Origin of the sequence: Pseudomonas sp. PS01303 (assembly GCF_029959385.1) — a bacterium.
Lineage (GTDB): Bacteria > Pseudomonadota > Gammaproteobacteria > Pseudomonadales > Pseudomonadaceae > Aquipseudomonas > Aquipseudomonas rustica.
This window is the reverse complement of the sequence record NZ_JASCPK010000038.1, coordinates 1-41,926: the sequence shown is the minus strand read 5'-3', so window position 1 is coordinate 41,926 and position 41,926 is coordinate 1. Positions and strand designations below refer to the sequence as shown.

Here is a 41,926-nt window from a genome sequence, read left to right as displayed (position 1 = left end):
CTCCACAAGCACCCACACGAATTGCTTGATTCAGTTGTTAAAGAGCGGTTGGTTAAGATCTTTCGTCTCAACCGAGGCGCGCATTCTACAGCAGCCTCATTTGCTGTCAAGTGATTATTTTCAGAAGCTTTCGAAGAATTCTTCAACAACTTCAACCACTTGCGCTTCAGATCTCTCGTCAGCGGGAGGCGAATTCTACAGCGTTACACGCTGCTGTCAACACCTCTTTTTCAACTTCCTTTTGGCTTCGATGAACTGAAGCACTTGCTGCCGAAACCTACTTAACTCATTGAATCTCAAGGAGTTTTCCGTTTCGACTGCGCCGGAAGTGGGGCGAATTATAGACGTCTGGGATCTGCCGTCAACGTCTATTTTCATATTTCTGTCACATTGGTCAAAAAAGCCCGCAAACACGAAGGCCGACCACAAGGGGTCGGCCTTTGTTGCCCTGCCCTTCTACTTACAAGCTAGGGAAGGCGAACTGCGAAGCCTCGTGGCTCGCACGTTGCGGCCAGCGCTGGGTGATCGCTTTGCGACGGGTGTAGAAGCGCACGCCGTCCGGACCATAAGCGTGGAGGTCGCCAAACAGCGAACGCTTCCAGCCGCCGAAGCTGTGGTAAGCCACCGGTACTGGCAGCGGCACGTTGACGCCAACCATGCCGACTTCGATCTCGTCGCAGAATAGACGCGCCGCTTCACCGTCACGGGTAAAGATGCAGGTGCCGTTGCCGTATTCGTGATCGTTGATCAGTTGCATGGCCTCTTCCAGGCTGTTCACGCGAACGATGCACAGTACCGGGCCGAAGATCTCTTCTTTATAGATGCGCATTTCCGGGGTGACGTTGTCGAACAGGCAACCACCGAGGAAGAAGCCTTCTTCATGACCGGCCACACTGAAACCACGACCGTCGACCACCAGGGTCGCGCCCGCTGCCACGCCGTCATCAACGTAGCCGCTGACTTTGTCGCGCGCCTGACCGGTGACCAGTGGGCCCATGTCCAGACCGCACGAAGTGCCGGCACCGATTTTCAGCGCCTGAATCTGTGGCACCAGTTTCGCCACCAGCGCATCCGCCACCTGGTCGCCAACACACACGGCAACAGAAATCGCCATGCAACGCTCGCCGCACGAACCGTACGCCGCGCCCATCAGCGCGCTGACCGCGTTATCCAGATCGGCATCCGGCATCAGCACTGCATGGTTCTTCGCGCCCCCCAGTGCCTGCACGCGTTTGCCGCGCTTGGTGCCTTCTGCATAGATGTATTCAGCAATTGGCGTCGAACCGACGAAGCTCAGCGCTTTGACTTCCGGCGCTTCGATCAACGCGTCCACGGCAGTCTTGTCACCGTGCACCACGCTCATCACGCCTTTCGGCAAACCGGCTTCCAGCAGCAACTGAGCGATCAGCAGTGTCGAGCTCGGGTCGCGCTCGGACGGCTTGAGGATGAAGCAGTTGCCGCAGACGATCGCCAGCGGGTACATCCACAGCGGCACCATGGCCGGGAAGTTGAACGGAGTGATGCCGGCAACAATGCCCAGCGGCTGGAAGTCCGACCATGCGTCGATGTTCGGGCCGACGTTGCGGCTGTACTCGCCCTTGAGGATTTCCGGGGCGGCGCAGGCGAACTCGACGTTCTCGATGCCGCGCTTCAGTTCACCGGTAGCGTCTTCGAGGGTTTTGCCGTGTTCTTCGCTGATCAGTTGCGAGATGCGCGCTTCGTTCTGCTCGAGCAGTTGCTTGAAGCGGAACATCACCTGCGCACGTTTGGCCGGTGGCGTGTTGCGCCAGGCCGGGAACGCAGCCTTAGCGGCATCGATGGCTTTCTGGATGGTTTCGCGGGTGGCCAATGGCAGCTTGTGGATAGCCTGACCGGTGGACGGGTTGAACACATCAACCGCGCGACCGTTCTCGGTCACCAGTTCGCCATTGATCAAATGCGGGATAACGCTCATCGAAAACTCCTGAATTCTTGTCCACGGGCACCCTCCAAGGGGTGCCTGTGTTTGTGTGTATATATAGAAGGAAAAATCAGTCGAGCTTGTTCAGCACTTCGCCGACCGCGTCGAACAGACGATCGAGGTCTTGCGGCTTGCTGTTGAAGGTTGGGCCGAACTGCAGGGTGTCGCCGCCGAAACGTACGTAGAACCCGGCTTTCCACAGAGCCATGCCCGCTTCGAACGGACGCACGATGGCGTCGCCGTCACGACCGGCAATCTGGATCGCACCGGCCAGGCCGAAGTTACGGATGTCGATAACGTGCTTGGAGCCTTTGAGACCATGCAGCGCGTTTTCGAAATGCGGCGCGACTTCAGCGACGCTATGCACCAGGTTTTCTTTTTGCAGCAGGTCGAGTGCTGCCAGGCCAGCGGCGCAAGCCACCGGGTGCGCCGAGTAGGTGTAGCCGTGCGGGAATTCCACTGCGTATTCCGGCGTTGGCTGATTCATGAACGTCTGATAGATCTCGGAGCTGGCAATCACCGCGCCCATCGGGATCGCGCCGTTGGTGACTTGCTTGGCGATGCACATCAGGTCCGGGGTGACGCCAAAAGTGTCGGCACCGAACATGTTGCCGGTACGGCCGAAACCAGTGATCACTTCGTCGAACACAAGCAGGATGTTGTGTTGATCGCAGATCTCGCGCAGACGCTTCAGGTAACCCTGTGGCGGCACCAGTACGCCAGCGGAACCGGCCATTGGCTCAACGAATACGGCGGCAATGTTCGAAGCATCGTGCAGTTCGATCAGCTTCAGCAGCTCATCGGCCAAAGCGATACCGCCCTGCTCCGGCATGCCACGGGAGAACGCGTTGCTTGCCAGCAAAGTGTGCGGCAAGTGATCGACGTCCATCATCGCCTGACCGAACAGCTTGCGGTTGCCGTTGACGCCGCCGAGGCTGGTGCCGGCGATGTTCACACCGTGGTAACCACGAGCACGGCCGATCATTTTGGTTTTGGTCGCCTGACCTTTCAGGCGCCAGTAGGCACGCACCATTTTCACCGCGGTGTCGGCGCACTCGGAGCCCGAGTCAGTGAAGAACACGTGGTTAAGGTTGCCCGGGGTCAGCTCGGTGATTTTCTCGGCCAGTTGGAACGACAGCGGGTGACCGTACTGGAAGCCCGGCGAGTAATCGAGGGTGCCCAACTGCTTGGAGACTGCTTCCTGAATTTCCTTGCGGGTGTGGCCGGCGCCGCATGTCCACAGACCGGACAGCGAGTCGTATACCCGGCGGCCCTTGTCGTCGATCAGCCAGCTGCCTTCGGCGCCAACGATCAAACGCGGATCGCGCTGGAAGTTACGGTTGGCGGTGTACGGCATCCAGTGCGCGTCCAGCTTCAATTGGCTGGCCAGTGGCGACTGAGCGTTTTCAGGCATGTTCATCGGGCAAAACCTCGCAGGGCATAAGCGTCAGGGAGATAAAAAGCGTTGTTGCAGCTAAATTGCCACGGCGATAAAGTCGGTGAAATCCAACTCTTCTAACCTTCAGTTAGAACTCCACTAAACAATGAGAACAATAAGATGAGCAGCCGCCGCCCCGATCCGCTGGCCCAGGTCAGTGATTTTGATATTCGCCTGCTGCGGATTTTTCGCAGCGTGGTGGAGTGCGGTGGCTTCTCGGCGGCGGAGACTGTGCTCGGCATCGGTCGCTCGGCGATCAGTCAGCAGATGAGCGATCTGGAACAGCGCCTCGGTTTGCGTTTGTGTCAGCGTGGTCGCGCCGGATTTTCGCTGACAGAGGAAGGACGCGAGGTCTATCAATCGGCGTTGCAGCTATTAAGTGCGCTGGAAAGTTTCCGCACCGAGGTCAACGGCCTGCACCAGCATTTGCGCGGTGAGCTGATCATTGGCCTGACCGACAACCTCGTCACCCTGCCCCACATGCGCATCACCCACGCCCTCGCGCAGTTGAAGGAACGCGGGCCGGATGTGCAGATCCAGATTCGCATGATTGCGCCGAACGAAGTCGAGCAAGGTGTGCTCGATGGGCGCCTGCATGTCGGCGTGGTGCCGCAGGCCAGTGCGTTGTCGGGACTGGAATATCAGCCGCTGTACAGCGAGCGTTCGCTGCTTTATTGCGCGGTGGGGCATCCGCTGTTTTATGTTGATGACAAGCAACTGGATGACGAACGCTTGAACAGTCAGGACGCGATTGCGCCGACGTTTCGTTTGCCGGCGGATATTCAGGCGCATTACCAGGCGCTCAATTGCACGGCCAGTGCTTCTGACCGTGAGGGCATGGCGTTTTTGATTTTGACCGGGCGTTACATTGGGTATTTGCCGGATCATTACGCCAGCCTTTGGGTGCAGCAGGGGCGTTTGCGTGCTTTGAAAGCAGGGACGCGGTTTTACGATTTGAGTCTGGCATCGGTCACGCGCAAGGGGCGGCGCCCTCATTTGGTGCTGGAGAGCTTTTTGGAGAGTCTGGCGGCGACGCGTTGATAATGCGCGCGACGTTGGTTAGGTACAGCAAGATCAAGGGATCGCAGCCTTCGGCAGCTCCTACAGAGAAAATAAGTTGAGCAAGTGGACAGGTTTTTGCAGAGGGGGAATTACTTCGTTCCTTTGATAAGAAGCCTTAAGCCATGCAGCCAGATTCCGCACCGTCCAGCGACTTGATCTACGGCCTCAACGACCGCCCCAAACCACTCGCCGCCACCCTTGCCGCGCTGCAACACGTGCTTGCCAGTTTCGTCGGCATCATCACTCCGCCGCTGGTGATTGGTTCGGCGCTCGGGCTGACGGCGTATTTGCCGTACTTGATCAGCATGGCGTTGATGGTTTCGGGCGTCGGCACCTTTATTCAGGCGCGGCGGCCGTTCGGCATTGGCGCCGGGATGATCTGTCTGCAAGGCACCAGTTTCGCCTTTCTCGGTGCGGTGCTGTCGGCGGGTTTTCTGGTCAAGCAACGTGGCGGCAGCCCGGAAGACATTCTGGCGATGATCTTCGGTGTGTGTTTCTTCGGCGCGATCGTGCAGATCGTCCTCAGCCGTTTCATCGGGCAATTGCGTCGAGTCGTAACGCCGCTGGTGACCGGGATCGTTATCACCCTGATCGGCATCAGTCTGATCAAAGTCGGCATCACTGACCTGGGCGGTGGCTTCAACGCGCCGGACTTTGGTGCGCCGGGCAATCTGGCGTTGGGCGTGTTCGTGCTGCTGACGATCATTCTGCTCAACCGCTCGAACACGCCGTGGGTGCGCTTGTCGGCGATCATCATTGGTCTGGTGCTCGGCAGTCTGGCCGCGTGGTTCAGTGGGAAACTGGTACCGCAGCCATTGCCTGACTTGCCGCTGGTGAGTTTTCCTACCCCGTTCAAGTTCGGATTCAGCTTCGACTGGACGGCTTTCCTGCCGGTCGCGCTGATTTATCTGATCAGCACCATCGAAACCGTCGGCGACCTCACTGCCAATTGCATGCTCGCCCGCCAGCCAATCAGTGGCCCTTCTTATATAAGCCGCCTGCGCGGTGGCGTACTCGGCGATGGCGTCAGCTGCATGATCGCCGCGACCTTCAGCGCTTTCCCCAATACCACGTTTGCGCAGAACAACGGCGTGATCCAGTTGACCGGCGTCGCCAGCCGCTACGTCGGGCTGTACATCGGCGCGATCCTGTTTTGTCTCGGCTTGTTTCCGATGATCGGCGCGGTCCTGCAACAGATTCCGAAACCGGTACTCGGCGGCGCGACTCTGGTGATGTTCGGCGCGGTGGCCGCGGCCGGCGTGCGCATCCTCGCGCAGTCGTCGCTGGATCGGCGCAGCATGTTGATCATCGCCACTTCGTTCGGCGTTGGTCTGGGCATCGCCGCGCAACCGAACCTGCTGCACCTGCTGCCGAAACTGGTGCAAAACCTGTTCGACTCGGCGATCACCAGCGGTGGCCTGACCGCCATCATCCTGTGCCTGTTGCTGCCGGAGTCGAAAACCGAAGCCACTGAAACCCACGCGCCGCTGAACAAGATCGAACAGGCGTAACGGTTTTATCGCGCAAAGACTTGTCGGATGCCTGTGGGTGCGCTATCAACGCAACTGGTTGCACCCACAGACAAACCCGGAAGTGCCTATGACCTTTGAAGTCCCAGCCCACGGCGGCAAACCCGCCAGCCGCATTCGTCAGAAAAACGAAGAGACCATCCTCAAAGCCGCCGAAGACGAGTTCGCCCGTCATGGGTACAAAGGCACCAGCATGAACACCATCGCCCAGAATGCCGGGTTGCCCAAGGCGAACCTGCATTACTACTTCACCAACAAACTCGGTTTGTACGTGGCGGTGCTGAGCAACATCATCGAGCTGTGGGACAGCACCTTCAACACGCTCACCGCCGAGGACGATCCGGCCGAGGCGCTGACCCGCTACATCCGCGCCAAGATGGAATTTTCCCGTCGCCAGCCGCAAGCCTCGCGGATCTTTGCGATGGAAGTGATCAGCGGCGGCGAATGCCTGACCGAATATTTCAATCAGGATTACCGCGCCTGGTTCACCGGCCGTGCGGCAGTGTTTCAGGCGTGGATCGATGCCGGCAAAATGGACGCGGTTGATCCGGTGCACCTGATCTTTCTGTTGTGGGGCAGCACTCAGCATTACGCTGACTTTGCCACGCAGATCTGTCGCGTCAGTGGTCGCAGCAAGCTGACCAAGCAGGACATGGAAGACGCCGGCAACAACCTGATCCGCATCATTCTCAAAGGCTGCGGCCTCACTCCTTCTCTATAAGACGTTTATGCCTTTCACCCTCAGCGGTTTTTGCGAGTACCGCGAAGAGATTCGCAAAAGCCGCTTTATCACCTTCGCCACGCCGATCGGCAGCCCTGCTGATGCGCAGGCGTTCTTTGAACAGCACAGCGATTTCAATGCTTCGCACAATTGCTGGGCGTGGAAACTCGGCGATCAATATCGCAGCAATGACGATGGCGAACCGGGCGGCACCGCCGGGCGACCGATTCTGGCGGCGATAGAAGCGCAGGATTGCGACCAGGTCGCGGTACTGGTGATTCGTTGGTACGGCGGCATTCAACTCGGCACTGGTGGTTTGGCCAGGGCCTATGGCGGTGGTGCGAACAAGTGTTTGCAGACGGCGGCGAAGGTTGAGTTGATCAGTCGGGTGGCGTTGAGTTGCGCTTGCGGGTTTGCCGAGTTGGCGTTAGTGAAGTTGCGCGTGGCGGATTTGGGTGGGTTGGTGGTGGAAGAGAATTTTACGGCGAATGGGGTTGAGTTGAAGTTGGCGGTGGGTGAGGCGCAGATTTCGGTGTTGCAGGGACAATTGGCGGATTTGAGTAGGGGGCGGATTTTGTTGCAGCGGTGAAGCAAGGTCAAAAGATCGCAGCGTTCCGCAGCTCCTACAGATCTTTGGTTGTCGTTAATTTTGTGTCACGGCGTTTTTATGTAGGAGTTGCCGAAGGCTGCGATCTTTTGGGGCGACCTCGAAATTTCATATCCCGCAAACTTGCCCACATCTGCTGTGCACCCGACTGTGGATAACCTGAGCACATAACTCTGTAACCCTTCTGTCACGTGGCTTTGCGCGGTTTGTTTACTTTTCGTTCAATTTGCCCGACGAAATGTAATTTTCAAGCAGAAACAATCGGTTAGCCACGTTTAGCACCATTAGAAGAAAGCACCACAGTGCTTATGCCCGACATTTCGGCTTGCGCACAATAACTGTGGAGCAACCTGTGGATAACCCGTTCATGACCGCCGCAGTCGCAGGTTCTGCCTAGCTCCCACGGGTTTGCTCGTTTTTTGATCAGTTGCGGCCGGGCAAAACTGGAGCCCGATCAACACCTTTGCTCCGATTTGGTGCTGCAAATCCCACCGATTTTCACCGCAATGCTCTGCGCCGAGCGCTGCCACCCGCAGCCCACTCGGGTTCCTGACTCAATGGCCAGGAAATTGCTTTATCCACAGGCACAACTTCAAGCAAGTCGAGCCTGCCATGCCAATCGCGCCTCCCCTCCCGCGCCTGCAACTGCGCCACATCAGCAAACGTTATCCCGGTTGTCTGGCTAACGATGCCATCGACCTGAGCATCGCGCCCGGTGAAATCCACGCCCTGCTCGGTGAAAACGGTGCGGGCAAAAGTACCTTGATGAAAATTATCTACGGCGTCACCCAGGCCGACGCCGGGGAAATGCTCTGGCAAGGCCAACGCGTCAACATTCGCAATCCGGCGCAGGCACGGCAGTTGGGCATCGGCATGGTGTTCCAGCACTTCTCGCTGTTCGAAACCCTCAGCGTCGCGCAGAACATCGCGCTGGCGATGGGCGCCAAGGCTGGCACGCCGAAACAACTGGAACCGAAAATTCGCGAAGTGTCGCGCCGTTATGGCATGGCGCTGGAGCCGGAGCGACTTGTCCACAGCCTGTCGATCGGCGAGCGGCAACGGGTGGAAATTATCCGTTGCCTGATGCAGGACATTCGTCTGCTGATTCTCGACGAACCGACCTCGGTGCTGACCCCGCAGGAGGCCGACGAGTTGTTCATCACCCTGCGCCGTCTCGCCGCCGAGGGCTGCAGCATTCTGTTTATCAGCCACAAGCTCGGCGAAGTTCGCGCGCTGTGTCATAGCGCGACGGTTCTGCGCGGCGGGCGCGTTGCCGGGCATTGCGTACCAGCCGAATGTTCCGATCAGCAATTGGCGCAGTTGATGGTTGGCGAAGCGGCGGCGTTGATTGGCGACTATCCGAAAGTCAGCGGTGGCGCGGCGTTTTTGCAGGTGAAGGGCTTGAGTTGGCACAACCCGGATCCGTTTGGTTGCTCGCTGACTGACATTGATGTGCAGGTGCGCAGCGGTGAAATCGTCGGCATCGCCGGAGTTGCGGGGAATGGCCAGGATGAGTTGCTCGCCTTGCTCAGTGGCGAACAAACCTTGCCTCGGGCGCAAGCTGCGACTATTCGATTCGCCGAGCAACACGTCGCCGATCTGCGCCCGGACGCGCGACGCAAATTGGGCCTGGCGTTCGTCCCCGCCGAGCGTCTCGGTCACGGCGCGGTGCCGGAATTGAGTCTGGCCGATAACGCTCTGCTCACCGCGTTCCAACAAGGCTTGGTCAGCCACGGTTTGATCGAACGCGGCAAAGTCGAAGCCCTCGCCCAGCAAATCATTCAGCGCTTCGGCGTGAAAACCCCGGACACGCAAACCGCTGCGCGCAGCCTGTCCGGCGGCAACCTGCAGAAATTCATCCTCGGCCGCGAAATCCTTCAGCAACCGAAACTGCTGATCGCTGCGCACCCGACCTGGGGCGTCGACGTCGGCGCCGCCGCGACCATCCACCGTGCACTGATCGCGTTGCGCGATGCCGGCGCGGCGATTCTGGTGATTTCTGAAGACCTCGACGAACTGTTCCAGATCAGCGACCGCCTCGGCGCCTTGTGTGGCGGACGCCTGTCGGCGCTGCACAACACCACCGATACGCAACTCAGCGACGTCGGCGGCTGGATGGCCGGCCAGTTCGACAACCCACCTTCTGCCGCCACGGTTTAACGGAGTTTTACTCATGCTGCTTTCCCTCGAACCCCGTGGCCAGCAATCGCGCCTGATGCTGTGGTGCTCGCCGTTACTGGCGGCGGCGCTGACGCTCGGTTGCGGCTCGCTGCTGTTTATCGCCCTCGGTCACGACCCGTTGCAAACCTTGCATACGCTGCTGATTTCACCGGTCAGCGATTTGTATGGCGTCTCTGAATTGCTGGTCAAGGCGCTGCCGATTCTGCTCTGCGCACTGGGCTTGGCCGTGGCGTATCAGGCGCGGATCTGGAACATCGGCGCCGAAGGTCAATTGCTCCTCGGCGCACTCGCCGGCAGTGCGTTGGCGGTAAACATTATCGACATGCAGAGCCGTTGGGCGCTGGTGTTGATTCTGCTCACCGGCACCCTCGCCGGCGCGGCGTGGGCCGGGCTGACGGCGTGGTTGCGCACACGCTTCAACGCCAACGAAATTCTCACCAGCATCATGCTCAATTACATCGCGCTGAATCTGCTGCTGTTCTGCGTGCACGGGCCGCTGAAGGATCCGGCCGGATTCAACTTTCCCGAGTCGGCGATGTTCGGCGACGCCAGCCGTTTGCCGTTGTTGATGGAGGATGGCCGCGTGCACGCCGGGGTGTATTTCGCCCTGCTCGCACTGGTCGCGGTGTGGGTGTTGTTGCAGAAAAGTTTTGTCGGGTTTCAGATCAAAGTGCTTGGGCTGGACAAGCGTGCGGCGGGGTTTGTCGGCTTTCGCGAGAAGCGTTTGATCTGGCTCGCGCTGTTGATCAGCGGCGGTTTGGCCGGGCTTGCCGGTGTCTGCGAAGTCACCGGGCCGATAGGTCAATTGGTGCCGCAGGTGTCGCCGGGTTACGGCTATGCGGCGATTACCGTGGCGTTTCTTGGCCGACTGAATCCAATCGGGATTCTGTTTTCCAGTCTGTTGATGGCGCTGCTGTACATCGGTGGCGAGAGCGCGCAAATGACGATGAATCTACCGCAGGCGATCACTCAATTGTTTCAGGGAATGATGCTGTTTTTCCTGCTCGCCTGTGACGTGCTGATCCTCTATCGGCCACGCCTGAATCTGCGCTGGGTGAAGCGCACGTCGACCACCGCCGTAACCGCCGGAGCGCTGTGATGGATATCGATCTGTTGAGCAATATTTTCTACGCCATGGTGCGTTGCGGCACACCGCTGTTGCTAGTGGCGTTGGGTGAGCTGATCTGCGAGAAGAGCGGTGTGCTCAATCTTGGGCAGGAAGGGATGATGCTGTTTGGCGCGGTGATCGGTTTTATCGTCGCGCTGAACAGCGGCAACCTGTGGCTGGGCGTGTTGTTGGCGATGTTGGCCGGGATGTTGTTGTCGTCACTGTTTGCGCTGGTGGCGCTGGTGTTCAATGCCAATCAGGTGGCGACCGGCTTGGCCCTGACGATTTTTGGTGTCGGGCTGTCGACCTTTGTCGGCGCGGCCTGGGTCGGGAAACCACTGGCCGGTTTTGAGCCGTTGGCGATTCCTTATCTGAGTGAAATTCCGCTGATCGGGCGAATGCTGTTTGCGCAGGATCTGCTGGTGTATCTGTCGTTCGCGCTGTTTGCGCTGGTGGCGTGGGTGATCATCAAAAGTCGTGTCGGGTTGATTATTCAAGCCGTGGGTGAGAACCCGGATGCGGCCAGTGCGATGGGCTTGCCGGTGTTGACCGTGCGTACCTTGGCGGTGCTGTTTGGCGGGGCGATGGCCGGGTTGGCCGGGGCTTATTTGTCGCTGGCGTATACGCCGATGTGGGCGGAGAACATGACCGCCGGGCGTGGCTGGATTGCGTTGGCGCTGGTGGTGTTTGCCAGTTGGCGGGTGTGGCGGTTGTTGCTGGGGGCGTATTTGTTTGGGCTCGCCAGCATCCTGCATTTGGTGGCGCAGGGGTTGGGGCTGGCGATTCCGTCGAGTTTGCTGGCGATGCTGCCGTATGTGGCGACGATTTTGGTGTTGGTGCTGTTGTCGCGGGATGCGGTGCGTACGCGGTTGTATGCGCCGGTTTCGTTGGGGCAGCCTTGGCAGGCGGGGCATTGATGCGGTGACCTTGTTGGCCCTATCGCGAGCAGGCTCACTCCTACATTGGATCGGGTTCACAATTCCCTTGTAGGAGTGAGCCTGCTCGCGATGGCTGTTCAACAGGCAACACTTGGGAAATGCCCCACGCCAGTTCGAAGACCAGGAAAACAATCAGAATCGAACTGGCGCCATGCAACAAGGCATACCCCTGCCAAGCCGCAAACAAAAATCTGGCCACCGCGTCATACCGTCCATAAAGCGCCTGCGGATCACGAATCCGCAGCACCGCCCAAACACACACCACCGAACCCAACAGATTCGCCATCAACATGTGCACAGGCTGAAACGCCGGCAATTCGCCGGGCAAATTCAGCGCACTCAACAACCCATGCACAAGCGCAAAACTCCACGGCGTGGCAAACGCTGCAGTGACGATCAAGTCATACCAGGCACTGCCGCGCACCACGTGGCGATACTGCGTTGAAGTCCACATCATCCATGCTCCAGAAATTCAGGGAGCAAGCACGGTAAAGCCTGGAGTATGCTCCAGGGTCAATAGCCCTTTTGAGAGTCGCCATGCGCATCGGTGAATTAGCCCTGGCCAGCGCCGTCAGCCGTGACACTCTGCGTTTCTACGAGCAGCGCGGGTTGATTGCGGCGCAGCGCAGTGCCAATGGTTACCGCGACTATCCGCCGGAGATGGTGCAACTGGTGCTGTACATCAAAACCGCGCAGCGCCTGGGATTTACCCTCGGCGAGATCGGTGACAGTGTCGCGGCGTTGTGGAACGCGCCCGATCCAGACAACGCCGTGGCGCAACTTCTGCGCGACAAACTGCAACTGATCGAAACGCGCATGAGCGAACTCGACGTACTGCGGCAAGAGCTGCAACTTCGGCTCGGTCAGGCCTGTCCATTGAATCCATGATCCTCATTCATCAAGGAAGCCCCTCATGTCTGCAAAAAACGCACTGATCATCGGCGCCTCCCGGGGCCTTGGCCTCGGTCTGGTGAAAACCCTGCTGGCTGATGGCTGGCAAGTCACCGCCACCGTGCGCAATCCTGCCAATGCCGATGCGCTTCAAGCATTAGGCAAGGTGCGGATCGAGAAGCTCGACATGGACGATCAGCAAGCGGTGATCGCCCTGAGCCAACAGCTCAAGGGCGAAACCTTCGACCTACTGTTCGTCAACGCTGGGGTCAAAGGCCCGGCCGATCAGACCCCGGGCGGCGCGACATTGGCCGAAGTCGGTCAGCTGTTCTTCACCAACGCCGTGGCACCGATCAATCTGGCCCAGCGTTTTGTCGGGCAGATTCGTGACGGCAGCGGCGTGCTGGCGTTCATGAGTTCCGGGCTCGGCAGCGTGACGGTGCCGGACGCGCCGGAGCTGGCGTTGTACAAAGCGAGCAAGGCTGCGCTGAATTCGATGACCAACAGTTTTATCACGCAATTGGGCGAGCAGAAGATGACCGTGTTGTCGCTGCATCCGGGTTGGGTGAAGACCGATATGGGCGGTGAAGGGGCTGACCTGGATGTGGAAACCAGCACCCGTGGGCTGGTTGATCAGGTGAATGCGTACACCGGCAAGGGCGGGCATCACTTCATCAATTACAAGGGCGAAACCATTCCCTGGTAAAAACCGGTTTATGAATTCCCGGCAACACCTGTAGGAGCCGAGCTTGCTCGCGAAAGCGTCCTGTCAGCCACTGCACCTTTGCCTGACACGGCCTCTTCGCGAGCAAGCTCGGCTCCTACAAGGACTGCGGTGTGGTCTGGTGAGTGGTCGGGTTGGGCTTGCTCGATGCAACAATTTGTTTGAAACTGCGCACCTCGTCCCCGCGGCGACCCTGGATCAGCAGACAGGGCATCACTGAGCTGGCAACCCTGAACCCAATTTTCAGAGGAGCCGGCAACATGCCCGCGACCCGTACCTGGTTAAAAAATCCCCTCGCTATTTTCACCTCCAACGAGCTCGATGCCCGTGGCGGTCTTGTCGTGCAAGACGGTGTCATCGTCGAAGTGCTGGCTGCCGGCCAACAGCCGTCGGCGCCGTGCAATGAAGTGTTCGATGCCCGCGAGCATGTGATCCTGCCTGGCCTGATCAACACTCACCATCACTTCTATCAAACCCTGACTCGCGCCTGGGCGCCGGTGGTCAATCAGCCGTTGTTCCCGTGGCTGAAAACCCTGTACCCGGTGTGGGCGCGTCTGACACCTGAGAAACTCGCGCTCGCCACCAAAGTCGCGTTGGCCGAGCTGCTGCTGTCCGGCTGCACCACCGCTGCCGACCATCACTACCTGTTCCCGGACGGTCTGGAAAACGCCATCGACGTGCAAGTCGAAACCGTGCGTGAACTGGGCATGCGCGCCATGCTCACTCGTGGTTCGATGAGCCTCGGCGAGAAGGACGGTGGCCTGCCGCCGCAGCAGACCGTGCAGGAAGGTCAGGTGATTCTCGACGACAGTCAGCGCCTGATTCACGAGTACCACGAACGCGGCGATGGCGCGCAGATCCAGATCGCGCTGGCACCGTGCTCGCCGTTCTCGGTGACCCCGGAAATCATGTCGGCCAGCGCCGAGCTGGCGAACAAGCTCGACGTGCGTCTGCACACGCACTTGGCCGAAACCCTCGATGAAGAAGATTTCTGCCTGCAGCGTTTCGGCCTGCGCACCGTCGATTATCTCGACAGCGTCGGCTGGCTCGGCCCGCGCACCTGGCTGGCCCACGGCATCCACTTCAACCCGGACGAAATCGCTCGCCTCGGTCAGGCGGGCACCGGCATTTGCCATTGCCCGAGTTCGAACATGCGTCTGGCCTCCGGCATCTGCCCGAGTATCGATCTGACTGACGCCGGTGCACTGTTTGGTCTGGGCGTCGATGGTTCGGCGTCTAACGATGCCTCGAACATGATTCTCGAAGCGCGTCAGGCGTTGTACATCCAGCGTCTGCGTTACGGCGCCGAGAAGATCACCCCGGAACGCGTGCTGGGCTGGGCGACCAAGGGTTCGGCGAGCTTGCTGGGCCGTACCGATATTGGTGAGATTGCCGTGGGCAAGCAGGCGGATCTGGCGTTGTTCAAGCTTGATGAGCTGCGCTTCTCCGGCAGCCATGATCCGATTTCGGCGCTGCTGTTGTGCGGCGCGGATCGTGCGGATCGGGTGATGATTGGTGGCAAGTGGCGCGTGGTCGATGGCCAGGTTGAGGGCCTTGACCTCAAAGGCCTGATCGCCGATCACAGCCAGGCGGCCCGCCAACTGATCGCCGGTACCTGATCCCCCTCCCCATATGATCGTTCCCACGCTCTGCGTGGGAATGCATCTCGGGACGCTCCGCGTCCCAGCAGCGGACGCAGAGCGTCCATGGCGGCATTCCCACGCGGAGCGTGGGAACGATCATCCGGCGCTAGAGGCCGAGCAGGGACAACATAATGAACGTCGCAAACAGCACAAAGTGCGTCATGCCTTCGATGGCATTGGTTTCGCCGTCATTGAGGTTGATCGCACTAACGATCAACGTCAGAAAAATCATCACCGTCTGCACCGGCGTCATCGCCATCTGAAACGGCTGGCCGGTATACAGCGCCATCGCCTCCATCACCGGCACCGTCAGAATCACCGTCGACAGTGACGCGCCCATCGCAATGTTCACCACCGACTGCATGCGGTTGGCCAATGCTGCGCGCAACGCGGTCAAAATCTCCGGTGCCGCAGAAATGGCCGCCACCAGAATCGCCGTGATCACCGGCGGCGCGCCCGTGCCTTCCAGGCCCAGATCGAGGGTCTTCGACATCACCTCGGCCAACGCGCCGATCACCACAATGCCAAACACCAGAATGCCGATCGACAGGCCGATGCTCGGTGCTTTCACCTGCGCGTCCTGTGGTTCTTTCTTGCGGCGTTTGTCCGGGTAGCTGTAACTGAAAAAGTAACTGTGCGGGCCGACCTGCATGCGCAGAAACAGCGCATACAGCACCACCATCGCACCGATGGTGAACGCCGAATAAATCTTCCAGTTGGCCTCGGGAATAAACTCCGGCACCACCATCGACACGCCCATGGCGGTAAGGATCATCACGCTGTAGCTGCGCGCGGAATCGTCGTTGTAGGACTGTTCGCCGTGTTTGATCCCGCCCATCAGCGCGGCGAGGCCGAGGATGCCGTTGATGTCGAGCATCACGGCGGAATAGATCGTGTCGCGCACCAACGTGGGCGACGCTTCGTTGCTCATCATGATCGCCAGAATCACCACTTCGACCAGCACGGCCGCGAGCGTGAGGATCATCGTGCCGTAAGGGTCGCCGACCTTTTCCGCGAGCAATTCGGCGTGATGGGCGACGCGCATCGAGGCGGCGACGATGAAGGCGATCAGTACCAGGCCGGCAGTCAGCGCGACGATCTGGCCGCTGTGCAGCATCCAGTGTTCCAACGGATAGGCGACGCACGCGGCGATGACGGCCAGTAGCAGAAAACTTTCTTGCTTGAGGATGGTGAGCATGGACGGGCCTTTTACCGAAGAGTGCGAATGAGCTACTGACTGCGGAGCGGCGCTAACGTTTCGTTACACATTAGCGCACCAACTGATAGCGGTACTTTGCCCGGTGCACTTTTATTGGCCTTGAGGGCGCTATCGCGAGCAGGCTCACTCCTACAGGGGAACGCATTCCAAATGTAGGAGTGAGCCTGCTCGCGATGGCCGTTACGCGGTTTCGGAAAGTTTGTTGTCCTGTTGGTCAGCAATTTGCATTGGCCCTGACCACACACAACAAAATGGAGTTCGAATTCATGCAAATACGTCCGCTGCACAAACTGCTGTGCGCCGCCCTCGGTCTGGGGATCAGTCTGAGCGCCAGCGCTGCCGATCCGCTCAAGGTCGGTTTCGTCTACATCGGCCCGATCGGTGACCACGGCTGGACGTATCAGCATGAGCAGGGGCGCAAGGCACTCGCGGAGAAATTCGGCAATCAGATCACCACCAACTACGTGGAAAACGTCGCCGAAGGCGCCGACGCCGAGCGGGTGATCCGCAACATGGCCAAGGACAAATACGATCTGATCTTCACCACCTCGTTCGGCTACATGAACCCGACGCTGAAAGTCGCCAAGCAGTTTCCCAAGGTGACCTTCGAACACGCCACCGGCTACAAACAGGACAAGAACCTCGGCACCTATTTGGCGCGCACCTATGAAGGTCGCTACGTCGGCGGCTTCCTCGCGGCGAAGATGACCAAGACCAAAAAAATCGGTTACGTCGCTTCGTTTCCGATCCCCGAAGTGATCCGCGACATCAACTCGATTCAACTGGCGCTGAACAAATACAACCCGGGCACCGAGATCAAAGTGGTGTGGGTCAACTCGTGGTTCGATCCGGGCAAAGAGGCCGACGCGGCCAACGCGCTGATCGATCAGGGCGTCGATGTGGTGTTCCAGCACACCGACAGCCCTGCGCCGATTCAAGCCGCCGAACGTCGTGGCGTTTACGCGGTGGGTTATGCCTCGGACATGGCGCACTTCGGCCCGAAAGCGGTGCTGACCTCGATCGTCAACGACTGGGCGCCGCACTATATTCAGGCGACGCAAAGCGTGATCGACCACACCTGGAAATCCCAGGATTACTGGGGCGGGTTGAAGGAAGGCACGATTGAACTGCCGATCAGCGATCTGGTGCCGGCACCGGTGAAAGCCGAGGCCGAGCAGATCATTGCCGACATCAAGAGCGGTGCGTTGCAGCCGTTTACCGGGCCGATCAAGGATCAGGCCGGGGTCGAGAAAATCCCAGCGGGCGTGAGTGCGACGAATGCGGAACTGGCGTCGATGAACTACTACGTTGAAGGCATGAAGGCCGAGATGCCGAAGTAACCCACCTGACCTAGATCGTTCCCACGCTCTGCGTGGGAATGCCGCCCGAGACGCTCCGCGTCCCTGCCAAAAGCGGACGCAGAGCGTCCATTGAGGCATTCCCATGCGGAGCGTGGGAACGATCTCCCGTACTTTTCAAGGATTGTGTATGGATCAGCTTCCGATCATCGACATCAGCCCGCTCTATTCCGACGACGAAAACGCCTGGCCTGCGGTGGCCGAGCAGATCGACCTGGCCTGCCGCGAATGGGGCTTTTTCTACATCAAGGGCCATCCGATTTCAGCGCAGCGCATCGACACGGTGCTTGATCAGACTCAGCGTTTCTTCGCCCTGCCTACCGCAGAAAAACTCAAGATCGACATCACCCAGACCCGCCACCATCGCGGTTACGGCGCCATCGCCACCGAACAACTCGACCCGAGCAAACCAAGCGACCTCAAAGAAACCTTCGACATGGGCCTGCACTTGCCGGCCGAGCATCCCGACGTGCTCGCCGAAAAACCATTGCGCGGCCCTAACCGCCATCCATCACAACCGGGTTGGGAAGCGCTGATGGAGCAGCATTACCTCGACATGCAAGCCCTCGCGCAAACCCTGCTGCGCGCTATGACTATCGCGCTGAACATCGAACGCGACTTTTTCGACCGCCGCTTCATTGATCCGGTCAGCGTGCTGCGCATGATCCACTACCCACCGCGCCACACCGCAAGCTCCGCCGAGCAGCAAGGCGCCGGTGCGCACACCGATTACGGCTGCATCACCCTGCTCTATCAGGACAGCGCCGGTGGCTTGCAAGTGAAAAACGTCAAAGGCGAATGGATCGACGCGCCACCGATTGACGGCACGTTCGTGGTCAATCTCGGCGACATGATGGCGCGCTGGAGCAATGATCGTTATCGCTCGACCCCGCACCGGGTGATCAGCCCGCTCGGCGTTGACCGTTACTCGATGCCGTTCTTCGCCGAGCCGCACCCGGACACACGCATCGAATGCCTGCCCGGTTGTCAGGACGCACAGCATCCGGCGAAATATCCGACGACCACTTGCGCCGAATTCCTGCTGTCACGCTTCGCCGATACCTACGCTTATCGCCGCGAGCAGGAAGCCGTTTGATGGATCGCTTGGTCAGGTTTTGCCAATTGTTTCGGCGAGCATCTGTAGAATGCCGTCATTGCACCTGATGAGAAAAGAATATGTACGACTGGCTCAACGCCTTGCCCAAGGCTGAACTGCACCTGCACCTGGAAGGCTCGCTGGAGCCCGAGCTGCTGTTCGCCCTGGCCGAGCGCAACAAGATCGCCCTGCCGTGGAACGACGTGGAAACCCTGCGCAAGGCTTACGCCTTCAACAACCTGCAAGAATTCCTCGACCTGTATTACCAGGGCGCTGATGTACTGCGCACTTCGCAGGATTTCTACGACCTGACCTGGGCGTACCTCTTGCGCAGCAAGGCGCAGAACGTGATTCACACCGAACCGTTCTTCGACCCGCAGACCCACACCGACCGGGGCATCCCGTTTGAAGTGGTGCTCAACGGCATCGCCGCCGCATTGAAGGATGGCGAGCAGCAACTGGGCATCACCAGCGGTCTGATCCTCAGCTTCCTGCGTCACTTGAGCGAAGAAGAAGCCGAGAAAACTCTTGATCAGGCGCTGCCGTTCCGTGATGCGTTTGTCGCTGTCGGCCTCGACAGTTCCGAGATGGGCCACCCGCCGAGCAAGTTTCAGCGCGTGTTCGATCGTGCCCGTCACGAAGGCTTCCTGACCGTTGCCCACGCTGGCGAAGAAGGCCCACCAGAGTACATCTGGGAAGCCATCGATCTGCTGAAAATCCAGCGCATCGACCATGGCGTACGCGCCATCGAAGACGAGCGCCTGATGCAGCGGATCATCGACGAGCAAATCCCGCTGACCGTGTGCCCGTTGTCGAACACCAAGCTTTGCGTGTTTGATCACATGTCGCAGCACAACATTCTCGACATGCTCGAGCGTGGCGTGAAGGTCACGGTGAACTCCGATGACCCGGCGTATTTCGGTGGTTATGTGACCGAGAACTTCTACGCGCTGCATGAGCATTTGGGCATGACCCAGGATCAGGCCAAGCGTTTGGCGCAGAACAGCCTGGATGCGCGCCTGGTAAAACAGTAAGCAGCAGCGCATGACCCTTGTAGGAGTGAGCCTGCTCGCGATGGCGGAGTGTCAGACACAGATGTGTAGCTGACAGAACGCAATCGCGAGCAGGCTCACTCCTACATTGGATCGGTGTTAGCCGTTGGATTGGGTTTCGGTCAGCTCTTCGAGGGTTTTACCGCGCGTCTCCATCCCGAACAACCACACCACCCCCGCCGCAATCGCGAAGCACGCCGCACCCAGCGCGAACACCCCGCCCTGCCCGGTAATCGGAAACACCAGCCCGGTCACCAATGGCCCGAGCAACGATCCCACACGGCCAATCGCCGAGGCGAAGCCCGAACCGGTCGCCCGCGCCGACGTCGGATAAAGCTCCGGCGTGTAGGTGTAGAGCACCGCCCACATACCGAACAGGAAAAACTGCATCAACAACCCGGTGCCGATCAGCAGCGCCACGTTGCCGCCAAACACCGCGCTCTGCCCATACAAAAACGCCATCACCCCGCCGCCGAGCAGCGTAACGATGCACACCGGTTTACGCCCCCAGCGCTCGACCAGCCACGCCGCCATCAGAAACCCGGGAATCCCGCCCAACGAAATCAGCACCGTGTAATACACCGACTGCGTCACGGCAAAACCCGACTGTTGCAGCAACGCACTCAGCCACGACGTCAGTCCATAAAACCCCAGCAGCGCGAAAAACCACAGACTCCAGATCATCGTCGTGCGCTGGCGATACTGCGGCGACCAGATTTGCTTGAGCGCCGAGAAGAAGTTGCCCGGTGGCGTCACGGTGCGCGGCAAACGAATCGGTTCCGGCAGCGCCGCACCGCCGAGGGAGGATCGCACCCGCGCTTCGATGCCGTTCAACACCTTGTCCGCCGCTTCATCATGTCCAGCCTGTTCCAGCCAGCGCGGCGACTCGGGAATAAAAAAACGAATGGCCAACACAAACACCGCCGGTATCGCCAACACCAGAAAGATGTCGCGCCAGCCAATCAACGGCAGCAGGAAGTACGAGAGCACGCCCGCCGCAACAAAACCCAGTGGCCAGAAGCCGTCCATCAAGGCGATATAACGCCCGCGCCGCTGTGCCGGAATCAGCTCCGACAGCATCGACTGCGCGATAGGAAACTCCATGCCCATGCCGATTCCCAACAGGATGCGGAACAGCGTCAGCGCCTCGACCGTTTGCGCCGTCGAGCACAGATAACTGGCCACGCCCCACAAGACGATGCTCCACTGGAACACCGGTTTGCGCCCGAAACGATCGGCGAGCATGCCCGACAACGACGCGCCCAGCACCATGCCGAAAAAGCTCGAACTGGCGAGCAACCCGGCCTGCGCACTGCTCAGTCCGAACTCGGCCTTAATCGAGCCGAGCAAAAACGTCATCATCGCCAGATCCATCGAATCGAAGAAAAACGCCAAGGCAATGATGATGAAAATGATCCGGTGATAACCGCTGATCGGCAGGCGTTCCAGCCGCTCTGCCGCACTGAAGTGTCGAGTGTCCATGCCGCCTCCACCATCCGAAAAGTCCCCGGATCGAGTGTGCGTGATCGCGTTCAGGCGTTCGTGCTGGATGCGACCTGTTCGCAGCCGTGGGCGACGCGGCGACTGCTCTACAACGCCATTTCCAGCTCGGTTTCCCTGGCGAAGCGATGGATTTCGCGCTGGCCGGTGGCGGTCAATTGCAAGGCGCGGGAGTCGTGGGGCAAGGTCAGCCAGCCGGATTGCATGAACAACTGCAACAGCGCCGCGCCGAGGGTGCCGCCCATGTGCGGACGTCTTTCGCTCCAGTCCGGGCAGGCGCAGGCGACTTGCACGTTGCGATGGGCCAGCGCCTGAATGAACACCCCGCGCTTGGCCAGTTGTGTCGAACCTTTGTGCGTGACCACCACGCGCTGTTCGATCTGCTCGATCCAGCCGGCATCAAGCAAACGTTGATACAAATCGGCAGCGAGCGTGCCGCCGAGGTGGTCGTCGCAGAAACGTGCGCGCAGCAGTGAAGACGGCGCCGTCTGCGGTTTGGCAATCGGCGTTGCGCGTTTGAACACGGCGGGAATGTCGCGGGGTGCGCTGGCGATGGTGGCGCTGGCCAGGGCTTCGATTGCCGCGCCGACCTCGGGCGCCGACAGACGGAAAAAGCGCTTGCGCCCACGCACTTCGACTTTCAACAGGCCGCCAGTGGAGAGTCGCGCCAGATGAGCGCTGGCCGAGGACGGCGATAACCCCGCCAGCAACGCCAGCTCTTCGGTTTGCCGCGCCGAGCCATCCATCAAGGCCCACATCATCGCACTGCGCTTGGGGTCAGCCAGCAACGTGGCGATCTGGCTGATGCAAGGTGCATGTTCCATATATTCACTCCCTGTTGAATCGTATCGTCTACTGCTCGCAGACATCTTGACCACTAATGAGTCGTCGGCCAAGACGCGAAATACGCCATGTACCGGGGCCATGCTGGCCACTGACGCAATCTGCCTGGGCACTGAATCAGTCGCCGTTGCGCGCCCGTCACCCGTTCCCGGCGACGGGCGGTGAAGGTCTGTGGATCGGGGTGTCGGTACGGCATGAGGCGGCCGCTAGTATAAGCGGGTTACAGGCTGCGTCCCGCGCCGGGGCCTGCACGGGTGGTGATTGTTGCTGAGAGAAATTTCTCTATTTACCTGCGACTAATGATCAACTTTCGAGAAAGCGGGAAATTGACTACTCAATTCAGCGCATCGGCTGGCGAGCATTTCCCTCAGAAGGTTCACTGGCTTACTCAATTGAGCGCGATGTGCGCACAACAAATTCAGCGGAGCGCGCTCACATAACAGCTCCGGAAGCAGTACTTTGAGGCGTCCGGCGAGGATATCGGCGCCGACGTCGAGCCAGGATTTGTAGGCGATGCCTGCGCCGGCCACTGCCCACAGGCGCACGACATCGGCGTCGTCACTGAAACGGTCGCCACTGACCGTCAGCCCGACTTCGCGCTTGCCGTCGTGAAAACTCCAGTGGTCGTGAACCCGGCTGCCGAGCATGTACAGCAGGCAATTGTGTTGCGCCAGTTGTTCGAGCTGACGCGGTTCGCCGTGTCGGGCCAGGTACGCCGGGGAGGCGCAGAGTACGCGACGGTTGTGCGGGGCGATCGGCATGGCGACCAGACTGGAATCTTCCGGCTCGCCATAGCGCAAGGCGATGTCCACGGGTTGACGGAACAGGTCGGCGATGCGATCGCCAAGCAGCAGGCGCACAGTCAGCTTCGGATGCTCGCGCTGAAACTCATCCAGCCACGGCAGCAACATATTGCGACCGAAATCCGAGGGTGCCGATAACTGCAAGATCCCGCTGACCTGATCCTGCCCGCTGGCCAGCAAGCGCCGACCTTCATCGAGGTTGCTCAACGCCGCCCGCGCATATTCAAGAAAACCCTCGCCCTCGGCGGTCAGGCGCAAACTGCGGGTCGAACGCGCCAGCAAACGTGCGCCGAGTTGCTGTTCGATGCGCTTCAACGCCGCGCTGGCCACGGCGGCGGACATGTCCATCACCCGCGCTGCCGCCGACAGGCTGCCCAGATCCGCCGCCCGGACAAACAACTGCAAGTCATCGAAACGCAGCATTCCCAGCTCCGATTATCAAAAAAATATTGAAAGAGACTGCTGTTTTAGCCGGTTTTATCCCGCAGAGAAATAGCTAATCATCCGCTCATCGAATTCATCCCGCTTCTCTGGAGCCGCGCATGTCCCAGCCATTCACCGCCATCGCTACCCTGATCGCCAAACCCGGCCAGCAGGACGCCCTCGAACAAGCCCTGCGCGCCTTGGTTGAACCGAGCCGCGCCGAAGTCGGTTGCAGCCAGTACGACTTGCACCGCGACCTCGCCGACCCACAGGTTTTCTACGTGATCGAACATTGGGCCAGCGAGGAAATCCTCCAGGCGCACAACGCCAGCGCGCATTTCCTCAATTTTCAGGCCACGGCCGGGCAGACCATCGAACACTTCGAACTCAAGCGCCTCGGCGCGATTGCCTGATTCCTTCTTCTATTACCTGTACGGAGCCACTCATGAAAGCCATCGCCTATTACGCGTCCCTGCCGATCAGCGACGCCAAATCCCTGCAAGACATCGAACTGCCAGAACCGGTCGCCGGCCCGCGCGACCTGCTGGTTGAAGTCAAAGCCATCTCGGTCAACCCGGTGGACACCAAAGTGCGACAGAACGTGGCGCCGGAAAACGGCGCGGCGAAAGTGCTGGGCTGGGACGTCGCCGGTGTGGTCAAGGCTGTCGGCAGCGACGTGACGCTGTTCAAGGCTGGCGACAAGGTTTTCTACGCAGGTTCGATTGCCCGCGCTGGCGGCAACAGTGAACTGCACACAGTAGATGAGCGCATCGTCGGTCATATGCCGAAATCCCTCGGTTTCGCCGAAGCCGCTGCGTTGCCGCTGACCGCGATCACCGCGTGGGAATTGCTCTTCGAACGTCTGCAAATCCGCGAAGGCAAAACCGATGAAGGCCATAGCCTGCTGATCGTTGGCGCGGCCGGCGGTGTCGGTTCGATCCTCACTCAGTTGGCCAAGCAACTGACGGGGCTGAAAGTGATCGGCACTGCTTCTCGCCAGCAGACCAGCGATTGGGTGAAAGAACTGGGCGCCGATCTGGTGATCGATCACAGCAAGCCGTTGAGCGAAGAACTGAAACGCGCCGGGATCGACAACGTCACTCACGTCGCCAGCCTGACCCAGACCGATCAGCATCTGGATCAATTGGTCGAGGCACTGGCGCCGCAAGGCAAACTGGCGCTGATCGACGATCCGAAGTCGCTCGACGTGAGCAAGCTCAAGCGCAAGAGCCTGTCGCTGCACTGGGAGTTCATGTACACCCGCTCGCTGTTCGAAACGCCGGACATGATCGAGCAGCACAAACTGCTCAATCGTGTGGCTGAGCTGATTGATGCCGGGACGTTGAAGACCACGGTGGGTGAGCACTTCGGTGTGATTAATGCGGCCAATCTGCGTCGGGCGCATGAGTTGCTGGAAAGCGGTAAGGCCAAGGGGAAAATTGTTTTAGAAAGTTTCTAAAGTCAAAAGATCGCAGCCTTCGGCAGCTCCTACAGTGGCTGGCGGGGGCTGCTCGCCCCTTTTTTGCCGTCAGTCAGATGGCTGACCCTTGTCACAATTGCGATGGTATTCAGGACTACAATCGAAGCCTCTGCGGTACATCTTTTACGCAAAGGAGGTCAGCAATGAAGATCCTGATAAAAGAAGTGGCAAAGTCTCAATGGCAGGTTCGTCTCGACCAGCACGCCGTGACATTCCGCAGTGAAGCCGAAGCCCTGGCCTTCACCCGCACCCTCGAAGCGCGAATATTCGCGCCCCATCAGATTCCCGACCGCAGCCAGCAGCGCGCCGCCGGCTGAGTGTTTCAGACCTCGGCTTGAGCCTGCGCCAGCGCCCGGGCGTTTTGCAGACGCCGGGTCAGCATCGCGACGCACACCACCAGCAAACCGCAAACGCTGATGACAATCGCCATCGGCACGGCGGTGCCGTCGTGCAACACACCGACCAGAGCCGAAGCCCCGGCGGCGACGCTGAATTGCATGCAACCGAGCAACGCCGACGCACTGCCGGCGCGCCCGCCCTGCCCGTTCATGGCGCAAGCGGCGGCGTTGGGGCTGATGCAGCCGAGGCTCGACACGCAGATAAACAATGGAATCAACAGTGGCCACAGCGATTCGGTGTGCAAGGCGCTGACCGCCAATAACGTCAGGCCCGCTGCCAGATAAACCCAGACTGCACGCGCCAGCAGGAACGCCGGGCCACGCTTGGCCAACAGCCGCGCGTTGACCTGCGCTACCAGAATGAAGCCCGCCGCGTTGGTGCCGAACAGCCAGCCGAAATGCTCGGCGGGCACGCCATACAGTTTGATAAAGATGAATGGCGAACCGGCGATGTAGGCGAACATCCCGGCGATGGCGATGCCGCCGGTCAGCGCGTGGCCGAGGTAAACGCGATCACTCAGCAGGCGTGCGTACTGGCGAAAGGCACCGGACAACGGTTGGCGCGGCATGCTCGCTGGCATGCTTTCCGGCAGACCGAGCGCGACCGCGAGACCGGCCAGGGCACTGAAACCGGTCAGCACCAGAAAGATCGACTGCCAACCGGTGGTGTTGACCAGTAGACCGCCGAGCATCGGCGCCAGAATCGGTGCCAGACCCATCACCAGCATCAGCTGCGAAAACACCTTCGCCGAGCCGACGGCGTCGCATTTGTCGCTGACCACGGCGCGGGAAATCACCATGCCCGCACAGCCGCCCAACGCCTGCACGAAGCGCGCGCCGATCAGCCATTCGAGGTTCGGCGCGTAGGCGCAGGCCAGTGAAGCGAGGGTAAACAGGGTCAGCCCGACGAGCAGCGGAATGCGCCGACCAAAGCGATCCGCCACCGGGCCGTAGGCCAACTGGCCGAGGGACAAACCGGCGAAATAGGCGGCCAGGGTCATCTGCACGTGCTTCTCGTCGGTGGCGAACGCCAGCGCCATCGCGGGAAATGCAGGTAAATAAAAGTCGATCGCCAAGGGCCCGAAGGCGGTCAAGGCACCGAGAATCAAAATGGTACGGAAGTTCATCAGGCATCCAGTCAGGCAAGTCGGCAGCCCGACAGTCTAGCTGCGGCTGGACGCCTTGAACATTCCGATAGCTCGCTAACTATAAAAACGGCAAAAGATCGCAGCCTTCGGCAGCTCCTACATGAATGCGTCCCCTGTAGGAGCCGATCTTTTTGTTTCTAGGCGAGTTTGACGGCGTAGCCCTCTTCGCTGATGACCTCGATCACCTGCTCGGCACTCAGCGCACTTTCAACGCCCACTTCTTTCGCCGCCAGATCGACGCGCACGCTGGCCGCCGGGTCTTTGGCCTGCACGGCGTTGGTGATGGCTTTGACGCAGTGACCGCAGGACATGCCTTGAACGTTGAACACTTGCATGGAATGACTCCTTTGAGTGAGGTTGCCGGCAGTGTCGAGCTTGCCATGATGGCAAGGTCAAGTTCTGCAATCATCTGCCGGGCTGGCAATCGGCGCCGCGCTCGGCCAAGCTGCGTGCATCAATGACTTAAATTCAGGAGATTCAGCCATGCGCTGGTCAGCTTTCAGCCTGTTTGGCTTGCTCAGCCTCTTTGCCGCCGTCCCTCAAGTGCAAGCCGCCGGGGAGGATTACGCGGTGCTGATCATCTCCCGCGAGCGTCTGGAAGTGTCGACCTCCTGCGAGATTGGCGTGTATATCCAGGATCAGCTCTCGGCGCGGCTGCTGCAGGAGCAAAGTATTTCCTTCAACCTGCCGCCGGGCACCGTGTCGCTGCGCTTGAAGTTGCTGCCGGGGCAAGTCGCCGGTTGCAATCCGGGCATGCTTGCGCCGGGTTCGCAGGAGATCAAACTGCGTGCCGGGGATGTGCTGAAGTATCGCTTGGCGATGAATTCCGAAGGCGTCTACCTGAAACGCGCCGATCTCGAATACTGATTTATGCGCGTGATCGTTCCCACGCTCCGCGTGGGAACGATCACGGTAGGAAGATTGGCGCTTGACCTTGCCCGCATGGCAAGGTTGATCCTTGTAGGCATCTACTACAGGGAGTACGACCGATGTCCGATTCCATCACTTTCGATCTGCCGATTGCCGGCATGACCTGCGCCAGTTGCGCCGGGCGTGTCGAGCGGGCTTTGAATAAAGTCAGCGGCGCCAGTGCCGTCAGCGTCAACCTCGCCACCGAGCAGGCCCGTGTGCAGGCGCCGGGCGACAGCCTTGCGGCCTTGATGGAAGCGGTCGAACGCGCCGGTTACAGCGTCCCGCAGCAAACTCTCGAACTGAATATCGAAGGCATGACCTGCGCTTCCTGCGTCGGTCGCGTCGAGCGCGCCCTGAACAAAGTCCCCGGCGTGAAAGGCGTCAGCGTCAACCTGGCCAACGAACGTGCGCACCTCGAATTGCTCGGTCACGTCGACTCACAGACGCTGCTCGACGCCGTGAGCAAGGCCGGCTACTCGGCCAGCGTCTGGCAAGCCGAACACCCGCAAACCGATAACCAACAACAGAAGCTCAAGCACGAACGCTGGGCGCTGATCTGCGCGATCGCCCTCGCCTTGCCGCTGGTGGCGCCGATGTTGCTGCAACCGTTCGGCATTCACTGGATGCTCCCGGCCTGGGCGCAATTCGTCCTCGCCACGCCGGTGCAGTTCATCTTCGGTGCGCGTTTCTACGTCGCTGCATGGAAAGCCGTGCGCGCCGGCGCCGGCAACATGGACTTGCTCGTCGCCCTCGGCACCAGCGCCGGTTACGGCTTGAGTCTCTACGAATGGGCGACCGCTGCCGGGCGCATGCCGCATCTGTATTTCGAAGCGTCGGCGGTGGTGATTGCCTTGGTGCTGCTCGGCAAATACCTCGAGAGCCGCGCCAAACGCCAGACCGCCAGCGCCATCCGCGCCCTCGAAGCCTTGCGGCCGGAACGGGCGATTCAAGTGCTCGACGGCCGCGAACAAGATGTCGCCATCAGCGCCCTGCGCCTCAATGATCTGGTGCTGGTCAAACCCGGCGAACGCTTCCCGGTCGATGGCGAAGTCATCGAGGGCCAGAGCCACGCCGACGAAGCGCTGATCAGCGGCGAGAGCCTGCCCGTGCCGAAACAACCGGGCGACAAAGTCACCGGCGGCGCAATCAACGGTGAAGGTCGCTTGTTGGTGCGCACTCAGGCGCTCGGCGCCGAGACTGTGCTGGCGCGGATCATTCGTCTGGTCGAGGATGCTCAAGCGGCGAAAGCACCGATCCAGAAACTGGTGGATAAGGTCAGTCAGATTTTCGTGCCGACCGTGTTGCTGATTGCTTTGGCCACGTTGATGGGCTGGTGGCTGTATGGCGCGCCGCTGGAAACTGCGCTGATCAACGCGGTCGCCGTTTTGGTCATCGCCTGCCCGTGTGCCCTCGGCCTCGCCACCCCGACCGCGATCATGGCCGGCACCGGCGTGGCCGCGCGTCACGGCATTCTGATCAAGGACGCCGAAGCGCTGGAACGTGCCCATGAAGTCAGCACTGTGGTCTTCGACAAGACCGGAACGCTGACCTCAGGCACGCCGCGTATCGCCCATTTCAGCGCGGTAGATGGTGACGAAAATACGCTGCTGACACTGGCCGGCGCCCTGCAACGCGGCAGTGAACACCCGCTGGCCAAAGCTGTGCTCGACGCCGCTGCTGAACGCAATCTGCAGGTGCCGGATGTCAGCGACAGCCAGTCGCTGACCGGTCGCGGCATCGCCGGCAGTCTCGATGGCCGCCGTCTGGCCTTGGGCAATCGGCGCATGCTCGACGAAAGTGGTTTGAGCGCCGGCAACCTGAGCGAATCCGCCCAAGCCTGGGAAGCCGAAGGTCGCACGTTGTCGTGGTTGATCGAACAAAGTCCGGAACCGAAAGTGCTCGGATTGTTCGCCCTCGGTGACACCTTGAAACCCGGCGCACTGGAAGCCGTGCAGCAACTCGCCGCACGAGATATCCACAGCCATCTGCTGACCGGCGACAACCGTGGCAGCGCTCGCGTGGTCGCCGAAGCGCTGGGCATCAGCAGCGTTCACGCCGAAGTGCTGCCCGCCGACAAAGCCGCCACCGTCGCCGAGCTGAAAAAAACCGGCGTGGTCGCGATGGTCGGCGACGGCATCAACGACGCCCCGGCCCTCGCCGCTGCCGACATCGGCATCGCCATGGGCGGTGGCACTGACGTCGCCATGCACGCGGCGGGTATCACCCTGATGCGCGGCGATCCACGGTTGGTGCCGGCGGCGCTGGAAATCAGCCGCAAGACCTACGCGAAAATTCGTCAGAACCTGTTCTGGGCCTTCGTCTACAACCTGATCGGCATTCCACTAGCGGCGTTCGGCTTCCTCAACCCGGTGCTGGCCGGGGCGGCGATGGCGCTGTCCAGCGTCAGCGTGGTGAGCAATGCGCTACTGTTGAAAACCTGGAAACCCAAGGATCTGGAGGAGCACCGATGAACATCGGTCAAGCGGCCAAACACAGTGGCCTGAGCGCGAAAATGATCCGCTACTACGAGTCGATTGGCCTGCTCAAAGCGGCGCATCGCACCGACAGCGGTTACCGGGTCTACGGTGACGATGACCTGCACACGTTGGCGTTTATCAAGCGCTCGCGGGACTTAGGCTTTTCACTGGAAGAGGTCGGCAAACTGCTGACACTCTGGCAGGATCGCCAACGCGCCAGCGCCGATGTGAAGGCGTTGGCGCGTCAGCACATCGACGAGCTGAATCAGAAGATCCGCGAACTCGGCGAGTTGCGCGACACCCTGCAAGACCTGGTCGAACACTGCAATGGCGACCACCGCCCCGACTGCCCGATCCTCAAGGAGCTGGCGTCGGGCTGCTGCGCGCAACCCGCGCGCGTTTGAGCGCCAACAGTTTCACCGTGAGCAATGTGCAAAGCGGAATGCCGTGGAACAACATGACCACGGCACCCGGCGTCCACCACGCGTAGAACGGCGCAGCGATGAGCATGCCGATGCCGAAACCGGTCATTTGCAGCAGGGTCAGCACGCTGAAAATTGGCAGGCGCAAGTGCTCGGGCTCGCGTTGCAGACGGGACATCAGGCCGACTTCGGAAAAGCCATCGCCCAGCCCCGCCGGCAATGAAAACAGCAGCAATCCGTAGAGGCTGTGCTGCTGGAACATCAGGATGAAACCGCAAGACATCAGCGCCACACCGAAGAAAAACCGCCGCTCCAGATGGATGTTGTCCGAGCCTTTGAGGCGACTGGCGATACGCGCGCCGAGCAGTTTGCCGCTGGCCCACACAGCGAGCATCAGGCCCAGCGTGGTGCTCGCCGACTCGGGCGTGAGCAGTTTCGAGATAATCGGGAAACCGACATTGTGCGCGGCGCTGCCCAGAGTGTCGGCCATCGTCACCGTGAGCATCGCGGCAATCACCGGCGCACTGCGCAAACCGTGCTTGAGCGCTGACCATTCGCCGCGTTCGGGTTCCTCGTTGTCCGTCGGCGCGTTGAAGCGCAACGGTACGATCAACAGCGCCGCGAGCAGATAGGTCACGGCATTCAGGGCGAATACCGTTTCAAATCCGAATGCAGCTACCAGCAAACCCGATACGAGACTGCCGCCGACCATCGCTGCTGATGAGGCGGAGGTGATCCAGGCGTTGGCTTTGAGCAGTTGATGGGCGGGGATCAAACGCGGCAGCTGACTGTTGAGGCCGATGGCGAACATCGAATTTCCCAGGCCGAGGCCGAAGGCAATGAGCGGCAATAACCAGACCTGTTGGCTGACCGGTACGATCAACAGCAAACCGAGCACGCTGGCGCGCAACAGGTCGAAGGCAATCAGCGGCGCGCGGCCACTCCAGCGTCGGTAAAACGCAGTGCCGATGAGGCTGGCAAAAATCCCGCCACCGACGCGACTGGCGAGGAAGATACCGACGCTCATGGCGCTGTTGCTGAGCAGGTAGACGTAGGTGGCCAGCGCGACCATGTTGAGGAATGCGCCGAAATCGGAGATAAGCCGGGCGGTGATGATCAGTTGGGTGTTGCGGGACGTGGTCACATTCAATCCTTGAGTGTGGTTGGAGCGGTGGACAGTAGACGCGAATTTGCGCTGATCCGAAAGAGGCCCTCACCCTAACCCTCTCCCAAAGGAAGAGGGGACTGATACAGGGATGCTCATGATCTACATCGACCTGAACGTGCTGTACCGAATCCATAATCGACCCGGTATTTCAGGTCGATGTATAACGCCAGACACCGCGGTCGGCCCCCTCTCCCTCCGGGAGAGGGCTGGGGTGAGGGTGCTTTTCGAAACAAAACAAAAAACCCGGCCGAAGCCGGGTTTCTGTTCAAACGATCACTGCATCCACGGAGGTGGCGGTGGTTCTTCTGATTTGCCCTTAGGCTCGTCATCCGCCGCGCGGATCGCTTGCTTGCGCTCTTCATCAAGCCGCGCCGCTTCGATCTCGCGGATAACCCCGCCGACATCGGCCAGCTCTTCCGGCTCGTCGAACTCACCGGTCAACACACTGTTCGGGTGCAAGGTGCCGGCTTCGTACAACGCCCACATTTCTTTCGCGTACTTGGTCTTCTTCAACTCCGGCGCAAAGCGACCGAAGTACGAAGCCATGTTGCCAACGTCACGTTCAAGCATGCTGAACGCGTGGTTGTTGCCGGCAGCATCGACCGCTTGTGGCAGGTCGATGATCACCGGGCCGGTCGGTGTCAGCAGCACGTTGAACTCGGAAAGGTCACCGTGCACCAGACCGGTACACAACATCAGCACGATCTGCGAAATCAGGAACGCGTGATATTCACGGGCCTGATCGGCTTCCAGTACCACGTCATTAAGACGCGGTGCTGCATCGCCGTATTCATCGGCCACCAGTTCCATCAGCAGCACGCCTTCGAGGAAGTCGAACGGCTTGGGCACGCGCACACCGGCGCCAGCCAGACGGAACAGCGCCGCCACTTCGGCGTTCTGCCAGGCGTCTTCGGTCTCTTTGCGACCGAATTTCGAGCCCTTGGCCATCGCGCGCGCCTGACGGCTGTTACGCACCTTGCGGCCTTCCTGATACTCGGCTGCCTGGCGGAAACTACGTTTGTTTGCCTCCTTGTAGACCTTGGCGCAACGTAACTCGTTGCCGCAGCGCACCACATAAACAGCTGCTTCTTTACCACTCATGAGTGGTCGCAGCACCTCGTCAACCAGACCGTCTTCGATCAGCGGTTCAATGCGTTTTGGAGTCTTCATCAGCTTTTATTGTGGGTCCTTTATTACCAAACACGCGAATGTCACTCGTTATACGGCAATCCTCGCAGTACGGGGAGGGGTTGCCGACCTGTGAACGTTGTCGATGCACACACTGTGCCGGATTATTCAGGGCCAACCTGCGTAGACCGCAGCGAATCATAGCTGACAGCGTGGTACTTGTTGGTATCGGCCGGTGAGGGCATTTGCGACAGAATCTGACATTTGTGGTTTCGCCTTTTTACCCTCACCCCAGCCCTCTCCCGGAGGGAGAGGGAGCCGACCGAGTTGTCTGGCGTTATACATCGACCTGGAATACCGCGTCGATTATGGATTGGGCAAACTGAAACATATGGATTCGGGCTAACTGAATGACCGGGTAGATTTTGGATACGGTGCAGCACTATCAGGTCGGCGTACCTCGCAAGCATCCCCCAATCAGTCCCCTCTCCCTCCGGGAGAGGGCTAGGGTGAGGGGCTCTTCTAGCGTTCGATGATCGCGGTAACACCTTGCCCGCCAGCAGCACAAATCGAAATCAGACCTCGCCCCTTGCCCGCCGCCTCCAGCAGTTTGGCCAGGTTGGCGACGATGCGTCCCCCCGTAGCGGCGAACGGATGCCCCGCCGCCAGCGAACTGCCCTTCACATTCAGCCGACTACGATCAATCGACCCCAACGGCGCATCCAGCCCCAACCGGGATTTGCAGTATTCGGGATCCTCCCAAGCCTTGAGCGTACACAACACCTGCGCCGCAAACGCTTCGTGAATTTCGTAGTAATCAAAATCCTGCAAGCTCAGCCCGTTGCGCGCCAGCAAGCGTGGCACCGCATACACCGGCGCCATCAACAGGCCCTCGGCACCGTTGACGAAGTCCACCGCCGCCGCTTCACCATCGCGCAGATAGGCAAGGATCGGCAAGCCGCGCTCCTTCGCCCACTCTTCACTGCCGAGCAGCACCACCGAGGCGCCATCGGTGAGTGGCGTGGAGTTGCCTGCCGTCAGCGTGCCTTTGGCGCTTTTCTCGAACGCCGGTTTCAGCGTGGCGAGTTTTTCCAGGGTCAGATCCGGGCGCAGATTGTTGTCGCGGGTCAGGCCAAGGAACGGTGTCATCAGATCGTTGTGCCAGCCTTCGCTGTAGGACGCCGCCAGTTTCTGGTGACTTTCGAGGGCCAGTTGATCCTGCTCTTCACGCGGAATATTCCAGGTCTGCGCCATCAGTTCGCAGTGCTGGCCCATCGACAGGCCGGTGCGCGGTTCGCCGTTGCGCGGGAATTCCGGGATCAGGTGTTGGGGCCGCAGTTGCAGAAAGGTTTTCAGTTTGTCGCCGGTGGTTTTCGCGCGGTTGGCTTGCAGAAGGATTTTGCGCAGGCCTTCGCTGACGCTGATCGGCGCGTCCGACGTGGTGTCGACGCCGCCAGCGATGCCGCAATCGATCTGGCCGAGGGCGATTTTGTTGGCGACCAGCAATGCTGCTTCCAGACCGGTGCCGCAGGCTTGCTGGATATCGTAAGCCGGGGTGGTTGGCGACAATCGCGAGCCGAGGACGCATTCGCGGGTCAGGTTCATATCCCGTGACAATTTAAGCACCGCGCCCGCCACCACTTCGCCGATGCGCAGGCCGTGCAGGTTGTAGCGTTCGATCAGGCCTTCGAGCGCGGCAGTGAGCATCACCTGATTGCTGGCCGTGGCGTACGGCCCGTTGGAACGGGCGAAAGGGATACGGTTACCGCCAATGATCGCGACGCGGCGCAGCTGACTCATGAATAACTCCTTTTCAAATTGATCGGATTCACACAGATCTCTGTAGGAATGAACACTGTGGTGAGGGGATTTATCCCCGACCGGCTGCGAAGCAGTCGTAGAACCTGCACTCGCGGTGTTTCAGATGGACCGCTCAGCATGGAATTGGGGCCGCTTCGCAGCCCATCGGGGATAAATCCCCTCGCCACAGGATCACTCCTACAAGGGTTCTGCTGTGTTTCTGAATTTGTGTTCGTCAACAAAACCATCAGGGGCAAACTACTCTGCTGTTCAAGCGTAGGCCCTATTGCGTGGATCGAACGATTGATTGCCATCGGTAGTCCACACTTTGAACCCCAACTTTTGGAGAGCGTTCCATGTCTGACCGCTATATCGACTTCGCCAACTCGTCCATCGGCCATCGTCTGGTCGGGGCGCTGGGCCTGCCGTCGCCGGTGCGACTGGAGCGCTGGCAGGCTGGGCGCCTGCGGCCGGTGGAAGGTGCGCTGCTGATCGGTGGCGGGCCGCTGGCCGAGCGCGTCAGCACGTTCGCCAACCGTCTGACCGAAAGCATTTACCGCTACGGCGAGCAACCGGCGACCGCCACTGAATGGATTCCCGGCCATGGCCCGAAACTCAAAGCGGTGGTATTCGACGCCAGCGAATTGCAGCACACCGACCAGCTCAAGCAACTGCGCGAATTCTTTCAGCCGCTGATGAAGAATCTTGAGAGCAGCGCGCATCTGGTGATTCTGGGCCGCGCCCCGGAAACCCTCAGCGATCCGTTCGCTTCCAGTGCACAACGCGCGCTCGAAGGTTTTTCGCGTTCGCTGGCCAAAGAACTGCGCAGCGGCGGCACGTTGCAACTGATCTATGTAGGCGAAGGTGCCGAGGATCAACTGGAAGGCCCGCTGCGGTTTTTCCTTTCGCCGAAAAGCGCATTTGTCTCCGGACAAGTAATTCGCCTGACTGCGTGCGCCACACAAGTCACTGACTGGACGCGTCCGCTGGCCGGTCGCAAAGCGCTGGTCACCGGTGCGGCACGCGGTATCGGCGCATCGATCGCTGAAACCCTCGCCCGCGATGGCGCGGAAGTGATTCTGCTCGACGTGCCGCCAGCGAAAACCGATCTCGAAGCCCTCGCCGCCCGCCTCGGTGGCCGCGCGATCACCCTCGATATCTGCGCCGAAGACGCCGCCACACAGTTGACCGAACACCTGCCGGACGGCCTCGACATTCTGGTGCATAACGCCGGCATCACCCGCGATAAAACCCTGGCCAACATGACCCCGGAATTCTGGGACGCGGTGCTCGCGGTCAATCTCAACGCGCCGCAAGTGCTGACCAAAGCGCTGCTCGACAACGGCACGCTGCACGACGATGCGCGAGTGATTCTGCTCGCCTCGATCAGCGGCATCGCCGGCAACCGCGGGCAAACCAACTACGCCGCGAGCAAGGCAGGTTTGATCGGTCTGGCCCAAGCGTGGGCGCCGACGTTGCTGGAGCGTGGCATCAGCATCAACGCGGTCGCCCCCGGTTTTATCGAAACGCAGATGACCGCGCACATCCCGTTCGGTTTGCGTGAAGCCGGGCGGCGCATGAGTTCGCTGGGCCAGGGCGGCTTGCCGCAAGACGTCGCCGAAGCCGTGGCGTGGCTGGCGCAACCGGGTACCGGCGCGTTCACCGGTCAGGCGTTGCGGGTTTGTGGGCAAAGTGTTTTGGGGGCTTAAGGCATGGGCATCGAATGGCACACGCTGGATCGCGAACCGAGCCTGCCGGGGCTTTACGCACGGGCCGCGACGCGACGCAAAATCACCGGCACTACCCTGCCCGACAGCGGTTTGCGCTGTTGGGTCGATGTCGATGGCAAGCGCCTGGCGGACTATCGCAAGGTCTGCGGCTTTGCCGATGACGGGCTGTTGCCGCCGACTTATCCACACATCCTCGCGTTCGCGTTGCAGATGCAATTGCTCACGGCAAAAGAGTTTCCGTTTCCGCTGCTGGGGCTGATTCATCTGAGCAATCGCATTCGCGTGTTGCGGCCAATGGGCGGGATCAGTCGCGCGCAGGTCAGCGTGCGTGTGCATAACTTGCAACCGCATCCCAAAGGCGCGACGTTTGATCTGCTGACTACATTGGACGATCAACTAGGGTCGTTGTGGGAGGCGGAAAGCCAGATGCTTTGTCGCGGGGTGAAACTTGAGGGCGAACCGGTGGAACAGCACTGGGAGCCTGCGCAAGCATTAAGCGAAGTGGCGCAGTGGAAAGCGCCGGCGGACATTGGCCGGCAGTACGCCAGGGTTTCCGGTGACTACAACCCGATTCACTTGAGCGCGGCAAGTGCCAAGCTGTTTGGCTTTCCTACGGCCATTGCTCATGGTTTGTGGAACAAGGCACGGACATTGGCGGCGCTGGCCGATCATTTGCCCAAGGCCAATCTGGAAATCACTGTGCACTTTCGTAAACCGGTGCGACTGCCGAGCGAGGTGACGTTGCTGGCGAGTGCGGCGGGGTCGAGTGGTGAGTTGCGGTTAGTGGGCAATGGGGAGTTGGAGCATATGGTTGGGCTATGGCAACCGATCGCCTGACTCTGAACTGAAGTAATGATGAGCTTTTGTGGTGAGGGGATTTATCCCCGATGGGTGGCGCAGCCGCCCCAACCCAAGCAAACACGTTCATCCTGATTCACCGCATTGAATGGATTTGCGGCCGCTGCGCAGCCGGTCGGGGATAAATCCCCTCACCACAGGGTTGAGGTGGCACCGAGGGTTGTTTCGATCCCGGAAACAGGAAGGTTCGACCTGTTAATTGTGTATATATCACTTAAGTTTTCCCGCCTCCCCTCCCTTCCAATGAAAAAATCCAAGCCTTGATTTTCAAGGCTTTTTTTTGCGCGTTTATCACCTCGGTATTAGTCCTTAGGCGCTGCAAACGGCCCTCTATATAAAGGCGTTAATACCAACTTGAGAATGGCGGGAACCCGCGCCTGGACTGAGATTGCAGCAACGGACGAGGACATTGCCGGCGACATGAATCGGCGAGTCATCGAAGGCAACGAACGTTGTGACAGGTGCAAGGAATCTCGATCATGAAAACTCAAGTCTGGTCAAAATCTGCAATTGCTTTGGCAGTGCTTCTCTCTCTCGGTCTCGCCGGTTGCAGCAGCGGCGGTGGCGGCCATCACAGCAGCTCCGGCAGTTCCGCGCCGGCCAGCGATAGCGCTGCGGGTGGCGCCGGTGGTAGCGGAGATACTGCGGGAACTGGCGGCACTGGAGGCACAGGCGGTACTGATGGAACCGGCGGCACGGGTGGTACCGATGGCGGCACTGCGGGCACCGGTGGCACGGGCGGTACCGGCGGCACTGATGGCGGCACCGCGGGCACGGGTGGCACCGGAGGAACCGGCGGAACCGGTGGTACTGGAGGCACAGGCGGAACCGGTGGCGGCACCGACCCTACCAATCCGACCAACCCTACAGATCCAACCAACCCGACCAATCCCACCGTCCCTACCTTGGTGACCACGACATTGGTGCAAGATGTCGGCACCACCGTCAGCGGCGTCGGCAGCGGCGTTGGCCAGGTCGGCGATTCCCTGAGCACTGTTCCCGTGGTGGGTGGCGTCGTGCAAAGCGTTGCCAACACCACCGGCAATGTCGTCAGCACCCTGGGAGATGGCCTGGGCAACGGCATCGGCAAACTGGCCAGCACACCCAACGGCGTTGGCGTCACGGCGTCATCAGTCGGCGGCGTAGTGGCCGATGTCGGTGATGGCGTATCCGATGTCAGTGGCAAACTGGCCACCGCAACCAGCAGCGTGCCAGTGGTCGGCGGTATCGTCACCAAAGTCGCCCCTTTGCTGGATGGCGTCGGCGAAAAAGTCACCATGCTCGGTGACACCCTGAGCACAGCGACGACGACAGGCCCCCTCGGCGGCTTAACCACCCAGGTCAGTCAGAAACTGGTGCCGGTGATTGCCATGGTTGAAAGCACCACCGACAAGATCGGCAGCGCTACCGGTCTGGGCGCTCCACTCAACGGCGTGATCCAGAAAGTCGGCGGCACCGTTAACGACCTGGGTGGCAAAGTCACCGGCGCTGGCAACGGCAATGCCCTGACCAACACAGTCGGCGGAGCGTTGAGCAATGCCGGCACCGCCGTCGGCAAGGCGGGCGGCCTGGTATCCAACGGTACCGGTGGCGGTTCGGGTGGTGTCGGTGGTGGTCTGGGCGGCACCGGCCTGCTGCAAACCGTCGGCGGCGCGGTGGCCAATGTTGGCAGCGGCTTGAGCACTGGCAACAGCGCACTGGCAGCTCCGGGCGGTACCGTCGTCTCGGTCGGCAACACCGTCGCCTCGCTTAACACGGCTCTGGGCGGTTCGGGCACACCGATCACCGCACCGACCGCAACCCTGGCAACCATCACTAACACCGTCAGTACAGGCATTGCTCCGGTCACGGCAGCCGTCACCAGCCTGACGCAAAATGTCGGCGCAGCGACCGGCCTTGGCAGCCCGGTCTCCAGCCTCACCGCACAGGTGGGCGGCGCAGTCAGCAATCTGGGTGGCGGCATCGCCGGTGCCACAAGCAACCCGGTTCTCAGCGCCGTCGGTGGCACCGTCGCCAGCGTGGGCACCACCGTCGGCGCTGTCGGAGGCCTGGTCAACACCGGCGCTGCGGGCGGAGGTACTGGCGCGACAAACCCGGTCACTTCACTGGTCAGTAACGTCGGCGCCACCGTCGGCAATACGGTCAACACTGTCGGCGGCACTGTCGGCGGCGTACTCAACACAGTCACCAGCACCGCTTCCGGCGCTGGCGGCACCGCCACCGGTGGTGGTCTGGGCGGCGTACTCGGTGGTCTGACCGGCGCCCTGGGCGGCAACAAACGCTAAATTGCACCTGGCCGATTCGACGGCCTCACCTACAGCGCCTACGCTTGGTTGAGGGCGGAAGATTCCCACGAGTCTTCCGCTTTTTTCTTAGGAAAAATCAGCCCGGTGCTGTGATGACCACGGAGTGTCCTATGCGCGTAATGGCGTCTTTGCTGTTCCTCAGCCTCAGTTCCACTGCCCTCGCCGACACCCTGCCGACCTTCCTCAACTCCAACGAAACCATCCGCAACCTGCCCGTGCCCAACCTGCCGGCCGATGCCTATCGCCCGAACGCCGCGCCCGTGCAAGTCCCGGATCCCGGCGCTGCCGCCGCGCAGCCGTTGATGATGAGCACCAAGATCAACCTGAAAACCGTGCAGATCGAAGGCGGCACGATCTACCCGCTCACTGAACTGGCAGAAAACTACAAGCCCCTGATCGGCCGCGAAACCAGCCTCGCCGATCTGATCGAAGCCACGCGCAACATCACCCGCCGTTATCAACAGGACGGCTACCTGTTGTCCTACGCGTTCCTGCCGCAACAGAAATTCGACGACGGCGTGGCGCGGGTGGTGTTGGTGGAAGGTTACGTACGCGACGTACAAGTCGAAGGCGACGTCGGCCGCGTCAGAGGTCTGCTGGATAAATTCATCACCAAAATCCAGGCCGAACGCCCGCTGACCCGCAAGACTTTCGAACGCTACACCACGCTGATGACACGCATCCCCGGCGTCACCATTCAGGCGCAAGTGCCACCACCGGGCACCACCGACGGCGCCACCACCCTGATCGCCCAGGCCAGCCGCAAGCCGTTCACCAGCACACTGAGCACCACCGAAGACAACCGCAACGGCACTCAAGCATTGCTCGGTGTCAGCAGCAATTCACAGACTTCGATGGGCGAACAACTGACCCTCAGCGGCCTGTTCCCGCCAGGTGACGATGACGAACATTACTACCGCGCCGACTACAGCCAATTCCTCGGATCCGAGGGCACACAACTGGCCCTGTCCGCCTCACGCTACCGCGCCGACCCCGGCACCAACCTGCGACTGGACAACGGCCTGGAACTCAAACCGCACCGCGAAAACGATCGCTACTCGATCGGCTTCACCGTTCCCCTGGTCGCCGCCTCCAACGAACTGCTAACAGCCGGCTCACGCCTCTACGCAGTCAACGACAAAACCCGCTACAACGTCGTCGGCTACCCACTGAGCGTCGAAGAACGCACCGACATCCGCGCCTTCGCCTTCGAAGGCGACTGGCGCAAAGCCGATGCCAAACAACTGCGCATCCTCAGCGCCGGCCTCTACCAAGGCCTCGACAGCATGGGCGCAAAAACCAACAACACCGCCATCGACCTCGACTTCTTCCGCGCTCGACTGTCCGGGGTGCAGAGCGATAAATTCTTCGACAACTGGCAAGGCGTGCTCTCGGCCGCCCTGTACTGGAGCGACGACAGCGTGCCCGACAGCGAACGCGCGGTATTTGGCGGACAGAATTTCGGTCGCGGCTATCCCGATGACCAAGCGTCCGGCGACAAGGGATGGGGCGTGGCGTACGAGGTCAACTACAGCTACAACCGCGAAGGAAGCTGGGTGCGGATACTGCAACCGTATGTAGTGCTGGATCGCTCGCGCAGCTGGTTCAATCAACTGCCGGTGCAGGCGAACAGCTTGTCCTCGGCGGCGCTGGGATTACGGTTTGGCGATGCCAAGTACTACAACATCGCGCTGGAAGCGGCGAAGGCAATGTCGGATGAAGCGCTGGATACTTTCAATCGGCGGACGCGTTACAGCATCAGTTTTAGTTATCAGTTGTAGGGGGCGGTGCTTGGGAGGGCGCTTTCGCGACGCAGGTTCGTAAAGCCTGTTTTTGTTCGCAAACAATACCGGTCTTGAGGCAAAAAAAACGCCATCCTCATCTTTCGGATGGCGTTTTTCTTTCCAGACATCAGTCAACCCTATCTACCGACACAGGTGTCAGTTGAATCTCGAACTGGAAAAGCCTTGAGGATGGGCCGACGTTACCGACTCGGTCTTCATATATGTAATAAAAGAAAAAAACCCCATCACCGTTGTCTTCAACTGACGCCTTTGGAATCTTTATTTGAATCGGTGCAGATATATCATCATCTACAACATGTCTGTCGACATAAATTCCGGAGTTACGGCTTCCGTAATAACCCATGCAGACATCGCCCTGCTTAACATCCGCCGGGGTGGGAATGATCATAGTGATATCCCCAAGAACATCCAGAATTTTGCGCGTGACAACACCCTTGATGATCTCAGATGGCGGAACCGCCGCAATACCAGGATTACCGTAATTGGGGGCAACTCTGTCAATTTCAAACTCGGAAGTATCCGATTTGTAGGAATTACCCAAATAGTGAACCATATAAGACAAACGAAATAATCCCATCGTGTCCGTGAAAGCACCCGCCAGTGTCATTTCAAATTCGACCGGAGGCGGAATGGGTACGTCCATCCAATGAGAAACCAGTCCGGAACCGTTTTTTAACAAGACCATAAATGCGTCACCCTGTGTTAGCCCCGGGGGTAGCCACATATCCTCAACAATCACCCTGCAATCCTTGCCCTGACGACTCCTTTGTAATTTAGCCGCCTTATCACCCGGCAATGCTGGCAACAGGTTTTCAACCACAGGTGCCTTACGGGTTTGTTGACTGACGGGCACGGACACTACATCCAATTCTCTTAGAACGGCCTCAGCGTCGGATAACAACTTCTGCTCAGACATCACTTGATCTCCTTTTCAACGAACTTACCAAGCCTTCCAGGACTAATTCCCTGCAGAAAAGCTGGCGAAAACAGATCTCAGTGAATACCAAACGCAGGCGACTGCCTACTGGCAGAAATTACAGGTCTAACTACCGCTCGTCGTAGTTCACGTTTGTGCGCTATAAGAAAAGTACGATATCCACCTACTGAATGGAGGCGCCCCCCCCCCTGTCAGCTGCCGAAGGCTGCGATCTTTTGATGTTGTTTTTAAGAGCAAGATCAAAAGATCGCAGCCTTCGGC

General features: G+C 60.0%; 36 protein-coding genes. 23 read left to right on the top strand and 13 right to left on the bottom strand.

The window, feature by feature from the left end; genetic code table 11:
• Positions 1 to 460 precede the first annotated feature (460 nt).
• Together QMX93_RS13455 and QMX93_RS13450 are read right to left on the bottom strand one after the other, a co-directional pair.
• Positions 461 to 1,954, bottom strand: coding sequence for a CoA-acylating methylmalonate-semialdehyde dehydrogenase (locus QMX93_RS13455; RefSeq protein WP_282356501.1), 1,494 nt, complete (start codon positions 1,952 to 1,954; stop codon positions 461 to 463).
• Between the two features lie 76 nt (positions 1,955 to 2,030).
• Positions 2,031 to 3,380, bottom strand: coding sequence for an aspartate aminotransferase family protein (locus QMX93_RS13450; protein WP_282356500.1), 1,350 nt, complete (start codon positions 3,378 to 3,380; stop codon positions 2,031 to 2,033).
• 138 nt (positions 3,381 to 3,518) lie between these two features.
• Between QMX93_RS13450 and QMX93_RS13445 the strand changes: the two genes are divergently transcribed.
• The 7 genes from QMX93_RS13445 to QMX93_RS13415 all read left to right on the top strand — a co-directional run bounded on the left by QMX93_RS13445 (position 3,519) and on the right by QMX93_RS13415 (position 11,523).
• Positions 3,519 to 4,439 (top strand): LysR family transcriptional regulator, encoded by a 921-nt coding sequence (locus QMX93_RS13445; RefSeq protein ID WP_053116962.1) that lies wholly within the window; start codon positions 3,519 to 3,521, stop codon positions 4,437 to 4,439.
• 143 nt (positions 4,440 to 4,582) lie between these two features.
• Positions 4,583 to 5,971 carry a nucleobase:cation symporter-2 family protein gene (locus QMX93_RS13440; protein WP_053116961.1) on the top strand — a complete coding sequence of 463 codons (1,389 nt, stop codon included), beginning with the start codon at positions 4,583 to 4,585 and terminating at the stop codon, positions 5,969 to 5,971.
• Between the two features lie 88 nt (positions 5,972 to 6,059).
• The gene (locus QMX93_RS13435; RefSeq protein ID WP_008088675.1) at positions 6,060 to 6,710 is read left to right on the top strand and encodes a TetR/AcrR family transcriptional regulator; all 651 of its coding nucleotides are present in this window, start codon (positions 6,060 to 6,062) and stop codon (positions 6,708 to 6,710) included.
• A 7-nt stretch (positions 6,711 to 6,717) separates the two neighbouring features.
• Positions 6,718 to 7,299 carry a YigZ family protein gene (locus tag QMX93_RS13430; protein WP_282356499.1) on the top strand — a complete coding sequence of 194 codons (582 nt, stop codon included), beginning with the start codon at positions 6,718 to 6,720 and terminating at the stop codon, positions 7,297 to 7,299.
• A gap of 630 nt (positions 7,300 to 7,929) precedes the next feature.
• On the top strand, positions 7,930 to 9,477 hold the full coding sequence (locus QMX93_RS13425) for an ABC transporter ATP-binding protein (RefSeq protein WP_282356497.1): 1,548 nt from the start codon (positions 7,930 to 7,932) through the stop codon (positions 9,475 to 9,477).
• A 13-nt stretch (positions 9,478 to 9,490) separates the two neighbouring features.
• The gene (locus tag QMX93_RS13420; RefSeq protein WP_212551557.1) at positions 9,491 to 10,597 is read left to right on the top strand and encodes an ABC transporter permease; all 1,107 of its coding nucleotides are present in this window, start codon (positions 9,491 to 9,493) and stop codon (positions 10,595 to 10,597) included.
• Positions 10,597 to 11,523: an ABC transporter permease gene (locus QMX93_RS13415; RefSeq protein WP_008088667.1), complete on the top strand. Its 927-nt coding sequence runs from the start codon at positions 10,597 to 10,599 to the stop codon at positions 11,521 to 11,523. The genes QMX93_RS13420 and QMX93_RS13415 overlap by 1 nt, the downstream gene beginning before the upstream one ends.
• Positions 11,524 to 11,563: 40 nt before the next feature.
• Here QMX93_RS13415 and QMX93_RS13410 read toward each other — a convergent pair whose 3' ends face one another.
• Positions 11,564 to 11,998 carry a hypothetical protein gene (locus QMX93_RS13410; protein WP_282356492.1) on the bottom strand — a complete coding sequence of 145 codons (435 nt, stop codon included), beginning with the start codon at positions 11,996 to 11,998 and terminating at the stop codon, positions 11,564 to 11,566.
• Between the two features lie 83 nt (positions 11,999 to 12,081).
• Here QMX93_RS13410 and QMX93_RS13405 point away from each other — a divergent pair, with 83 nt between their 5' ends.
• From QMX93_RS13405 to QMX93_RS13395, 3 genes are all read left to right on the top strand, one after another.
• Positions 12,082 to 12,432 (top strand): MerR family transcriptional regulator, encoded by a 351-nt coding sequence (locus QMX93_RS13405; protein ID WP_008088665.1) that lies wholly within the window; start codon positions 12,082 to 12,084, stop codon positions 12,430 to 12,432.
• A gap of 25 nt (positions 12,433 to 12,457) precedes the next feature.
• Positions 12,458 to 13,141 (top strand): SDR family oxidoreductase, encoded by a 684-nt coding sequence (locus tag QMX93_RS13400; RefSeq protein ID WP_150709029.1) that lies wholly within the window; start codon positions 12,458 to 12,460, stop codon positions 13,139 to 13,141.
• A 278-nt stretch (positions 13,142 to 13,419) separates the two neighbouring features.
• Positions 13,420 to 14,778, top strand: a complete 1,359-nt coding sequence (locus QMX93_RS13395; protein WP_008088663.1) for an 8-oxoguanine deaminase — start codon at positions 13,420 to 13,422, stop codon at positions 14,776 to 14,778.
• A gap of 130 nt (positions 14,779 to 14,908) precedes the next feature.
• Here QMX93_RS13395 and QMX93_RS13390 read toward each other — a convergent pair whose 3' ends face one another.
• Complete coding sequence (locus QMX93_RS13390) at positions 14,909 to 16,000, bottom strand: calcium:proton antiporter (RefSeq protein ID WP_008082140.1); 1,092 nt, start codon at positions 15,998 to 16,000, stop codon at positions 14,909 to 14,911.
• A gap of 287 nt (positions 16,001 to 16,287) precedes the next feature.
• Between QMX93_RS13390 and QMX93_RS13385 the strand changes: the two genes are divergently transcribed.
• From QMX93_RS13385 to QMX93_RS13375, 3 genes are all read left to right on the top strand, one after another.
• Positions 16,288 to 17,361: a BMP family ABC transporter substrate-binding protein gene (locus QMX93_RS13385; RefSeq protein ID WP_282356488.1), complete on the top strand. Its 1,074-nt coding sequence runs from the start codon at positions 16,288 to 16,290 to the stop codon at positions 17,359 to 17,361.
• A 148-nt stretch (positions 17,362 to 17,509) separates the two neighbouring features.
• Positions 17,510 to 18,475 (top strand): 2-oxoglutarate and iron-dependent oxygenase domain-containing protein, encoded by a 966-nt coding sequence (locus QMX93_RS13380; RefSeq protein ID WP_282356487.1) that lies wholly within the window; start codon positions 17,510 to 17,512, stop codon positions 18,473 to 18,475.
• 80 nt (positions 18,476 to 18,555) lie between these two features.
• A complete protein-coding gene (locus QMX93_RS13375) occupies positions 18,556 to 19,509 on the top strand; it encodes an adenosine deaminase (RefSeq protein WP_282356486.1) in 954 nt (317 codons plus the stop codon).
• 117 nt (positions 19,510 to 19,626) lie between these two features.
• On the opposite strand, the gene QMX93_RS13370 is transcribed toward QMX93_RS13375, so the two are convergent.
• From QMX93_RS13370 to QMX93_RS13360, 3 genes are all read right to left on the bottom strand, one after another.
• Positions 19,627 to 21,009, bottom strand: coding sequence for an MFS transporter (locus QMX93_RS13370; protein WP_212546364.1), 1,383 nt, complete (start codon positions 21,007 to 21,009; stop codon positions 19,627 to 19,629).
• 107 nt (positions 21,010 to 21,116) lie between these two features.
• A complete protein-coding gene (locus QMX93_RS13365; protein WP_053116947.1) occupies positions 21,117 to 21,851 on the bottom strand; it encodes a helix-turn-helix transcriptional regulator in 735 nt (244 codons plus the stop codon).
• A gap of 315 nt (positions 21,852 to 22,166) precedes the next feature.
• Positions 22,167 to 23,096 carry a LysR family transcriptional regulator gene (locus tag QMX93_RS13360; protein ID WP_282356485.1) on the bottom strand — a complete coding sequence of 310 codons (930 nt, stop codon included), beginning with the start codon at positions 23,094 to 23,096 and terminating at the stop codon, positions 22,167 to 22,169.
• Positions 23,097 to 23,215: 119 nt separating this feature from the next.
• Between QMX93_RS13360 and QMX93_RS13355 the strand changes: the two genes are divergently transcribed.
• From QMX93_RS13355 to QMX93_RS13345, 3 genes are all read left to right on the top strand, one after another.
• A complete protein-coding gene (locus tag QMX93_RS13355; protein WP_282356484.1) occupies positions 23,216 to 23,509 on the top strand; it encodes a putative quinol monooxygenase in 294 nt (97 codons plus the stop codon).
• 32 nt (positions 23,510 to 23,541) lie between these two features.
• Positions 23,542 to 24,555 carry a zinc-binding alcohol dehydrogenase family protein gene (locus QMX93_RS13350; RefSeq protein ID WP_282356483.1) on the top strand — a complete coding sequence of 338 codons (1,014 nt, stop codon included), beginning with the start codon at positions 23,542 to 23,544 and terminating at the stop codon, positions 24,553 to 24,555.
• A 164-nt stretch (positions 24,556 to 24,719) separates the two neighbouring features.
• Positions 24,720 to 24,893 (top strand): hypothetical protein, encoded by a 174-nt coding sequence (locus tag QMX93_RS13345; RefSeq protein ID WP_172680068.1) that lies wholly within the window; start codon positions 24,720 to 24,722, stop codon positions 24,891 to 24,893.
• Positions 24,894 to 24,898: 5 nt separating this feature from the next.
• On the opposite strand, the gene QMX93_RS13340 is transcribed toward QMX93_RS13345, so the two are convergent.
• A complete protein-coding gene (locus QMX93_RS13340) occupies positions 24,899 to 26,101 on the bottom strand; it encodes a multidrug effflux MFS transporter (RefSeq protein WP_053116943.1) in 1,203 nt (400 codons plus the stop codon).
• A gap of 158 nt (positions 26,102 to 26,259) precedes the next feature.
• Positions 26,260 to 26,457 carry a cation transporter gene (locus tag QMX93_RS13335; RefSeq protein WP_025111719.1) on the bottom strand — a complete coding sequence of 66 codons (198 nt, stop codon included), beginning with the start codon at positions 26,455 to 26,457 and terminating at the stop codon, positions 26,260 to 26,262.
• Positions 26,458 to 26,605: 148 nt separating this feature from the next.
• On the opposite strand from QMX93_RS13335, the gene QMX93_RS13330 reads away from it, so the two are divergent.
• From QMX93_RS13330 to cueR, 3 genes are all read left to right on the top strand, one after another.
• Positions 26,606 to 26,989 carry a hypothetical protein gene (locus tag QMX93_RS13330; protein ID WP_053116942.1) on the top strand — a complete coding sequence of 128 codons (384 nt, stop codon included), beginning with the start codon at positions 26,606 to 26,608 and terminating at the stop codon, positions 26,987 to 26,989.
• Positions 26,990 to 27,111: 122 nt separating this feature from the next.
• Positions 27,112 to 29,505, top strand: coding sequence for a copper resistance metal-translocating P1-type ATPase CueA (gene cueA / locus QMX93_RS13325; RefSeq protein WP_282356478.1), 2,394 nt, complete (start codon positions 27,112 to 27,114; stop codon positions 29,503 to 29,505).
• Positions 29,502 to 29,915 (top strand): Cu(I)-responsive transcriptional regulator, encoded by a 414-nt coding sequence (gene cueR, locus QMX93_RS13320; protein ID WP_064387762.1) that lies wholly within the window; start codon positions 29,502 to 29,504, stop codon positions 29,913 to 29,915. Before cueA ends, cueR begins: the two co-directional genes overlap by 4 nt.
• Here the strand turns inward: cueR and QMX93_RS13315 are convergent.
• The 3 genes from QMX93_RS13315 to QMX93_RS13305 form a co-directional block, all read right to left on the bottom strand.
• Positions 29,869 to 31,077 carry an MFS transporter gene (locus QMX93_RS13315; protein ID WP_282356474.1) on the bottom strand — a complete coding sequence of 403 codons (1,209 nt, stop codon included), beginning with the start codon at positions 31,075 to 31,077 and terminating at the stop codon, positions 29,869 to 29,871. The two genes, cueR and QMX93_RS13315, sit on opposite strands and share 47 nt — an antisense overlap.
• Before the next feature lie 297 nt (positions 31,078 to 31,374).
• Positions 31,375 to 32,271 carry a PA4780 family RIO1-like protein kinase gene (locus QMX93_RS13310; protein WP_053116938.1) on the bottom strand — a complete coding sequence of 299 codons (897 nt, stop codon included), beginning with the start codon at positions 32,269 to 32,271 and terminating at the stop codon, positions 31,375 to 31,377.
• A 480-nt stretch (positions 32,272 to 32,751) separates the two neighbouring features.
• Positions 32,752 to 34,029: an acetyl-CoA C-acetyltransferase gene (locus tag QMX93_RS13305; RefSeq protein ID WP_282356473.1), complete on the bottom strand. Its 1,278-nt coding sequence runs from the start codon at positions 34,027 to 34,029 to the stop codon at positions 32,752 to 32,754.
• Positions 34,030 to 34,385: 356 nt separating this feature from the next.
• On the opposite strand from QMX93_RS13305, the gene QMX93_RS13300 reads away from it, so the two are divergent.
• The 4 genes from QMX93_RS13300 to QMX93_RS13285 all read left to right on the top strand — a co-directional run bounded on the left by QMX93_RS13300 (position 34,386) and on the right by QMX93_RS13285 (position 40,704).
• Positions 34,386 to 35,738 (top strand): 3-oxoacyl-ACP reductase, encoded by a 1,353-nt coding sequence (locus tag QMX93_RS13300; RefSeq protein ID WP_282356472.1) that lies wholly within the window; start codon positions 34,386 to 34,388, stop codon positions 35,736 to 35,738.
• A 3-nt stretch (positions 35,739 to 35,741) separates the two neighbouring features.
• Complete coding sequence (locus QMX93_RS13295) at positions 35,742 to 36,596, top strand: MaoC/PaaZ C-terminal domain-containing protein (protein ID WP_282356470.1); 855 nt, start codon at positions 35,742 to 35,744, stop codon at positions 36,594 to 36,596.
• A gap of 500 nt (positions 36,597 to 37,096) precedes the next feature.
• Positions 37,097 to 38,902, top strand: a complete 1,806-nt coding sequence (locus tag QMX93_RS13290; protein WP_282356469.1) for a collagen-like triple helix repeat-containing protein — start codon at positions 37,097 to 37,099, stop codon at positions 38,900 to 38,902.
• Positions 38,903 to 39,033: 131 nt separating this feature from the next.
• The gene (locus tag QMX93_RS13285) at positions 39,034 to 40,704 is read left to right on the top strand and encodes a POTRA domain-containing protein (protein WP_282356468.1); all 1,671 of its coding nucleotides are present in this window, start codon (positions 39,034 to 39,036) and stop codon (positions 40,702 to 40,704) included.
• A 130-nt stretch (positions 40,705 to 40,834) separates the two neighbouring features.
• Here QMX93_RS13285 and QMX93_RS13280 read toward each other — a convergent pair whose 3' ends face one another.
• The gene (locus QMX93_RS13280) at positions 40,835 to 41,644 is read right to left on the bottom strand and encodes a hypothetical protein (protein ID WP_282356467.1); all 810 of its coding nucleotides are present in this window, start codon (positions 41,642 to 41,644) and stop codon (positions 40,835 to 40,837) included.
• Positions 41,645 to 41,926 lie beyond the last annotated feature (282 nt).

What these genes read in the sequence shown, in the direction of transcription:
- QMX93_RS13455 (WP_282356501.1), bottom strand. Translation starts at nt 1,954, where the DNA reads ATGAGCGTTATCCCGCATTTGATCAATGGCGAACTGGTGACCGAGAAC.
- QMX93_RS13450 (WP_282356500.1), bottom strand. Translation starts at nt 3,380, where the DNA reads ATGAACATGCCTGAAAACGCTCAGTCGCCACTGGCCAGCCAATTGAAG.
- QMX93_RS13445 (WP_053116962.1), top strand. Translation starts at nt 3,519, where the DNA reads ATGAGCAGCCGCCGCCCCGATCCGCTGGCCCAGGTCAGTGATTTTGAT.
- QMX93_RS13440 (WP_053116961.1), top strand. Translation starts at nt 4,583, where the DNA reads ATGCAGCCAGATTCCGCACCGTCCAGCGACTTGATCTACGGCCTCAAC.
- QMX93_RS13435 (WP_008088675.1), top strand. Translation starts at nt 6,060, where the DNA reads ATGACCTTTGAAGTCCCAGCCCACGGCGGCAAACCCGCCAGCCGCATT.
- QMX93_RS13430 (WP_282356499.1), top strand. Translation starts at nt 6,718, where the DNA reads ATGCCTTTCACCCTCAGCGGTTTTTGCGAGTACCGCGAAGAGATTCGC.
- QMX93_RS13425 (WP_282356497.1), top strand. Translation starts at nt 7,930, where the DNA reads ATGCCAATCGCGCCTCCCCTCCCGCGCCTGCAACTGCGCCACATCAGC.
- QMX93_RS13420 (WP_212551557.1), top strand. Translation starts at nt 9,491, where the DNA reads ATGCTGCTTTCCCTCGAACCCCGTGGCCAGCAATCGCGCCTGATGCTG.
- QMX93_RS13415 (WP_008088667.1), top strand. Translation starts at nt 10,597, where the DNA reads ATGGATATCGATCTGTTGAGCAATATTTTCTACGCCATGGTGCGTTGC.
- QMX93_RS13410 (WP_282356492.1), bottom strand. Translation starts at nt 11,998, where the DNA reads ATGTGGACTTCAACGCAGTATCGCCACGTGGTGCGCGGCAGTGCCTGG.
- QMX93_RS13405 (WP_008088665.1), top strand. Translation starts at nt 12,082, where the DNA reads ATGCGCATCGGTGAATTAGCCCTGGCCAGCGCCGTCAGCCGTGACACT.
- QMX93_RS13400 (WP_150709029.1), top strand. Translation starts at nt 12,458, where the DNA reads ATGTCTGCAAAAAACGCACTGATCATCGGCGCCTCCCGGGGCCTTGGC.
- QMX93_RS13395 (WP_008088663.1), top strand. Translation starts at nt 13,420, where the DNA reads ATGCCCGCGACCCGTACCTGGTTAAAAAATCCCCTCGCTATTTTCACC.
- QMX93_RS13390 (WP_008082140.1), bottom strand. Translation starts at nt 16,000, where the DNA reads ATGCTCACCATCCTCAAGCAAGAAAGTTTTCTGCTACTGGCCGTCATC.
- QMX93_RS13385 (WP_282356488.1), top strand. Translation starts at nt 16,288, where the DNA reads ATGCAAATACGTCCGCTGCACAAACTGCTGTGCGCCGCCCTCGGTCTG.
- QMX93_RS13380 (WP_282356487.1), top strand. Translation starts at nt 17,510, where the DNA reads ATGGATCAGCTTCCGATCATCGACATCAGCCCGCTCTATTCCGACGAC.
- QMX93_RS13375 (WP_282356486.1), top strand. Translation starts at nt 18,556, where the DNA reads ATGTACGACTGGCTCAACGCCTTGCCCAAGGCTGAACTGCACCTGCAC.
- QMX93_RS13370 (WP_212546364.1), bottom strand. Translation starts at nt 21,009, where the DNA reads ATGGACACTCGACACTTCAGTGCGGCAGAGCGGCTGGAACGCCTGCCG.
- QMX93_RS13365 (WP_053116947.1), bottom strand. Translation starts at nt 21,851, where the DNA reads ATGGAACATGCACCTTGCATCAGCCAGATCGCCACGTTGCTGGCTGAC.
- QMX93_RS13360 (WP_282356485.1), bottom strand. Translation starts at nt 23,096, where the DNA reads ATGCTGCGTTTCGATGACTTGCAGTTGTTTGTCCGGGCGGCGGATCTG.
- QMX93_RS13355 (WP_282356484.1), top strand. Translation starts at nt 23,216, where the DNA reads ATGTCCCAGCCATTCACCGCCATCGCTACCCTGATCGCCAAACCCGGC.
- QMX93_RS13350 (WP_282356483.1), top strand. Translation starts at nt 23,542, where the DNA reads ATGAAAGCCATCGCCTATTACGCGTCCCTGCCGATCAGCGACGCCAAA.
- QMX93_RS13345 (WP_172680068.1), top strand. Translation starts at nt 24,720, where the DNA reads ATGAAGATCCTGATAAAAGAAGTGGCAAAGTCTCAATGGCAGGTTCGT.
- QMX93_RS13340 (WP_053116943.1), bottom strand. Translation starts at nt 26,101, where the DNA reads ATGAACTTCCGTACCATTTTGATTCTCGGTGCCTTGACCGCCTTCGGG.
- QMX93_RS13335 (WP_025111719.1), bottom strand. Translation starts at nt 26,457, where the DNA reads ATGCAAGTGTTCAACGTTCAAGGCATGTCCTGCGGTCACTGCGTCAAA.
- QMX93_RS13330 (WP_053116942.1), top strand. Translation starts at nt 26,606, where the DNA reads ATGCGCTGGTCAGCTTTCAGCCTGTTTGGCTTGCTCAGCCTCTTTGCC.
- cueA (WP_282356478.1), top strand. Translation starts at nt 27,112, where the DNA reads ATGTCCGATTCCATCACTTTCGATCTGCCGATTGCCGGCATGACCTGC.
- cueR (WP_064387762.1), top strand. Translation starts at nt 29,502, where the DNA reads ATGAACATCGGTCAAGCGGCCAAACACAGTGGCCTGAGCGCGAAAATG.
- QMX93_RS13310 (WP_053116938.1), bottom strand. Translation starts at nt 32,271, where the DNA reads ATGAAGACTCCAAAACGCATTGAACCGCTGATCGAAGACGGTCTGGTT.
- QMX93_RS13305 (WP_282356473.1), bottom strand. Translation starts at nt 34,029, where the DNA reads ATGAGTCAGCTGCGCCGCGTCGCGATCATTGGCGGTAACCGTATCCCT.
- QMX93_RS13300 (WP_282356472.1), top strand. Translation starts at nt 34,386, where the DNA reads ATGTCTGACCGCTATATCGACTTCGCCAACTCGTCCATCGGCCATCGT.
- QMX93_RS13295 (WP_282356470.1), top strand. Translation starts at nt 35,742, where the DNA reads ATGGGCATCGAATGGCACACGCTGGATCGCGAACCGAGCCTGCCGGGG.
- QMX93_RS13290 (WP_282356469.1), top strand. Translation starts at nt 37,097, where the DNA reads ATGAAAACTCAAGTCTGGTCAAAATCTGCAATTGCTTTGGCAGTGCTT.
- QMX93_RS13285 (WP_282356468.1), top strand. Translation starts at nt 39,034, where the DNA reads ATGCGCGTAATGGCGTCTTTGCTGTTCCTCAGCCTCAGTTCCACTGCC.
- QMX93_RS13280 (WP_282356467.1), bottom strand. Translation starts at nt 41,644, where the DNA reads ATGTCTGAGCAGAAGTTGTTATCCGACGCTGAGGCCGTTCTAAGAGAA.